The sequence below is a fragment of the Herbaspirillum seropedicae genome, assembly GCF_001040945.1.
Taxonomy (GTDB): Bacteria; Pseudomonadota; Gammaproteobacteria; order Burkholderiales; family Burkholderiaceae_D; genus Herbaspirillum; species Herbaspirillum seropedicae.
Map to the genome: position 1 here is coordinate 4,677,600 of NZ_CP011930.1, position 57,671 is coordinate 4,735,270.

Annotated in this window: 53 protein-coding genes and 1 pseudogene (2 of these 54 cut by a window edge); 42 read left to right on the plus strand and 12 right to left on the minus strand. The window is 59.3% G+C overall.

All coding sequences use genetic code 11. From position 1 onward, the window contains the following. From ACP92_RS20380 to ACP92_RS20390, 5 genes are all read left to right on the plus strand, one after another. A protein-coding gene (locus tag ACP92_RS20380) for a C40 family peptidase (protein WP_156181815.1) crosses the window boundary here: on the plus strand, window positions 1-209 show its end. 409 nt of this gene lie to the left of the window's left edge; the window shows 209 of its 618 coding nt (coding positions 410-618); its start codon lies off the left edge, out of view; its stop codon occupies window positions 207-209. 398 nt (window positions 210-607) lie between these two features. After that, on the plus strand, window positions 608-712 hold the full coding sequence (locus ACP92_RS25330; RefSeq protein ID WP_081441927.1) for a DUF4113 domain-containing protein: 105 nt from the start codon (window positions 608-610) through the stop codon (window positions 710-712). Further along, window positions 697-1,041: a hypothetical protein gene (locus tag ACP92_RS20385; protein WP_041311242.1), complete on the plus strand. Its 345-nt coding sequence runs from the start codon at window positions 697-699 to the stop codon at window positions 1,039-1,041. The genes ACP92_RS25330 and ACP92_RS20385 overlap by 16 nt, the downstream gene beginning before the upstream one ends. A 61-nt stretch (window positions 1,042-1,102) precedes the next feature. Further along, window positions 1,103-1,954, plus strand: coding sequence for a hypothetical protein (locus ACP92_RS24740; RefSeq protein WP_013236018.1), 852 nt, complete (start codon window positions 1,103-1,105; stop codon window positions 1,952-1,954). A 7-nt stretch (window positions 1,955-1,961) separates the two neighbouring features. After that, the gene (locus tag ACP92_RS20390) at window positions 1,962-2,744 is read left to right on the plus strand and encodes a DUF5677 domain-containing protein (protein ID WP_013236019.1); all 783 of its coding nucleotides are present in this window, start codon (window positions 1,962-1,964) and stop codon (window positions 2,742-2,744) included. A 181-nt stretch (window positions 2,745-2,925) separates the two neighbouring features. On the opposite strand, the gene ACP92_RS24745 is transcribed toward ACP92_RS20390, so the two are convergent. Then, entirely contained in the window at window positions 2,926-3,996 is a 1,071-nt protein-coding gene (locus ACP92_RS24745) for a M48 family metalloprotease (RefSeq protein ID WP_013236020.1), read from the minus strand. Window positions 3,997-4,181: 185 nt separating this feature from the next. On the opposite strand from ACP92_RS24745, the gene ACP92_RS20395 reads away from it, so the two are divergent. After that, window positions 4,182-4,715: a hypothetical protein gene (locus ACP92_RS20395; protein ID WP_013236021.1), complete on the plus strand. Its 534-nt coding sequence runs from the start codon at window positions 4,182-4,184 to the stop codon at window positions 4,713-4,715. A gap of 98 nt (window positions 4,716-4,813) precedes the next feature. Here ACP92_RS20395 and ACP92_RS20400 read toward each other — a convergent pair whose 3' ends face one another. Both ACP92_RS20400 and ACP92_RS20405 read right to left on the minus strand, forming a co-directional pair. After that, window positions 4,814-5,572: a hypothetical protein gene (locus ACP92_RS20400; protein ID WP_013236022.1), complete on the minus strand. Its 759-nt coding sequence runs from the start codon at window positions 5,570-5,572 to the stop codon at window positions 4,814-4,816. A gap of 334 nt (window positions 5,573-5,906) precedes the next feature. Next, on the minus strand, window positions 5,907-6,542 hold the full coding sequence (locus tag ACP92_RS20405) for a hypothetical protein (RefSeq protein ID WP_041311244.1): 636 nt from the start codon (window positions 6,540-6,542) through the stop codon (window positions 5,907-5,909). Between the two features lie 300 nt (window positions 6,543-6,842). Between ACP92_RS20405 and ACP92_RS20410 the strand changes: the two genes are divergently transcribed. Next, window positions 6,843-8,990, plus strand: coding sequence for a hypothetical protein (locus ACP92_RS20410; RefSeq protein ID WP_041311245.1), 2,148 nt, complete (start codon window positions 6,843-6,845; stop codon window positions 8,988-8,990). Between the two features lie 146 nt (window positions 8,991-9,136). On the opposite strand, the gene ACP92_RS20415 is transcribed toward ACP92_RS20410, so the two are convergent. Together ACP92_RS20415 and ACP92_RS20420 are read right to left on the minus strand one after the other, a co-directional pair. Next, entirely contained in the window at window positions 9,137-10,096 is a 960-nt protein-coding gene (locus ACP92_RS20415; RefSeq protein WP_013236025.1) for a DUF4238 domain-containing protein, read from the minus strand. 91 nt (window positions 10,097-10,187) lie between these two features. Next, a complete protein-coding gene (locus tag ACP92_RS20420; protein WP_013236026.1) occupies window positions 10,188-11,624 on the minus strand; it encodes a hypothetical protein in 1,437 nt (478 codons plus the stop codon). 491 nt (window positions 11,625-12,115) lie between these two features. Here ACP92_RS20420 and ACP92_RS20425 point away from each other — a divergent pair, with 491 nt between their 5' ends. From ACP92_RS20425 to ACP92_RS20480, 14 genes and pseudogenes are all read left to right on the plus strand, one after another. After that, window positions 12,116-13,159, plus strand: coding sequence for a Fic family protein (locus ACP92_RS20425; RefSeq protein WP_048348628.1), 1,044 nt, complete (start codon window positions 12,116-12,118; stop codon window positions 13,157-13,159). Continuing rightward, complete coding sequence (locus ACP92_RS20430) at window positions 13,156-13,470, plus strand: hypothetical protein (RefSeq protein WP_041311247.1); 315 nt, start codon at window positions 13,156-13,158, stop codon at window positions 13,468-13,470. The genes ACP92_RS20425 and ACP92_RS20430 overlap by 4 nt, the downstream gene beginning before the upstream one ends. A gap of 30 nt (window positions 13,471-13,500) precedes the next feature. Next, the gene (locus ACP92_RS20435; protein ID WP_013236028.1) at window positions 13,501-14,820 is read left to right on the plus strand and encodes a HipA domain-containing protein; all 1,320 of its coding nucleotides are present in this window, start codon (window positions 13,501-13,503) and stop codon (window positions 14,818-14,820) included. Between the two features lie 44 nt (window positions 14,821-14,864). Beyond that, window positions 14,865-15,206: an XRE family transcriptional regulator gene (locus ACP92_RS20440; protein ID WP_041311249.1), complete on the plus strand. Its 342-nt coding sequence runs from the start codon at window positions 14,865-14,867 to the stop codon at window positions 15,204-15,206. Window positions 15,207-15,532: 326 nt separating this feature from the next. Beyond that, complete coding sequence (locus ACP92_RS20445) at window positions 15,533-15,766, plus strand: hypothetical protein (protein ID WP_013236030.1); 234 nt, start codon at window positions 15,533-15,535, stop codon at window positions 15,764-15,766. Window positions 15,767-16,353: 587 nt separating this feature from the next. Further along, entirely contained in the window at window positions 16,354-16,815 is a 462-nt protein-coding gene (locus ACP92_RS20450) for a hypothetical protein (RefSeq protein ID WP_041311250.1), read from the plus strand. A gap of 4 nt (window positions 16,816-16,819) precedes the next feature. Then, entirely contained in the window at window positions 16,820-18,085 is a 1,266-nt protein-coding gene (locus tag ACP92_RS20455) for a tyrosine-type recombinase/integrase (RefSeq protein ID WP_013236031.1), read from the plus strand. Window positions 18,086-18,110: 25 nt separating this feature from the next. Then, window positions 18,111-19,802 carry a site-specific integrase gene (locus ACP92_RS20460; protein WP_232284874.1) on the plus strand — a complete coding sequence of 564 codons (1,692 nt, stop codon included), beginning with the start codon at window positions 18,111-18,113 and terminating at the stop codon, window positions 19,800-19,802. Next, entirely contained in the window at window positions 19,799-21,901 is a 2,103-nt protein-coding gene (locus ACP92_RS20465; protein ID WP_013236033.1) for a hypothetical protein, read from the plus strand. The genes ACP92_RS20460 and ACP92_RS20465 overlap by 4 nt, the downstream gene beginning before the upstream one ends. Next, window positions 21,882-22,337 carry a hypothetical protein gene (locus ACP92_RS24420; RefSeq protein ID WP_013236034.1) on the plus strand — a complete coding sequence of 152 codons (456 nt, stop codon included), beginning with the start codon at window positions 21,882-21,884 and terminating at the stop codon, window positions 22,335-22,337. The genes ACP92_RS20465 and ACP92_RS24420 overlap by 20 nt, the downstream gene beginning before the upstream one ends. A gap of 301 nt (window positions 22,338-22,638) precedes the next feature. Next, window positions 22,639-22,890 carry a type II toxin-antitoxin system RelE/ParE family toxin gene (locus tag ACP92_RS24425; RefSeq protein ID WP_013236035.1) on the plus strand — a complete coding sequence of 84 codons (252 nt, stop codon included), beginning with the start codon at window positions 22,639-22,641 and terminating at the stop codon, window positions 22,888-22,890. Window positions 22,891-23,318: 428 nt separating this feature from the next. Beyond that, window positions 23,319-24,604: pseudogene (locus ACP92_RS20470) on the plus strand (MFS transporter). Window positions 24,605-24,620: 16 nt separating this feature from the next. Beyond that, window positions 24,621-27,032, plus strand: coding sequence for a glycoside hydrolase family 31 protein (locus tag ACP92_RS20475; RefSeq protein WP_013236037.1), 2,412 nt, complete (start codon window positions 24,621-24,623; stop codon window positions 27,030-27,032). Window positions 27,033-27,086: 54 nt separating this feature from the next. Next, the gene (locus ACP92_RS20480) at window positions 27,087-28,298 is read left to right on the plus strand and encodes a porin (RefSeq protein ID WP_013236038.1); all 1,212 of its coding nucleotides are present in this window, start codon (window positions 27,087-27,089) and stop codon (window positions 28,296-28,298) included. Between the two features lie 119 nt (window positions 28,299-28,417). Here the strand turns inward: ACP92_RS20480 and ACP92_RS20485 are convergent, their stop codons facing one another. Beyond that, window positions 28,418-29,335: a LysR family transcriptional regulator gene (locus ACP92_RS20485; RefSeq protein WP_013236039.1), complete on the minus strand. Its 918-nt coding sequence runs from the start codon at window positions 29,333-29,335 to the stop codon at window positions 28,418-28,420. A gap of 129 nt (window positions 29,336-29,464) precedes the next feature. Between ACP92_RS20485 and ACP92_RS20490 the strand changes: the two genes are divergently transcribed. The 7 genes from ACP92_RS20490 (at window position 29,465) to ACP92_RS20520 (ending at window position 36,551) form a co-directional block, all read left to right on the plus strand. Further along, complete coding sequence (locus tag ACP92_RS20490) at window positions 29,465-30,223, plus strand: 5-oxoprolinase subunit PxpA (protein WP_013236040.1); 759 nt, start codon at window positions 29,465-29,467, stop codon at window positions 30,221-30,223. Window positions 30,224-30,253: 30 nt separating this feature from the next. After that, window positions 30,254-30,502 (plus strand): acetyl-CoA carboxylase, encoded by a 249-nt coding sequence (locus tag ACP92_RS20495; protein ID WP_013236041.1) that lies wholly within the window; start codon window positions 30,254-30,256, stop codon window positions 30,500-30,502. Between the two features lie 10 nt (window positions 30,503-30,512). After that, window positions 30,513-31,901, plus strand: coding sequence for an acetyl-CoA carboxylase biotin carboxylase subunit (locus ACP92_RS20500; RefSeq protein ID WP_013236042.1), 1,389 nt, complete (start codon window positions 30,513-30,515; stop codon window positions 31,899-31,901). 1 nt (window position 31,902) lies between these two features. Beyond that, on the plus strand, window positions 31,903-32,802 hold the full coding sequence (locus ACP92_RS20505; RefSeq protein ID WP_013236043.1) for a 5-oxoprolinase subunit B family protein: 900 nt from the start codon (window positions 31,903-31,905) through the stop codon (window positions 32,800-32,802). Continuing rightward, window positions 32,792-33,769 (plus strand): 5-oxoprolinase subunit C family protein, encoded by a 978-nt coding sequence (locus ACP92_RS20510; protein WP_013236044.1) that lies wholly within the window; start codon window positions 32,792-32,794, stop codon window positions 33,767-33,769. The genes ACP92_RS20505 and ACP92_RS20510 overlap by 11 nt, the downstream gene beginning before the upstream one ends. 180 nt (window positions 33,770-33,949) lie before the next feature. After that, entirely contained in the window at window positions 33,950-35,281 is a 1,332-nt protein-coding gene (locus ACP92_RS20515) for a purine-cytosine permease family protein (protein WP_041311253.1), read from the plus strand. 148 nt (window positions 35,282-35,429) lie between these two features. Next, window positions 35,430-36,551, plus strand: a complete 1,122-nt coding sequence (locus ACP92_RS20520) for a Fic family protein (RefSeq protein WP_013236046.1) — start codon at window positions 35,430-35,432, stop codon at window positions 36,549-36,551. Between the two features lies 1 nt (window position 36,552). Here ACP92_RS20520 and ACP92_RS20525 read toward each other — a convergent pair whose 3' ends face one another. The 6 genes from ACP92_RS20525 to ACP92_RS20550 form a co-directional block, all read right to left on the minus strand. Beyond that, window positions 36,553-37,362 carry an ABC transporter ATP-binding protein gene (locus tag ACP92_RS20525; RefSeq protein ID WP_013236047.1) on the minus strand — a complete coding sequence of 270 codons (810 nt, stop codon included), beginning with the start codon at window positions 37,360-37,362 and terminating at the stop codon, window positions 36,553-36,555. After that, window positions 37,359-39,149 (minus strand): branched-chain amino acid ABC transporter ATP-binding protein/permease, encoded by a 1,791-nt coding sequence (locus ACP92_RS20530; protein ID WP_013236048.1) that lies wholly within the window; start codon window positions 39,147-39,149, stop codon window positions 37,359-37,361. Before ACP92_RS20530 ends, ACP92_RS20525 begins: the two co-directional genes overlap by 4 nt. Before the next feature lie 10 nt (window positions 39,150-39,159). Next, on the minus strand, window positions 39,160-40,212 hold the full coding sequence (locus ACP92_RS20535; protein WP_013236049.1) for a branched-chain amino acid ABC transporter permease: 1,053 nt from the start codon (window positions 40,210-40,212) through the stop codon (window positions 39,160-39,162). 121 nt (window positions 40,213-40,333) lie between these two features. Next, window positions 40,334-42,394 carry a phenylacetic acid degradation bifunctional protein PaaZ gene (gene paaZ, locus ACP92_RS20540; protein ID WP_013236050.1) on the minus strand — a complete coding sequence of 687 codons (2,061 nt, stop codon included), beginning with the start codon at window positions 42,392-42,394 and terminating at the stop codon, window positions 40,334-40,336. Window positions 42,395-42,670: 276 nt separating this feature from the next. Then, complete coding sequence (locus ACP92_RS20545) at window positions 42,671-43,816, minus strand: ABC transporter substrate-binding protein (protein ID WP_013236051.1); 1,146 nt, start codon at window positions 43,814-43,816, stop codon at window positions 42,671-42,673. Window positions 43,817-43,888: 72 nt separating this feature from the next. Continuing rightward, window positions 43,889-44,509, minus strand: a complete 621-nt coding sequence (locus ACP92_RS20550) for a TetR/AcrR family transcriptional regulator (RefSeq protein WP_013236052.1) — start codon at window positions 44,507-44,509, stop codon at window positions 43,889-43,891. 305 nt (window positions 44,510-44,814) lie between these two features. Between ACP92_RS20550 and ACP92_RS20555 the strand changes: the two genes are divergently transcribed. The 14 genes from ACP92_RS20555 to ACP92_RS20620 form a co-directional block, all read left to right on the plus strand. Continuing rightward, the gene (locus ACP92_RS20555) at window positions 44,815-45,417 is read left to right on the plus strand and encodes a phenylacetic acid degradation protein PaaY (RefSeq protein WP_013236053.1); all 603 of its coding nucleotides are present in this window, start codon (window positions 44,815-44,817) and stop codon (window positions 45,415-45,417) included. A gap of 118 nt (window positions 45,418-45,535) precedes the next feature. Continuing rightward, complete coding sequence (paaA, locus tag ACP92_RS20560; protein ID WP_013236054.1) at window positions 45,536-46,522, plus strand: 1,2-phenylacetyl-CoA epoxidase subunit PaaA; 987 nt, start codon at window positions 45,536-45,538, stop codon at window positions 46,520-46,522. Window positions 46,523-46,608: 86 nt separating this feature from the next. Beyond that, window positions 46,609-46,893, plus strand: coding sequence for a 1,2-phenylacetyl-CoA epoxidase subunit PaaB (gene paaB, locus ACP92_RS20565; protein WP_006461548.1), 285 nt, complete (start codon window positions 46,609-46,611; stop codon window positions 46,891-46,893). A gap of 13 nt (window positions 46,894-46,906) precedes the next feature. Continuing rightward, on the plus strand, window positions 46,907-47,659 hold the full coding sequence (paaC, locus tag ACP92_RS20570) for a 1,2-phenylacetyl-CoA epoxidase subunit PaaC (RefSeq protein ID WP_013236055.1): 753 nt from the start codon (window positions 46,907-46,909) through the stop codon (window positions 47,657-47,659). Continuing rightward, window positions 47,656-48,201, plus strand: a complete 546-nt coding sequence (gene paaD, locus ACP92_RS20575) for a 1,2-phenylacetyl-CoA epoxidase subunit PaaD (protein WP_013236056.1) — start codon at window positions 47,656-47,658, stop codon at window positions 48,199-48,201. Before paaC ends, paaD begins: the two co-directional genes overlap by 4 nt. A 63-nt stretch (window positions 48,202-48,264) precedes the next feature. Next, entirely contained in the window at window positions 48,265-49,335 is a 1,071-nt protein-coding gene (gene paaE / locus ACP92_RS20580; protein ID WP_013236057.1) for a 1,2-phenylacetyl-CoA epoxidase subunit PaaE, read from the plus strand. A gap of 22 nt (window positions 49,336-49,357) precedes the next feature. Then, the gene (gene paaN, locus ACP92_RS20585; protein WP_013236058.1) at window positions 49,358-51,043 is read left to right on the plus strand and encodes a phenylacetic acid degradation protein PaaN; all 1,686 of its coding nucleotides are present in this window, start codon (window positions 49,358-49,360) and stop codon (window positions 51,041-51,043) included. 26 nt (window positions 51,044-51,069) lie between these two features. After that, window positions 51,070-51,861: a 2-(1,2-epoxy-1,2-dihydrophenyl)acetyl-CoA isomerase PaaG gene (paaG, locus tag ACP92_RS20590; RefSeq protein WP_013236059.1), complete on the plus strand. Its 792-nt coding sequence runs from the start codon at window positions 51,070-51,072 to the stop codon at window positions 51,859-51,861. Window position 51,862: 1 nt separating this feature from the next. Beyond that, a complete protein-coding gene (locus ACP92_RS20595) occupies window positions 51,863-53,401 on the plus strand; it encodes a 3-hydroxyacyl-CoA dehydrogenase (RefSeq protein ID WP_013236060.1) in 1,539 nt (512 codons plus the stop codon). After that, on the plus strand, window positions 53,394-53,870 hold the full coding sequence (paaI, locus tag ACP92_RS20600; protein WP_013236061.1) for a hydroxyphenylacetyl-CoA thioesterase PaaI: 477 nt from the start codon (window positions 53,394-53,396) through the stop codon (window positions 53,868-53,870). Before ACP92_RS20595 ends, paaI begins: the two co-directional genes overlap by 8 nt. 49 nt (window positions 53,871-53,919) lie before the next feature. Beyond that, a complete protein-coding gene (gene paaK, locus ACP92_RS20605) occupies window positions 53,920-55,260 on the plus strand; it encodes a phenylacetate--CoA ligase PaaK (RefSeq protein ID WP_013236062.1) in 1,341 nt (446 codons plus the stop codon). Window positions 55,261-55,293: 33 nt separating this feature from the next. After that, entirely contained in the window at window positions 55,294-56,499 is a 1,206-nt protein-coding gene (gene pcaF / locus ACP92_RS20610) for a 3-oxoadipyl-CoA thiolase (RefSeq protein ID WP_013236063.1), read from the plus strand. Continuing rightward, window positions 56,499-57,287, plus strand: a complete 789-nt coding sequence (locus ACP92_RS20615; protein ID WP_013236064.1) for an enoyl-CoA hydratase-related protein — start codon at window positions 56,499-56,501, stop codon at window positions 57,285-57,287. Before pcaF ends, ACP92_RS20615 begins: the two co-directional genes overlap by 1 nt. Window positions 57,288-57,534: 247 nt before the next feature. Continuing rightward, window positions 57,535-57,671, plus strand: partial view of a class I SAM-dependent methyltransferase gene (locus ACP92_RS20620; protein ID WP_013236065.1) — the beginning only. It continues 763 nt past the right edge of the window; 137 of the gene's 900 nt are visible here — the first part of the coding sequence; the start codon lies at window positions 57,535-57,537; its stop codon lies beyond the right edge, outside the window.

The following is a 57,671-nucleotide window of genomic DNA, read 5'->3' on the forward strand; positions in this document are numbered from 1 at the left end:
GAGGAGTTTATTTTTGCTCTGAGCTCGTCACCGCTGCATTTATTCATGTGGGGATAATTCTTCCATCAAGCGCAGTAGTATTTACACCGGAAACATTCTCGCCTAGCGACGTGGCCAAAGACAAAGCGTTTGGCTTCTTCTGCGGTTACGTAAAATCCACCCAGAGCTACGTTATTCCGGAGGGTGACTTCTTCAAGCACCACATATAGTTGATAGCTTCCTTGCCGCCCAAATTACCCAAGGTACTTCGTCGTGCGGAGGCGGCGAAAACATCGGAGGCCATGCCGGTGCGCTCCTGCCGTTACTTCGCGCCCCTAGTAGTCTGCACTTTCCACTCATCCGCTATAATCTGCTGCCGCAATTTGGCATCGAGATACTGTTGTTCGGACATCAGCTACCAGCCCGTTGGCCGGAACCAACCAACGACGCAACTTGTGTCGCGGAGCGCAATTTGAATGTGGGAGTTCTTGTGAAACGCTGATGGGGAGCAACCGGTTCACCTTGTCGGAAGGCGCCGCGCACCGCTTGATATGACACTCTGTCAAGCCTGCGTCGTCGCCGTTCGCCCATCCCAGCGGCTACATCAGCATGTTCGAAGTGGTCAGGCGTGGGCCCGCACCGCTGGGAGGCTCGTTTCGAAATGCTGGCCCCTCATTACACCACTGATTGGGACCAGCTCCCCCAAGCGAGGTGGGCATGGACTTCTTCGTAATTCAAATGCGCCAGAACGGTATCGAGGTGAAGCGCGAGCTGCTGGGCGACCAACCACGACTCATTGGAGACCTCGTCATCACCAACAGTGACGATACTCGCGGCCGGTCAACGAGAATCGCCCGCCTTCAGAAAGAAAGTGGAGAAGTGCTGCTCGAGTTGCTAGACGCCCAAGTCGATGCATTCAAGGGCAGCCGCATGGTTCTTCGGGGAATCGAAAGCAAGCAAACTGCACAAGGGCACGCGGAATTCTTACAGGCTTGGCTCTGCATCGAGCCTCTCCCCCCCTCCGACCTCTCTCGAGCGCTTTTTCAAGGAATCAGGCGGTGACCGGCATTAGAATAAAGGCCATGGCAAGGCACTGCACTCATAGGGAACTACGGACCTCGGGGTGAGTGTTTCGGATGTCTCATTTTGCGAAACAGGTGATGCAATGGGTCAATCAAAACAACGAAAAAATGCATTCAAGCAAGAGCACCCACGTTGCATCTTCTGCGGCGGAGAACGCGAAACGACAACCGAGGAACATTGCCCGCCCCGGGCGCTCTTCAATCATAAGCATTGGCCAGAAGGATTTGTATTTCCATCGTGCGAACCGTGTAACAACGGTACTTCAAACGACGATGCAATAGTCGCCCTGTTGGCGCGCATGGACCCCATGAATCCAGAAAGGGGGGCGGACGAAAGAATTCCTGGGCTAATGCTCAACGTCCACAATCAAGGAAATGGCTTTCTATTGAACATGTTCAATGTCTCCACGAGGCAGGCGCGGAATGCAATGCGACGTCTCAACATGGCTCCTGCCCCTGGCCAGCTTCGACGGCATTCTGGTGTTGTGAACGTTCCGGCCCGCGCAGACGATGCTGTAATTGTTTTGGCACGCAAGCTGACGAAGGCCCTTTTCTATAGAGCAACCGGACGGCCATTTCCAGTTGATGGAGATATTCTTTTCAATTGGTTCACCAATGCGACATTGCTTGAGCATGGTGAAATTCCCGCACTGATGTATGCAGCTCAATTCCGCTCTGAATCGATACCGACCGTGCGTAGCGGAATCAACTTAGCTAACCAGTTCGACTGCCGCATTTCACTCTCACCAGACAATAATCTACTGATTGTCCAAGCCCTATTTGGCGCAACCTTCGGCTTCGTTACAGCCGCAAGTAGCACTCCTCGGCTCCTGTCTGACATCAACGCCAGATGGATAGCGCAAGAGGAAGGCTCTCTTTTCCGCAGCATATGAGACATCAATGAACACATCGAATTCGCCCAAATTGAAAGAAGCCGAAGAAGCCTCATTCGCTCACGGCATTTCTGAACTCATCGGAATGTCTGTCATGAACCTGGTGGAAAAAATGAGACCACCGCAAGAATCGACCGAACGGGTCAAGGCGGCCCTTTTTCTCAATATCTGCGAGAGCTTCCAGGCCGCAATCATTTTAGTTCGCCGAGACCTCTCGGCGCACTCGGGCCTCCATATTCGGGCAATGCTCGAATCCTTTGTGCACCTAACCATGCTCAACCGAGATTCCGTCTACTTGGCCCAAATGACCTTCGACCAAGTGAAAGGGCAGCTAAAGGTACAGGAGGCGCTAGCAGAGGACCCATTCATCTCCGCTGGCAGCAAGCAACGAATTGCGGAATATACAAAAGAGCTGAAAGTTAGATACGACGAACTGTATAAGCAAGGCTATCGTGCCAAAAAATTAGGCGACCTCATCAAGTTACATGAGGATGCGAATCTCTCCCACTACTACGCCAGCTACCAGCAGTTGAATAGCATGGCGCATTGGGACCTGACGATGCTGACAGACAGACACATGGAAAAAGACGGCGGGATGACTATATTTTCAAAAAGCTCGGATAGAGTGACCATCGCGGTCCTATTCACGGCAATGATGGTGATGGTGAGCGCTACAGCCGCAGTTGAGAAAGTGACGTCCTTTGCCGAAGGGGTCTATGAGAAAGAATTTGACTCGATGAACCAAGCTTGGGGACGCTACTTGGAACATACCGGGCCGCGACAGGAATGATGCAGACCCAACATTAATCAGGCCAGCTGATGTCTCGAGCGCGATACCGCGAACCACCCTGCCGACCTGACGAAAACGTAGCTCTGACCCAAAAGTAGACCATCTGCCAAAAAAATCTCACGGCAAAGGGCAATTCAGAAATCGAAACGCTTTTCTGACAACGTCCGTGCGACCGGGCTGATTATCTGCTACAACTGGCGATGTGAACAATATTTGCAAGCACACCGAATTCGAGTGCTTTGGAGAGCCGAAGGCAGTCTCTTAAGACTGGACGTATCCGCGGTCGCCCTTTGATTGTCTTCACAAAATCAAAAATATTTTGAATTCGCTCTGCATGCGAAGGGTGCGTAGAACTTTCCTCAAATTGCCGGGTACCAATAAGCCGCGAAACTCTTTGACACACCTCCATTGCACTGAAAAACAAAAGTGGACCGATAAATTGGTAAGCGAATGGATTTCCCTCCTGCTTACCGAAACTTGTGCAAAGCGCTAGCCCGACTACGTCGCAATGTAATTCCACATCCTTCTCTGACCAATCAGGAGGAGTGCCATTCGTATCAGGAAAATCTTCTTGCAGCAGGAAATGGCCAATTTCGTGGCCCAAAATAAAGACCTCCATAGCAGTGACCATAAGCATTCTTGCGTCACTCAATTTATCTGGAATCGCCAGTTTCCCAATGCCCAATACGCTTCCGCGTGTTGCGTATCGCCATGCTAAAGACGTCGCACTTCCTATCACGCCCCTTCGAACAAGCTTCGGAAGAACGTATTTCGCCGTATGCTTTCTGCGGCACACTCCTGCGAGCTGCTGCAACGACAACGTATATATTTTCCCCCAGTAATTACAGAATGAGTAAGTACCCTGACCTGCAAATAGCAGATGCCTTTCGCTTGAGGGCACCGCTGCCGGCGAAGCATCTACAGCAGGAGAGGTGGAGAAATATATCGGTAGTTTTGGGGCAATCTTGTGCTCTTCGGCCAGCTTGAGAAGCTTTTCTAGCAACGGCTCGAAAATCCTCTTTCCGAACACGTCCTGGTAAGGTCCCTGAGTGGACAAGTCCTGGACAGTCCACTCCATAAACCTCATTAAGCTTGTATCGACAGAGTGATTGCCAATTTTATTCGCAAACAGAGTATGCCGATTTTCTCTGAGCCATTTCGATTGCTCTTCTAAAAAATCTTCACTTCCCTCGGTAACAAGTTGCTTCTGTAAATATTCGACGTATCGATTTTCTTCAGTATCTTCAAGCATGTTCGCTTTGGCACCAACTTAGTATGACAACGGATTAACGGGATTGAAAATGAATCGGTGGATAAGCATATCGCCATTCTCGATGCCTGAGCGGCGAGCCCACCTGAAACACAATTGACAAACAGCAATGGTTCAGCCACCTCATCGTTGATTGCCATTAAGAAACGTCACAATAAGGGGAGAAGATGTCCAAGAAGTTGTTGTCCGTACTGGCAGCTAGCGCTGTGCTGCTTACCGGCTGTTTGATTCCAGAATCCTTCAAGGTCGAGGCCGACTTCGCTGCAAATGGTGACTACAGCTTTAGCTACGATGGCACGGCCGTGCATGCAATGGCCGCAGCGGAGGAAAAGCAAAAGGGTTCTTTGCGCGAGAAAGATGAAGAGGGGCTGAAGGCTGAGGCCACGAAGATGAAGAAAGACCCGATGGTGCAGTCAGCAGAATACTTGGGCCAGGGCCGCTACCAACTGAAGCTGCTAGCGAAGAAGAAAGCCGGCGAGAACATGAAGATGATGGATATCTTCTCCGTAACCCAGGGAAAGGACGGTGTCATCACAATTGCCTCGCCGAAGCTTGCGGCCAAGGATGTTCAAGAATTGTCCAAGCTGGGAATTAAGATTGATGGGACCCTGGAGGTTGTTTTGCCGAAGAATGCAACCATCATCTCTCACAATGCGACCAGCAAGCCAAAGTTCTTTGGCTTGTTCGGCACCTATGCTTAGAAGATTGGCTCACTGGACCAGCGAGCCGAGATGAAAATCAAATTGAACTGATATCCATCTCTGTTGATGAAAGAATGCCGGCTTGTGGCCGGCATTTTTTACATCCTCACCCGGCCTTTATCGCCATATCCAAGCGGCTCGACTTCCATTGCAAGAAGCTTTTTCTCCAAAATCCTGCTGCACTTGAAAGAATCCACTGCCGATTGAATCCAAGCGCCGGTCTGCCTTTCCAACCACGTAGAACCAGCTGCATCACACTCTTTGAGGCTCGCGTAATACCCCGAGAAAACAATCTGCTTCCGGGGATTTACCACCACGTCTACAGAAATCTCATCGAAACCGATATCTTCGACGCTGGCTCGCGCAGCATCGCCCGTGGGCAGCACAAAATCAAAGTCTAGGCGGAGGGGCGCGCGCGCGCCCCTCTCGTCATGTCCTGACCATCGATTGTCACCAGGACGGAGCGAGAAAATGCGCCGCCGCAATGCTTCGTTAACAGTGGCGACCATCAAATTTCTCCACGCCTTCTGACGCTTTGTTTTGTACTCGATATCGAATGAGTGCAAACAAACCGTTTCACGCATGCCCTCAATGTCCTCGGTATCGAAGTAAAAGCCTTCCTCGATTGCATATCCCAACTCATTGAGACGCGCCGTGAGACGCTCTTCGCATACGAAAAAGAACATGGGGTCATCACCTTGGTTGGCGATTTCCTTCAGCATAGCGGCGTTGGTATTGAAGCCAAGAGAGTACGCAATTGCCTCCGACAGATGAGAGGATTTGCACTCATCGAACCATTTGGTCAGGTCGGCTTTGATGGCCTTAACGGCCTTGGTAGAGAGCGGAATGCTCGCCATAGATACACCTCAATCAGTTGTGCGGCCGGAGTTCGTCATTACGCACCGACCCATGATTGAAAGTCAGAAATTTTTTGAAGCAATTCACCCTGTTTAACTCGACGACAAGTTGGGACCAGGAAGCCTAGCCGGAAGATTAGTCAGCCACAAGCTAGGTGTCAAGCGGTCGTCAAGAACACCGATTGTAGTTATCCCTGATTTGGCTGGAAAACGCTGTGGATAACTCAGTTTGCCTCCATCAAATCCTCGACTCCAACTGGGATTTCCGGATTTGCCAAATAATTAGGCAATGTCTGAATATTTATAGAGCGACGAGCCTTCGCTCAGCGCGAAGTCATGAGCTCTTGACGTCAACAAATTCCACCTTGACGATATCCGTTGCAGGCACTTGAAGGCCTTCGCCATTGAAACAACACATGCAGCTATCCGTCGGCCCACCTTCGTGAATTGTCGTATAAACATAGCTGATAGCAGAAGCAATACACCCTTCGTCGTCATCAGAATGGCCTTTAAATTTCACGATAGCGGGCCTTAATGCTTCGGAAAAGATACTAGTAAGATTGATGCGCGTGCTGCGTTCAAAGCCAGAACAGATGTCGGCGACGATTTCAGGCAATCCAAGATAGTCGTGCTGATGTGTGTCATCAGGAGAAAACAAGGCATCTCGAACGAGCATCGCATAAGGCCCCCAATGCTCCGAATCGTTCGCCTTCAGCGAATAGAGATATTCTCCTACGCCATTGGACTCCAGCACCTTGCGTAGTTTCTGCTTAGTCTCGGTATCCGGAATCACGCTAACAAGTACCTTCTTTATCTGCGGCAGGACCACGCCTAGCGGAAGAATTCCATCGGAAAAGGTGCTGCCTGGGAGCACACGTGTTCCATGAAACCAAAAAATCTCATCTAGCAGCGCTGGTCTACCAAAGTGGTCAATTACAACCGAATACAGGTAGTCTTTCAAATCCAGCATCTCTCGCCATTTGCTATCGTAAAAGGCGCCTATCTCGGGTAGGGTGAGAAACGCGCTTATACAGTCTGGCGACGCATTGAAAATCCGACCAAGACTTGCCAACGCAGAATCGAAGCTCTCGCAATCCAAAGTCACACCTGTCGCCACTTATCCCCCGAGTTGCTGTATTGTCATATCAGTATGGCATGAAGCTCAAAGCGAATGATGGCGTAACGCACCTTGGCTTGTGCTCAGCGACGAAGAAGCGTTGAGAGCAAATAGCCGGTTTCGGCCTGTTATGGTTTTCTATATCAAATAAAAATGGACAAGACCGAAATTCAGAACCACATCAACAGGCTGATGCAGTTCAAAAAAATCGAACAGATAACTGACGCGGTGGCGACAATCCCACCGCTGAAGATTCCGGGTAGCACGATGCTTGAATTGCTGGGTGTACTGACAAAGCACATCCAGAAAAACAAACGTCACGATGCGATTGCCACCCTAATGGTGATGATGCGTGCCGATGCCAATTGGACCATTTCACAGTTGAGGCGAAACGGGCACCTCCGCTCTTCAAAGTATGGCTTTCAAACAGCCGGGCTGTCGAAAATTGCGGAGGCAGCTTTGAAGGTCGCCCCAATCTTTTCGCTCAAATCAGAGTGGCGAGAATACCTAGAATCAGTCCTAGCGCTCTACGCAATTGGCCCAGCAGTGCGACGAATGAGGGCCAGCCTACTGCAACGGATGGAAGTACGTAAGAGGGTCGTCCTCAAATCCCTTCTCTCAATTGTTAACTACCGATTCTCAAGCCAATATCCAGGCGACTTGAGCCTCGACTCAGACGACTTCCATTATTGGACGCTAGAACATCTGGCCTCCGCCTTCTCGCTGCTATTCACCCTCTACAAGGAGGAAATTGGTGACGTGGCCCCCATCGCAATGCACGTGGACGAGCAAGCATCACGGACTAACGCGAATATCTATGCGTCCTTGTTGTCTGACGCTGCCAAGCTAGATGAATTCCGCGAAGCTGAGTCGCTCCTAGATTGCCTGCCTTACAAAGCAATAGCTATCGGCACTGACGTAACAATTTCTGCCGTAGATGCGGACATGGAGAAGTGCATTAGATTGGGCTATATCCAGACTGAATTGCAGTGGCAAGTCAGGAAGATACTGGCCCGAGAGCACTTCTCTAGCGCTGAAGCACCACGCCCAACAATGAAGGAGCTAGTAGAACAAGCCTTTTCGGTCGGCATGGGAGAGCTGGTGAAACTACGCAAAGACCCAATAACTCGATTGGTCTTTGAATTACCTATGCACGAAAAATTCTTTGAGCTGTTCACAGGAAGTGGACTGCTCATGGAGGAAGTGGCGATGCTGTACGGAACGGGAATTGATGTTTTCGAACCAGATGCTGGCTCAGCGGTAGAAATCACGGAGAAACTAGCGGCAATCGAGGTTGTGCGCGCTCAGCGCCTGTTCAGGCTAGTCGATGCAGTCTTTTCCCAAAAACTAGAAACCATCGCCGATGAAAAGAATAGATTTGCACTGGCGCTGCGCTCGACCATTACGGTGTTCAATCATGAGCAACTGGTAATGGTACTGGGAAAAATCCTACCAGAGGAAAAGGTCGAACCCGTAATCGCCTTACTGACGTTGGATGCGAACGACGGCTTTGTGGATATCCAATATCGGCCATTCATCAAGATTGGCACCCACTATGTTGTTCCGCCGGCCATTGTCGCCATGTCAAATCTCATTCGGAATATCGTAGTAGCCAACCGGCTTCGGACAGCAGAACAATTTGTCGACGACCCGATGCAATTAGCAGTGGAGCAGGCTCTGGTGGACGCCGGATTCCTAGCCAAGCAGAATGTGAATTTACCGGGGAAACTGGAAACAGATATCGTGTGCTGGCGAGATGATGAACTCTTCATCTTCGAGTGCAAAAACTCCTACCATCCATGTTCGGCGCACGAGCTTCGGTCGAGTTATACGCATCTCACGAAGGCCGCCTCGCAACTCGATTTACGCCTCACGCATCTAAGCGTTGCAGCTAATCAAGCACAGTTGTTCGCTAACCTCGGATGGAAAGTCGCGCCGACAACGAAGATTCATACTGCCATTATTACGGCAAATCGTATGTTCTCTGGCTATACAATCGGCGGCCATCCCGTTCGGCAAGCACATGAATTGCAGAACGTCTTAACGCGCGGCTCGATTGACCGAGGCGCTCTCCCATCGCTGCGGTTCTGGGTCGACGAGCATTTCCAAACTATAGACCTTGTTGAATATCTTCAGGGGAGGTCCATTGTTGAAGCTCAAATGAGCTTCCTCGTTGACGTCAAAAAGACCTACAAATTCAGCGGCGCCAGCCTAACCTTCAAGACCTATGCGATGGACCTCAGTACGAAGATGCATGAGCTGGAACAACGATTTCCGGTACAGGTATCGGAAGAAGCATGAGGAAGAAAGTGAATGTCCTGCCTCGAGGCAGGCCTCAGCATCCGAGGCTTAGCTGGCGGCCAATGCCACGAGGGAGTCGCGAAAGATGCGACCTCGCTATCCAACAGACTTGATGATGCCTGCCCGGGGTCGCGGCCGAAACCGCTTCACTCTTCAGATTTCGGCTTCCATTTTGGCTTAGCCGTTCTTTCGCCAAAGACCAACTTCCCTTTTGCTCCTGACTGGCGCCAAACAGGGGACATCCCAGTGAAGCGAGAAATCAAGTCTTCTTGACCAGGCGAAGAAGCATAGACGGCTTTATAAGCGAAACGGCAAACTGTCTCATTGATTTGGCGGACCCAGCCATCCTCTCGAGTCTCTGAATATTGAAGGCCATGCTTTGAAAATATCTCTTTATAGTCCGTCGAACCCAATATGAGGAGAGATGGGCTGATAGGGAACAGAAGAAGAACTGGCCCGCCTTTCTTAATCGCATACGGCTCAATGTCATCTGGATGTATAGAGGGGTCGAGCCAGATTACGGGATTGTCGCTCGTCAGAAATGGGACATCAGTCATGTTGTGGACAACACTCAAACCAATCCGGTCGAAGACATCCCTCGCGGCATTTATGTCATCCACCATTCCATGAATCGACTTGTGAGGGTCAATGGACACCAGGACCTCATCTAAGCGGCCACGCAATGACTCCGGCGGAGCAGGGATAGAACCCTTGGCCAGCAAGTGCTTGAAAGTTGCCTTGACCTGAGCCGCCAACTTCGCTTCAGTAGCGTCCCTGCTTGCAGGCACTCTGACGCGCTGCAAGAGGATAAATTCAAAGATATCGAGCAAACTTTCATTCACATTCTCGCGACGCCCCATGCGCTCGACGACCGGCGGCCATTTCCCCTCTATGACCGAGAACATATCCTCCAATCTGTTATGGTCGATGCTGCCTTCGGGAGTAGGCTGGGAATAGTAGTAGCGCTCAAAACCAGTTCCGTCCGGGTTCACCCGCAAAATCTTGCCTGGTTCGTCTTTTCGATAGACAAGAACTTTGCCGTCGCTACTCTCAAAAGCCCTAAGATATGCTTTTGGCACGAAGTGATGCCGCTTTTTTATGTTCACTACATCTCCCCCAGTAAGTTCCAGTCCGCCATTCCAGCCATGCCCACTTTAGCTGGAGACAAATAGAACATCGAATTTCGGATACTTTCATCTACCCCGGACTACGCTGGGGTCGTGGCGGCAGCCAGCCGGCCGCTGGTCCGACATGCACGTTGATGCCTTGTGCAAAAGACCTCTGCTTATAAGGCGGACCACGATACACAATGGCATCGGCCTTTGACGCTAGCTCTTTATACAGTTCGTTATCACTGTCGCAGGAATAAAGGAAGGCCACCGTGAATGTCTCTTCACCACTTTTTGCGCGAGCGAGGGCGTACATGGCCAATTCATCTGGCTCATCCATGTCCACAGACCAGCCTGCATCTCTCAATGGTCGAACTACGTCCTTAATACAATCCTCAGTCAGAACTGCCGCGCGGAGCATGACACCATCGTCCGTTGGCAATTCTGGGACCAAGCGCCCTTGCTGATGGAATATATTAACTTCATGAAGCACCAGAATTTCCTGCAAACGAAGTCGCAGCAAAGCCTGTTGCCACAGCAGCTCTCCGTCCTTATCTGCGACTGGAAAGAACAACGACACCTGGTTTGAATTGTCATGCCACGACTCAATTACGCCGAGGGTCGAAATTGCAACGACCAATCGCATGAAGTTGGCGCTATCCTGCCACTTTGACGACATCCCGTGAGCAAAGAGATGGCGATTTAACCAAGTCAGCCCATCGTATTTCCTAGTGTCTTGAAAGAACGATGATTTCAACCATCGCCGAAAAGTCTCAAATATGAAGACTCTTTCATCTTGGCTGAAAAGATACCTGAGCTCTCTATAGTCGCTGGGCACCCATTGTTCATCAAAATGAAGCTTGGCAGCGAGGTCGATAGCTCGGTCCACGACCTTGTCGATTTCATGCAATATCTGGGCATCATTTCCGGCCCCAGCAATGCGCTTAATTGCCCCCTCGAAGATTGGAATTAACGCGGCAATGCTTGATGCCCGACTACCGCTATAAAAACCAAGGTATGCCTCTCGGATTAATGGCACGAACTCCGCCAAAATTCGGGATTTCGGTAGAAGCTGCGCGATACACACGGCCTGAAAACCTACCGTGTAGATGGTCGACATGTGATATTCGAACTGTCGAAGCGCGCTTTCGCGGTCGCAGTTCATGACATCTTTCAAAAGTGGACCAATCTTGTCTTGAGCGACCCATAGCGGAGAAAACCATTCCATCTTCTCCCACAATGCGGCCACGCGATTCATATGCCCCAGGTTTACAACCCAATCAGGGTCCTCCCCAATCTTATAAAGGGGGAAGCAGGCTGTATTCTCTTCTGTCGACAGCACAATGGCAGGTGTAAGCCAAAAACTCCCCACCTTCTGAATCTCGAGGGAATGTACAGTGAGGGACATCACTTCGGCCCGCGCTTGAACCACCGATAGGTCGATATCCTTCAAGCTCGGCTGACCTGATAGCCACTTCCATAGCGCCTCGAACTTTCCCGCAATTTCTATCTTTGGATGTGCCATTTTTCTTCGCCATAGGACAACGTCATATCTTCGCGACAATCATAGACCAATATGAAAATTAGGAAAGCGTAAGTGCAAAGTGGAAAAATTGCGACGTTAAGTGATAGCCATCAACGGCAAGAACAGTCCTCTAAACCTTCATGGCGCTCAATACGGGCATGAGGCTGCCGCTTAAGAAATGCCCCAAGATTTGTTATTTCTCCAAACCCCTTTTCCTGTGTTCTGAAAACACTCATGCTTTAGCGCATGACAGCCAACATCTCCATCGAACCACACTGGTCAACCAGTTCCATTGAGTGCTGGAACATGCCGTTTTTCCGAACAAGATGCGCTTCGATGCAATTCATCGATATCAGTTCGAGTGACCATCAGAAGGCGATACTCAGCTTCTATGAAACAGGGAATGTCCCGACTGCCGTAGCCCCCTACGAATGGTCGAATCGGCACACGGTCAAAAAATATTTCGGCATGTACTCTGAAGGGGTTGGCGTATGAGAGATTCGATAGAAATAAAATTAGACATATCGCTACTTGGACAAGCAATGGCATTGGCTCGGGGAAAGTCCAGGGATGACGTAGTGAATGATTGCCTTAAAAGAGTGATTCACGCTGAGCTTGGGTTCATAACTCTTTCGGATTTCGAGAAACTTGTCCCGGACAACGAACTTGTATGGTCACGCAAGTCTGAACGTCAAATCGCAAAAATGGATTTACAACAATATCTTCGCTCTGAGGTTTCGTACAACCCTGCATATTTGGAAGAGTACGTCCCGAATCAGACCCAACTCCTTCCCACTGCTGTGAAATTCAAACTTCGGAAGCTTGAAGCAGCGCCGGAACCCTGTAGCAAAGAAGTTATGAGAGTTCTATACAGGAACGTAAGGCTTGACATGATATGGGGTTCAGTAAGACTTGAAGGTACTTCCTACACCCGTAGAGGTGCGGAAAAACTGCTCACGGGCTGCGAACACCCCCACACCAGAGAATCCGATGCTTTAGTCGGTCTTAAGCGCGCGTTCGACATCCTCTTCTTGAGCGACCATAAGTTGAGGCTTGACGTAAGCACTGTAAGAGAAATTCAGACCGCCCTAAAGGAGCCCGTAGGCAGGTCAGGGGACAGCATGGCGGGCAACCCCGCGCCAATGTTCACACACGCTATTAGCTCTGCTGATGAAATCGAGGAGCCGAAGAAGCTACTGGACCTGGTGATTGAGAAGGCGGCTGCCATTAGAAACCCATTCGAGGCTTCATTCTTCTTGTGGCTACATCTGTCCCACTTATTATGTTTCGAAGACGGCATAGAGCGAACTGCTCGCTTCGCTATGAACATTCCCTTGCTGGCGAAGGGCTACTATCCGATAACGTTCTACGAGGTAAATCGGAACGACTACGTGATGTCTTTGGTCGCGTACTTCGAGTCAGGTGACCCGTCGATAGCTGTGGACCTGTTCTCTTGGGCGTGTAGACAGTCGGTGCAGCGATACCCCGGATTCTATTTCGTTGCTGTCAATCACGAAGCGAGGTTTCTCCGATGAGAACCACCGCGGATATCGCCAACTATCTCCTAGACGCATGCGGGACGCTGGATATATCTGAAGAGGAGCTCGTCCACCGTAGTGGGCTAGAGCCACACATCGTGGCAGGCGTATTGAACGGCGAGGCTGACTACAGCATCACTCTCTTGGTGACAATTCTCGATGCGACCGACTGCGAGATGCTTATTTGTCCCAAGGTAGCTCTCAGAGGGATTGAAAGCCCGTATGGGGAGTTCGTGCCAGCGGAGCCCAAAGTGAAGACGAAAGTGCAGATTGCCATGGACAAGCTTCGAAAGACTTATGAAACCTAAATATAAATGGCGCGCTGAGCCACAACAATAATGGACCCCATACGTCATCTCCTGGTTGCCAGCTATGCACAGGCCATTGGAAACATCCGCTGCGACATACAGAGTTCAGATTTTAATTTCTACTATTACGCCCACTGGCAGCTCTCCACAGAGACTTTCCCACTGTCGCCTCACTTTGCGTTGAGTCAGGGCAGATTCAAGTCGAGTGCAACAGCCAACTTCATGATGAACCTATTCCCAGAAGGCGACGCCCGGATGGCTATTATGAAACACAGCCGACTCAACGCCGACAACGTTTTCTCCATGGCCTACCTCTTTGGAGCTGAACCAGCCGGCGCCGCAAGCTTTCTATTTCACAGCGGCACGTCTGCGCTGCCGTCATCTCAAGCACCATATTTGCGGGAAATCGACGATGACGAGCTTTCGGAGCGTATCCATGCCCGCCACCGCGGCGTTCCCTTTGCGCAGTGGCACGGGGCTTGGCACCAGTCGTTAGCTGGCGTTCAGGACAAGCTCCAAGTCATCTTCCACGACGAGAGGCTGTTCTTGGCCGGCGGCTCGCTCACTTCAACGCATATTTTGAAGCCTGAACCTCAAGGAGAAAGGACACCGCACTTGGTCGCCAACGAGCACTTCTGCATGTCGTTGGCAGCTGCAGTGGGTCTCTCAGTGCCGCATGTAAAAATCCATAGAGCTCCGGAGGCGGTCTTACTTATCGACCGCTTCGACCGGACATACGCTCCAGGTACCGACGTCTTGCAGCCAGGGCGGGTCGAGAGGACTCACATCATCGATGGGTGTCAGGCGTTGGAACTGCCCAGTTGGTATAAGTACGAATGCCTCGGGGGACATCAAAACCGCTCTCCAGAAAGGCGCTATGGAATCGATTTTAAAAGGCTCTTTGGATTAGCACCACATTTCGAAGATGCGTCGGCCGCCAAGTTGCTCATCGTTCGGTGGGCACTATTCAATCTGCTGATTGGCAACTCGGACGCGCATGGCAAAAACATCTCTTTCCGCCAGACAGCCAACGGCATCATGCCTGCGCCGTTCTATGACCTGGTATCTGTCCAGGTTTACGGCGAGAAGGTACTCCAAGAGATGGCGATGGCCTTCGGTGACCAGTTCCTCGCTGAGAAGGTCGGAGTCGCTGACCTAGCGGCTTTTGCCCAGGTCGCAGGAATTCCAATTGAGGATGTCATGGGCGAGTTGACGGGTATCGCAGCGGCAGTAATAGAGATGGCGCCGGCGCTGGCCGCAGACGCCTGCTATCTGGACGCAGAGCGGAAGCTGGTAGCCAATATCGCTACCTACGCTACCGGTCAGGCCAATAGGCTAATACAACTGTAACGTCAGAGGCTTGTGGTATCTGTCTTGCGTCTGTGATTGCGGACATGAAGCAAAATGAAGCACCTCTACTGACGCCTGCCAGGGTGAGGGAAGCGCGCGAGCTTGGTGAAAAGCTTGCCAGGCTGCACAAGGCGCGTCGTATGCGGCAAGCCGATGCTGCCTTGCGCGCCGGTATGGCCCGCTCGACGGCCGCACTCACTGAAAAGGGTGACGTCCGCCGTACGCAGTCGAAAATCCTGCGCTTCCTAGAAGCCATCGCACCTGGCCTCACACTCTTGAGTTTGCTGCAGGAATTCGACCCATCCCTGGCTGCACTGCGGGCTCGCGAGCTCACTCAACGCATTCGGCCGCTCAGCAAAGCCGAGCTCGGCGAGCTTGATTTCTGATGGCACCCCAAAGAATCGGTGCAAGCCGTTTCTGCACGAAATTCCGGATAGCCGAGAAGGTAGAAGCCCCGACTAGCGGGGCTTCTGGTACATCGGGTCCGATTCCTCTTACCTAGCGGTTGCTAGTCCAAGAAAAACTTGGAGGGCGGCCTCACGAGTCGGCTGGAGAGGCCCTTTGGCGTAGATTACCAAGCCGGTGCTCAAAACACAAACATCTATTCAGCCAATGCCGCACTTGTAAACAGATTGGAACGCCTGCTATCGTCGTGAAAGTTCTTCGGAAGTGATTACCGAAGCGTATCCACCCACAATGGAGATGTAACTGCATGAAGAGAAACGCAAATGGTATTACCCCAGACCTGTTCTTAGATAGGCATGGGCGCCGTGTTCTAACGGACGATGGCATCCCAGGAATCAACGGCCTTGAAGGGAGCGGCTCTACCACCGAAGTTATCCAGTCGAAGTTCGCCGGCATGCTATTCAACGAGGGCGAACGGCTGGACAAAAAACAGCTCACCGACATCAAGCGATGGATTGAACTACAACTCGACACGTTCTGAGTACAACATGTTTCACCGACGAATTTGCCCGGCACGGCCGGGCATTTTTTCACCCGTATGGAGCATCTTGTTATCAAAATGAGACAGTCGCGCGATGAAATTCCGGATTATTTTTCATAAATTCTCGTAGGACCTAAGTGGCTTTGCCCCCCCTAAAAATTGCAGAATTGGCTTTTCCTGTAATAAATTTTATAAACAGAAGTTGCGGATTTCTTTTTCTGTTTTATACATCGCGAAAATTGAAAGAGCAGCGACGAAATCATGGTCTGACGGGTGGGTGAAATTCACGCCTACGACCTCTTGATGCGAAAAGATATTCTTGATATTTTGAATTAAGGGCATCACGCCTAACCTTGAAACTCAACTTTCCCCCATCGACGCAAGTCGGCGGGAGCAGCGCTATTTATGAGAGGGTACTAACGCTGAAAGGAGAGTTGAATCATGGTTCAGAAGACAGATAAGAAGTCCCGCATTCATACACCACCAGGGGCCACGTTGGTCATCCTGGCTGCCCACATCACCGCAAGCATATTCAAGGCGAGCCATAGTCTCACCTCCATCCACGGTCTCGGTTGAAAGAGGTCGCGATGGCTTGGCTAAAATCTGACTCCCCCCACAAGGATAACGGCAGGCTTCCAGAAATTATTTGGAAGAATGGCCGGTCATGGGTCGGCACTACGGAACGGGCGGAACGTTTGGCTGTGGTGGAACAACACAGAATGCTCCCCATCCACTTTCTGATGCGTGCGTTCAGAAGATACGCTGAACTCCTTGAGAACCAAGGAATTCGATGGTCTCATTTTTCGAAAGACGGAGCGAATGCTGTCCGTATTAACGAGAAGCAGCTAGTGGAGTCTTCCGAGATTCCCCGCTATACCGCAGCAATAATGTTGCACTCCGTTTTTAAGCTCTACAAGTTTGCAAAGCAGCAGGGACTGGTGAAAGCAGAGCTGAGCCGCGACATTCTGACCAAATTACGGCAACCAGTTCTCAAAAGATTTAGCAAGACTCAAACGGCGCCGAAGTACCGTATCAAAATAGGACGCTAAAGTCATGGCACGTCTGCAGGAATTCCAATACAACTTCTACGAACTGACGCTCGGGTCAGATGGGCGCCTCGTCTACGGCTCTAGCGCCAATCAACCGATTCCCAAGCTGCCGCAGATTTTTTGGAAGAACGGCAGCAGCTGGAGCGAAGCAAACTTGTACTGCCTAGAAATGGCTGCTCCGGGGAATGTGAAAATTGAAACCGTTCATCGGAAGATGAAGCATATCCAATACTTCGCAAGCTATGTCGAGAAAGAAAAAAAGGATTGGCGACATTTCCCTCGGCGGCGAGAAGACCAGATACTGAAGATATTCCGCGGACATCTCATTGACCAACGTGAGACAGGGATTCTATCGCCCGGAACAGTAACGAACTGCATGAATGTCGTCGTGGACTTCTATCGATTTGTTCAAGAGAAAGGCTTCATCAATCCGCAAAACAAGATGTGGCGTGACCGTGAAATCGCCATGCCAATCTACGACAACGCGGGATTTCTGCGTATCTTCGTGACTCGCACAACTGACCTGAGTATCCCTAACAAGCAACGCGTCGGCGGCACATTGGAAGATGGGCTGCTTCCGCTCTCGGCAGACCATATGACACGGCTGCTGCAATACACCGCAGCAAATGCCACCTCGGAGCTACACCTGCTGCTATCCACTGGCTTTTTCTCAGGCGCACGGATTGGGACGATTACCACTCTGACAGTCAATAGTCTTCTAACTGCGAGCATAGACCCGTACACAGAAGGAATTTTGCGTCTGCCTGCCGGCCCAGGGACAGGCATTGCTACAAAGTTCTCTGTATCCGGCTCTCTATGGATACCTGAGGCACTGATGAAGGAGCTCATAGACTACGCGTCATCTACCAGGCGACTTCTTCGGGAGCGCTTTGCTAAGCCAGAGCATAAGAACGTTCTATTCCTCACCCGGTCTGGTCAGCCGTATTCGGTGAAAACCGTGGTTCGCCTCATAAGTGGTTTGCGAGATGTCTGCTGTGAAGCAGGCTTGCGATTCATGCGCAAATTCACATTCCATCAAACGCGTGCGACTTTTGGCACGTGGTTGACAAGGGAACTAATGACCTCGGGGCTCGATACCGCGACAGTCCTTTCGGAGGTTAAAAGCGCCATGTTCCATAAATACGAGTCCACAACGTGGCGATATATCCGATTCTTGGAAACCACCAAGGCCAAGATTGAAGCTGCTAGCAAGTTCAACGAACTCTTCACGGGCATTCGAGGCCGAGACTGGGGGCAGACAAGTGCTTGACTCAACTGCGCTACCAGACTTGACGGTGAAGCACGTCAAATTTTCTGGCAAAGATGTCCCTTGGGACTTCAATATTTTTATGTACCGTGGCGGCGCTGCAGAACACGCGCGACGCGTTCAAGCGGCTATCAAGGATGGCAAGCTCGGGAAACCAATGATGGAGCGGTTGGAGTTAGTCACAGTGCTTCACGAACACATCTGTGAGCTGACTGCAGCAGGCAAGCCTCGAAGCGGGACTCTAAGCATAATCTCCGTCATCAGGGCCTTCTTTAAATTTGTAGACGAAGACGGTCTATTTTTGACCTTGGAGACACTAGAGAAGTGCTATTTAGAATGGGCAGCATCAATGGTTCATCGAGTTCGAACAAGTAGAACTGCAACCAAACGAAATAGAGGTGGAACTTACGGCTTTTCACATAGCTCTGGCCATACGATGGCGTCGTCCCTCGGTTCGCTTATCGACACAATATTCAATCGCGCTACCAATATCCTGCAGCATACTGGACTTCGGGCACTCAAACGCCGGAAATCAGCCGTAGGTGTTCAAGCTGAAAAACAAAGTCTTTCAGACACTTTCGAATTCGGGCATATGCTGCAAGATATTTGCGATGCCTTGACTATCGACGTCATTACAACAGCGCCTGTCCCCGTCGAAATCAAACTTCGGACAGGCAAGAGCTTTGTCCTCGGAAACCCCATACTTGACCATTCTATCGCGGCGGGGTCGACCATCTCCATCACGCGGCAAATGATGGCCAGTATTCGAATTGAGGCCGAGTTGGAGATGTTCATCGCTCAGACTGGCATAAACACCAAACAAGCAGTAGACGCAGAACTCAGGCACTTCTTCTACGTTAGCCACTTAGACGGCTACCAGGTGAAAGACCATAAAAACCGCCGCGGCGGCGCTGTACTGTTTGAAATTTTCAAAGACTACAAATCCCACTTTGAACGCTACTTAGCATGGCGTAGACGATTTTTCCCTGAGTCAAATCGACTTTTCTCATTCTTCCCAACCAGAAGCCGCGGCGATGGATTCCGATTCACCGGCTGGCGCCTCCGCAACATCTGCGCTGAACTCGACATCCCCTTTGTTGGCCCACGGATGTTGCGCAACACTCGCGTAAATTGGCTTCTTCATGAGTCCGGCTCGCCAGAAGTGACAGCTGAAATGGCCCAGCATACGAAAGAGACTCTCATTCAGGTTTATCACAAGCCAAGCTTGCAGCGAGCGATTGCCGAGAGCAACAACTTCTGGGCCGAGTACGACCCTCACGCCGATGAAGCACGCTTCGCATCGAAGAAGGATAACCAATCACCTCAACCAGCAGTCGGCCCCGGTAGCTGTGTTGGAGAACCCCAAAAGAACGACGAAGCCCCTAGTGAGGCACCAGAGCCAGATTGCATGAAGAAGGGAGGATGCCTTTGGTGTAAGTCCCATCGCGATATTGATATTTTTGCATATGTTTGGTCTCTCGCCACTTTCAGGCATCTCAAGATGATTGAAATTTCTAAGGCCACGTTGTACATCCAGAAAGCGGACAAGCCGGTTGCTGCACGTTTGACGTTGGAAAAAATTGATTCGCGTTTGAAGTGGTTTGAGGATTCCAACAAAACCAGGAAGGAATGGGTTGACGAAGCCAATGTATTGGTCGGCGCTGGCGAATATCACCCTGACTATGGAGACCTCATTGATTTTTTGGAAGGAAGACGATGAAACACGCTAAAGACATCTTTGTGATGAAGATGGAATTACCATCAGCGTCTCCAACAGCACGATGCTACAGGCTACCGTCATTCCCGCCACCACCAGACTGGCCAGTTGTGGAGGACGCTGATGGCAATGTTATTTCCCTGTGGGGTGACGCATTTTGGGATTGGACGCCCTTTCACGGTAAGAAGATGAAGATACACTTCAATCGAGATATACACGGCTCAACAGGTGGAATGCGCACCGAGCCAATCAGCGCCGAGAACGAATGGGACCTAAGGCTGATTGTGACCACAATGATTTATGGACCTCATGGGATTACCAATGCAAACGTGCTGAAACTCGACTTTCATCTGATTCGCAGAGTTGTCAGCTTCTGCGAAGACAATGGCATCCGCGTTCGCGATTTAGGCAGATTTCCAACGGTGTGGAAATCCCTTGCGAAGGTGACACGGAATGCTCGCTCAAGAGAACGGTTGATTCTAATTCTTGACCGCCTCCTCCAATCGAAAGAAGAGCTCGGATTTGCAATTTTAGAAAGCAGGGACATCGCCAAATTGGCGGAGGTCTTCGCGAATAGTACGGCAACCGGAGCACGCGAAGATACGGAACAAGTCGCCTACATTCCGCCACGCCTCTATATCTATACGCTGAATCGTCAGCGGGAATGCATTGATGATTTCCTGGCCAATCAGGAGAAGATTGCCCAATGCTTCGAATTTTGTCTTGATGCTTACGTCCACAACTTTGGCTCTTTGCAAGCAGCCATCGAAAAGACTAATGGAGCACAAATGCCGTTCACCAAACCAAGCAAAAAAAGCATCAGTAAGGCGATTAGATTGGGATTCTACCGAGGCACTTTCCACGACACCGCCAAAAGATTCAAAATTGCCGGCTTGCTCGCTAAGTGGGTAGCTGCGGACATCGATGATGATGAGACGGATGAAGGAGTTACATCGCTCAAGATGTTCTGTTCGTACCTGAATCTCATAAATTCTGTCTGTTTACCCTACATTGGAGCATTCACTTTCCAACGAAAAGAAGAATTGGGGGCGTTGAGGTCTGACTGCCTCATCTGGGAGCGAGACCCGATTGTAGGCCCGATTCCCATTATCTGTGGCGAAACAACTAAAACGGACCCGGACAACGATGCGCGTTGGCCTACCAGCCCGCATGTAGCGGTCGCCGTCGAAGCAGCTAACGCGGTGGCTCGCATGCGTATGACGGCCGTGGTCGATGCGACATCACCGTCCAACAAGGCACTGACCTCCAATCCCCTCTTGTTTAGCCCCCCGACTGAGCCATGGTCATCATCTAGGAGTAAAGGGAAAGTCCACAACTACCGGAGCAGCGTGCAGTCTTATGCGCAGATAATTGCCGCACACACCAAATTATTCGACCCTGATGTTCTCAAGATGACCGAAGAGGATTTGGTACACGCACGACGCTTCACGCCGAACCTGGATAAGAAAGGTGCATTCGCCGTTGGCAAACCGTGGCCGTTTAGCTATCACCAACTGCGTCGCACTGGCGGTATCAACATGTATGCCAGTGGTCTGCTGTCTGAAACATCTATCCAAGTCCTTTTGAAACATCTCGTCATCTATCAAACGAGATACTACCGGCAGCACTTTTCCAGTGCTCGAATTAATGAAACGCGCCAAGCAATGGTTGTTTCCTCAGCCTACCTTGTCCTTGCAAAGCAGCTGAAAGCGTCGGTTGAAGATAGGTTTGTTTCGCCGGCTGGCAATTCACTCGAGCAAGACAAAGAGATACATCTGATATCAGAAAGCGACTATAAGAAACTCATAGCGGCTGCCAATAGAGACGAAATCAGCTTCCGTGGAACCACACTAGGCGGATGCGTAACGCGCGGGGATTGTCAGTATGGCGGCATCGAATCTATTGCTCGATGCGCAGGCGGAGACGGGGGCAAGCCTTGCCAAGACGCAAAGCTCGACAAGGCAAAACGCGAATTCGTCGCGGACTTGCTCGCTAACTACGTGATACAGCAAATGCAATTCCAACCCGGCACTAGGCGCTATGAAGCGCTACAAATGGAAATTAGCGCATGCAGGAATTATCTTGAACTCACAGCAGATTGAACAACTATTCGCTCCTGGACCTGAGGATGGGCCAGCCGCCCGCAAGTACCTCGAATCCGCAAAACGGCTCGCATTCAACGAGCCAGTCATTCTGACAAAGGGCTCGCCCGTAAACCACATTAATGTTGCCAAAGAAGCAGGGAATCACCCCACAGCTCTGAAGCCAGATAGATATCCCGCCGTCATACGAAAAATCGAAGCCTATGTGGAACTCACCAAAGGTCAGGACTCCAAAAGACGAGTAATTGGGGCCAAGGTTAAAGAAGCGAAGCTAACCCTTAAAGAAGAAGTTGCAACATTGAAAACTCAATTGAGTGAATCTCAATCCAAACTGCTTAGTGCCGAACGAAAACTAATGGAATCACTTCAAGACATCGCCGACCTGCAGGCTGAACTTGACGAACTCAAGCCCCCACCATCATCATTGCGCCCTTAATAGAGAATCCCCCTGTAGACATTTCGATGTTCCGGGGGGGGTTTCGGTCTCGCACGATAGACATTAGTAGAAAGTACGTTATTCCAGTAAAATCAACGACTTATTTAGATGTCTATGCCCCTGCTATTCGCGGGTGCGTTGGTAACGTCTGACCGAAAAAACTGACGGCCGAATATCGGGCTATCCGGGTTCGTTCAAGCCACGTCTCCAAACAAACCCCCGAATAATTTCGGGGGTTTTTTATTTTCACCGCTAGTGACCCTCATTCTGCGCAGTCGCCACCTTACCAGCCGACACCATTGTGCGAGCCGAGCGAGGGCTCGTTGATGCGGACCTTGGCGGCGGCGTCATCAAGCAGCGCGTTGCACGCTCTGGACAAGGAAAGTCAGACGGCTTTCGCACCATCATCCTGTATCGCACGACGCTACGAGCGTTTTTTGTCTATGAGTTCGCAAAGAACGATCGCGGCAACATCGATGATGGCGAAGAGGCTGCGTTCAAAAAGCGGCACGACATGTGCTGCGGCTACCGGAAGAGCAGCTCGCCGCATTGATCGACAGAGGGCAATTGACCGAGGTACACCATCATGAACAAGAAATACTGTAGCCAGAAACCCGGTGGGCCAGCGTTGCGCTTGCTGACAGTGGTGGAAAAGAAAGGCATACAGGCAATTGCCTGAACCCCACAGCGTCGCGCCAAGCCTCGTCCACCAGCAAGTCCGTCAGCAAGGGGAGACGCATCTGTATAACGCTCACTGGCCGCACAGCCTTCCCCTCTTCGCTAAAGATCACCCGCCGGCATTTCTCCCGACGCACCCTTGACAAGCCGTTTTGGTACCGCTACCATCCCCATCAATTACAATTGGTAGCGCTACCAAAATCCTTGCCGTCATCCAGCCCTGTCCCACCCTGATCCCGGAACAGTACTGAAGCCGATACAAGGACAACAACAAAAAGTACCCCCCTCAACAGGAGACAAATCTTGAAAACGATCAAGGGCTTGCGCTGGTGGATCATCGTGCTCGTTTGCCTGGGCACGATCACCAACTATCTGGCGCGCAATTCACTGGGGGTGCTGGCCCCCACCCTGAAGGACGAACTGGGGATGAGCACCCAGCAATACTCCTACGTCGTGGCGGCCTTCCAGGTCGGCTATACGATCATGCAACCAGTCTGCGGCTTCATCGTGGACCTGATCGGTCTGCGCATCGGCTTTGCCCTCTTCGGCGTGCTCTGGTCGGTAGCCGGGGTGCTGCATGCGGGGGCCACGGGCTGGCTCTCGCTGGCTGGCTTCCGGGCGCTGATGGGCCTGACCGAGGCGGCGGCGATTCCCTCGGGGATGAAAGCTGTGGCCGAGTGGTTCCCCGACAAGGAAAAATCGGTCGCCGTGGGCTGGTTCAATTCGGGCACGTCGCTGGGCGCGATGCTGGCCCGCCGCTGGTGATCTTCCTGCAGATCCGCTACGGCTGGCAGTCCGCCTTCGTGGTGACCGGCATCCTCGGCTTCGTCTGGGCGGCGCTGTGGTTCGCGTTCTACCGCTCGCCGCGTGACCATGCGGCGCTCTCCGATAGCGAACGCGAGACCATCATCAGCGGCCAGCTGCGCCCTGTCAGCGCGGTCCGGGGCAAGCGTCCCGTCAAGGATGTGGTGCGCTCGCGCCGCTTCTGGGCCATCGCCCTGGCGCGCTTCTTCGCCGAGCCGGCATGGCAGACCTTCAGCTTCTGGATTCCCCTCTACTTCGTCAACGAGCGTCACCTGGACCTGAAGTCCATCGCCATGTTCGCCTGGCTGCCTTTCCTGGCGGCGGACCTGGGCGGGCTGGCCGGTGGTTACCTGTCGCCCTTCCTGATCAACCGCTTCCGCATCCCTCTGGTATGGTCGCGCGTATGCGGCGTGGTGCTGGGCGCGGTGATGATGATCGGTCCGGCCTGCGTGGGCCTGGTGGCCTCTCCCTATGTCGCCATTGCCCTGTTCTGCGTCGGCGGCTTTGCGCACCAGATGATCTCGGGCCTGGTCAATACGCTCTCGGCCGATGTGTTCGATCCTGAAGAGGTCGGCACCGCCAGCGGCTTTGCCGGCATGTCGGCGTGGATCGGCGGCCTGGGCTTCTCCCTGCTGGTGGGAGCGCTGGCCGATACCGTCGGTTATGGTCCGCTGTTCGGCATGCTGGGCGCGTTCGATCTGATCGGTGCGGTGCTGCTCATCATCCTGATCCGCGGCCAGTCCACCGAAGAGCGCGCGGCGCGCTCGCTGCAATCATCTGTCTAGAACTGAGGTTCCTATCATGTCCATGCTGCATCCCCCGCGCTTTGCGCTCCAGTCCTCCGAGGGCAACCATCTGTGCCTGAAGGCCGATACCGGCGCGGTCATCGAATTGTTCGTGCTGGAAGAAGACATCATCCGCGTGCTGGTGCTGCCCGAGGGCAAGCTGCAGGGCCCGGCCTCCTGGGCCGTAGCGCCGGGGGCCGAGGATGTCCCGCTGCAAGGACGCGACCGGCGTGACCTGAGCGGCTTTGCCCTGCCGTCCTTCGCCTTGCGGACCACGCCCGGCCAGTTGCAGATCGAGACCGCGCTGATCCGCCTCAGCATCGCCTTGGAGGGTGGTTTCTGCCAATGGGAGCTGCGCCAAGAAGGACAGTGGCAGAGCGTGCTGGCCGATCGCCCGACCCAGGCGTACAACTTCGGTTACTGGGATGAGCAGGTCTACCACTACCTGCGCCGCCAGCCTGAGGAGATGTATTTCGGCCTGGGCGAGCGCGCCGGCGACATGAATCGCGCCGGCCAATCCTACGAGATGCGCAATATCGATGCCATGGGCTATAGTGCCCGCAACACCGATCCGCTCTACAAGCACATCCCCTTCTACATCACCTGGCTGCCCAAGACGGGCGCGGGCTTTGGCCTCTTCTACGATACCCTGTCCGACTGCCGCTTCGACATGGGCCGCGAGCTGGACAACTATCACGGCCACTACCGTTACTTCACGGCCCCGCATGGCGATCTCGACTACTACTTCATCGCTTCGCCCGGCACCCCGCTGGCCGCGACCCGCCGCTTCACCTGGCTGACCGGACGTCCGGCCTGGATGCCCAAGTGGGGCCTGGGCTATTCCGGCTCGACCATGAGCTATACCGATGCGCCCGACGCCCAGGTGCAGATGGGCCAGTTCATTGCCAAATGCCGTGAACACGATATTCTCTGCGACTCTTTCCACCTCTCTTCCGGCTACACCTCGATCGGCCCGAAGCGCTATGTGTTCCACTGGAATACCGAGAAATTCCCCGACCCGCACGGCTTCGTGCGCAGCTATCTGGATGCGAGCATCCACCTGTGCGCCAACATCAAGCCCTGCCTGTTGCGCGACCATCCGCAGTTCGAACAGGCCCGCCAGGCCGGTCTGCTGATCTGCGACAGCCAGGGCGAGCCGGCGTGGGTGCAGTTCTGGGATGAGGTGGGCGCCTACCTGGACTTCACCAATCCGGCCACGCTGGACTGGTGGCGCGCCAACGTCAAGCAAGCCCTGCTGGACTACGGCGTAAGCGCCACCTGGAACGACAACAATGAATTCGAAGTCTGGACCGGCGACGCCTACGCCCACGGCTTCGGCCAGCAATATCCGGTGCGCCAGGCCAAGGTGCTACAGACCATGCTGATGATGCAGGCCTCGCGCCAGGCGCAGCTGGAAGCAGCGCCGCAACGACGTCCCTTCCTGGTGTCGCGGTCGGGCGGCGCGGGCATGCAGCGCTATGTGCAGACCTGGTCGGGCGACAACTACACCTCCTGGGAAACCCTGCGCTACAACCTGAAGATGGGACTGGGTCTGGCGCTGTCGGGCGTGTCCAACATCGGCCATGACATCGGCGGCTTCTCGGGTCCGGCGCCGGCGCCGGAACTGCTGGTGCGCTGGGTCGCCTTCGGTGTGTTCATGCCACGCTTCTCCATCCACTCGTGGAACGACGACAAGACCGTCAACGAACCCTGGATGTATCCGGAGGTGACCGCCCAGATCGCGGCGCTGATCAAGCTGCGCTACCGCTTCATCCCCTACCTCTACGAACTGCTGTGGCAATCGACCCAGGACTACCAGCCGGTGCTGCGTCCGACCTTTGCCGAGTTCCCGCATGACCGCCGTTGCCTGGACGAGTGCGACGACATGATGCTGGGCAGCGCCATGCTGGTAGCGCCCGTGGTCGAGCAGGGTCAGACCGAGCGCCGCGTCTACCTGCCCTCGGGTGCGCGCTGGGTGTCGTACTGGAGCGGCGAACGCTACGAAGGCGGTCAAGAGATCAGCCTGCCTGCCCCTTGGGACCAACCGGTGATGTTGCTGCGAGAAGGGGCTGTGATCCCGATGAACGTGGCGCAGCAACAGTTCGACGTGCGTGCCGATGAACGCGCTTTCCTGGTCGTCCCCTACAAGGAACAGGGCGAAGCCAGCGGCGCCTGTGTCGAAGACGATGGCCACAGCCAGGCCTGGCGCGATGGCGAACAAGGACGCTGGCAAGTGCGCGCGCGTTCCGATGCCGCTGCCGTGACGCTGGAAGTAGGGCGCGAAGACCGCCTGCCAGTGGCGGCCGAGACCATCGACATCTTCCTGCCCGCGAGCGAACAGCGCCCCGTGCGGGCAACGCAGGCGCGCATCGTCAGCGAACAGCGCAGCCAGGGCTGGCGACGTCTGACGCTGGCGCTGTCGACCTGATGCCTCTGCCTTGACGACGCCCTCACCCCACCCCAACAACACCAGGAGACTCACATGCACGCCAAGAACATCGCTCGTCAACCATCCGCCTTCAAGCCAGCCCGCCTCTGCGCGGCGCTGCTGGCTGCCGGCATCGCCCTGCCCGCGTGGGCGCAATCGTCCGTGACGCTCTATGGCACGGTCGATCTCGGCCTGGCCTACAGCAGCAACCAGGGCGGCGCCTCCAATACCTACATGAACTCCGGCGCGCTGGCGGCCAGCAAGCTGGGCCTGACCGGCACGGAAGACCTGGGCGGCGGCAACATGGCCCTGTTCCGGCTGGAGAATGGTTTCAATGCCGATACCGGCGCCCAATCGACTGCTGGCGTGCTGTTCAACCGCCAATCCTATGTCGGTCTGTCCAGCAAGGACTATGGCCAGGTCACCGTGGGTCGCCAGTACACGCCCTACTTCCAGTACGTCGGCGCGCTGGGCCCGACCAATGTGCTCACCGGTGCGACCGGCGCACACCCGGGCGACATCGACGCGCTCGATACCACGCTGCGCATGAACAACTCCATCACCTACACCCTGCCCACACTGGGCGGTCTGCAGGCGGGCGTGCAATACGGCATGGGCGAGCAGGCCGGCAGCGCAGCGAATGGCTCCAGCGTGAGCGCCGCCCTGCGCTATGACTACCAGGCCTTCTCGTGGAGCGCCGGCTATACGCGCCTCAAGAACCTGGCCAACGGCAATACCGCCGGCAGCTTCGGCAACGTCGGCAGCTTCGCCAACAACTCGCCGGTCAATGCCGGCTATGCGTCCGCCGACAGCACGCAACTGCTGGCCACCGCAGCGCGCTATACCCGGGGCGACCTGATGCTGGGGCTGAACTATTCCAATGTGCAGTACAAGGCCGGCGCGCTGTCGGCCTTCAGCCAGACTGCTGTCTTCAATACCATCGGCCTCATCGGCAGCTACAACGTCAGCCCGGCGCTGGTGCTGGCCGCCGGCTACAGCTACACCGCCGAAAAGGCGCGCAACGGCATCTCCTCGCCGGCCAAGTACAACCAGCTCTCGCTGGAAGAGGTCTATTCGCTCTCCAAGCGCACCGCGCTCTATGCGATCCAGGCCTACCAGCGCGCCAGCGGACAGACGCTGCGCGCTGGCGGCGTGGGCAGCAGCATCGTCAATGCGGTGGCCTCGGTGGGCGATTCGCAGAACGGCACGCCCTCCAGCGGCAGCGGCCAGTTCGTGGCCATGCTGGGTATCCGGCATTCATTCTGATCCTGCATGCAAAGGCGGGGCGTAACGGCCCCGCCTTTGCGCCGTGAGCACGCCGATGGCTGCTCACGCGCCCCAGCCGCTCTCCTCCACGCTCTTCTCTGCGCGCTCCCGTCCCTGCTTCAACGCCTGCCGCTACTCAACTGCGGCGCCAGGAACGACTGCCTGAAATACTCCCGCACCGCCTCCATGGCCGGCGTGAACTCCACTCCCTTGCGCCAGGCCAGCCCCACATTCATGGCCGGCACGTGATCCATCAGCAGCACCGTCTCGATCCGCAATCCCTCCAGCGACCAGGGCCGATACACCAGATCCGACAGAATCGCCACCCCCGAGCCATTGGCCACCATGCTGCGCACCGCCTCGATGGAACTGGTGCGCATGATGATGTTGGGCTTGCGTCCGCTTTGATTCCAGTAGCGCAGCGCCGTCTTGTCAGCCTCGTCCACCGTCAGCAGGATGAAGGGCTCATTGGCCACCTCGGCCAGGTTCACCGCCGTGCGCTCGCCCAGCGGGTGACGCGCCGGCAGCCACAGGCGGCGTACTGACCCGAACAAGGTCTCATAGGCGATCTCGCGGTGACGCAGATTGGAAGTGAGCACCACCGCCATGTCGATCTCGCCCTCCACCAGGCTCTGCTCGATCTCCGCGCGCTCCTTCTCATGCACGTGAATCTTGATGCCCGGATAGGACTGCGACAGCCGCTGCAGATGGTGCGGCAAAAAATACCCCAGCACCGTGTAACTGGCCGCTACCCGCAAACTGCCGCTGGCCGTGTTGTCGGGCAAGGGACTCTTCATCGCGTCGTCCACGCTGCGCAGGATCGAATACGCATGATTGAGAAAATGCCGCCCGCTGTCGGTGAGAATCATCCCCTGCGGAGAACGGATGAACAGCGGCGCCCCCAGCAAGGCCTCCAGTTCCTGGATGGCGCTGGTGACCGAGGATTGCGAAATGTGCAGATGGATCGCCGCCTGCGAAATCTGCCCCACTTCCGCAGTGGCCACGAAATAACGGATCTGCCGGAGGGTAATGGCCATCTCTGACGCCCTTCATAAGCTATCGGATTTTTCGATATCAAGCCCTCTGATAATACATCTGTCCAATACCGTTGACGATTTCTATACTCGATTTCACGTGCTGATTCCGACAGCACGGGAGACCAGCAGATGAAAACAGTCGACCTGAATTCGGACATGGGCGAAGGCTTCGGCCCCTGGACCATCGGCGATGGCGTCGATGCGGCCATCCTGCCCCTGATCAGTTCAGCCAACATCGCCACCGGCTTTCATGCGGGCGATCCCAACACCATGCGGCGCACGGTGGAGCTGGCCAGGCAACACGGCGTGGCCATCGGTGCGCATCCCGGCTTTCGCGATCTGGTCGGCTTCGGCCGCCGCCATCTCAACGCGCCGGCCATCGAACTGGTCAACGACATGCTCTATCAGCTCGGCGCCCTGCGCGAGTTCGCCCGCCTCAACGGCCTGCCCCTGCAGCACATCAAGCCGCACGGTGCGCTCTACATGCACCTGGCCCGTGATGAAGAGGCCGCCCGCGTCTTTGTGCAGACACTGCGCCAGCTGGACCCGAACTTGCTTCTCTTCTGCATGCATGGTTCGGCGGTCTGGCGCGTGGCGCAGGAACTGCAGCAGGCGGTGGTCTGCGAGTTCTACGCCGACCGCGACTACGACAACAGCGGCTCCATCGTCTTCACCCGCCGCGTCGGCGCGCTCGATGCGGCCCAGGTGGCAGCCAAGGTGCTGCGGGCGTGTTGCGAAGGCGTGGTGCGTACGGTCGAAGGACGCGACATCCCCATCGCCTTCGACTCCGTCTGCATCCACAGCGATACCCCCGGCGCGCTGGCGCTGGTGCAGGCCACGCGCAATAGCCTGGAAGCAGCCGACATCGCCATTGCCGCGCCGCGCTGATCCCCCCATTCATTACGAAGGAGAAAAGTCATGGCAGTCCACGAAGTGCAATCCCCCCTGCCCGGCACTTTCTATCGCCGGTCCAGTCCCGATGCCCCACCCTATGCAGAGGCAGGCGAGCTCATCGAGGCTGGCAGGGTGATCGGCCTGATCGAAGTGATGAAACAATTTACGGAATTGCAGGCTGAACACGGCGGCAAGCTGCAGGCCTTCCACGTCGGCAACGGCGACCCGGTGGAACCCGGCCAGCTGGTCGCCGTGATCGAGACCGCAGACTGAGGCCGGTATCATGACGACTTCCCTGCGCAAACTCCTCATCGCCAATCGCGGCGAGATCGCGGTGCGCATCATCCGTGCCGCGCAAGCCCTGGGCATCACCACGGTGGCCGCCTGCAGCGACGCCGACACCGATTCGCTGGCCGCGCGCATGGCCGACGAAGTCCAGCGCATCGGCCCGGCCCGCGCCGACCGCAGCTATCTCAATGTGGACGCCTTGCTCAAGGCCGCACGCGACAGCGGCGCTGATGCCCTCCATCCGGGCTATGGCTTCCTCTCCGAAAACGCCGCCTTCGCCGAGGCCGTCAACGCTGCCGGATTGATCTTCGTGGGACCGCAGGCCGATACCATCCGCCGCATGGGCGACAAGGCCGAAGCGCGCCGTACCGCGGCCGCCGCCGGGGTGCCGGTGGTGCCGGGCTCGGCGGGCGAACTGGAGGATCTCGCCACCGCACTGGCCTGTGCCGACGAAATCGGCTATCCGCTGCTGATCAAGGCCTCGGCAGGCGGCGGCGGGCGCGGCATTCGCATGGCGCGCGATGCTACCGAACTGGCGCGGGAATTTCCGCTGGCGCAGGCCGAAGCCCAGGCCGCCTTCGGATCCGCAGCGGTGTACCTGGAGCGCTTCATCCGCCGCGCGCGCCACATCGAAGTGCAGATCCTGGGAGACGGCGAGCGTGCCGTTCATCTGTTCGAACGTGAATGCTCGCTGCAACGCCGTCGCCAAAAGGTCCTCGAAGAAGCGCCCTCGCCCGCCCTCACGCCCGCACAGCGGCAGGCCCTGTGCGACAGCGCCGTACGCCTGGCCGAACGGCTGCACTATCGCGGCGCCGGCACGCTGGAATATCTGTTCGATGACGAAAGCGGCGAGTTCTTCTTCATCGAAATGAATACCCGCATCCAGGTCGAGCATCCCGTCACCGAGATGATCACCGGCATCGACCTGGTGCAGGCCATGCTGCGCATCGCCGGCGGCGAACCGCTGGGCCTGCAGCAATCCGACATCCGCATGCAGGGTGCTGCGCTGGAGATGCGCATCAATGCCGAAGATCCCGAGCGCAATTTCTTCCCCTGCCCCGGCACCGTAGCGGAGTTGCAGTGGCCGCAGGGTGAGGGCATCCGCGTGGAGAGCCATCTCTATGCGGGCTATCGCATCCCGCCCTATTACGACTCGCTGCTGGCCAAGCTGGTAGTCCATGGCAAGGACCGCGCACAGGCCATCGCGCGCGCCCAGGCGGCAGTTCTCGCCACGCGCATCACGGGCATGGCGACCACATTGTCACTGCATCAGTGGCTGCTGGCCGATGCCCGCGTGCAGTCCGCCCGCTTCGATACCGGAGCGTTGGAGACCTGGCTGGCCGAACGTACAGACACCCGCGCCAAGCAACTTGAGGAGGCCTGAGATGAATCGCCTGCAGACCACGCCTGTCACGCCCATCCGCTACAGCATTGCGGGCGACGAACACCTCTTTGCGGAGGTCTCCGAATCGATGTCACTGGAAGCATTCTTCCGCGCCATGGCCATCACCCGCGCCGTGGAGAAACTAGCCTTGCCCGGCGTGCTGGATGTATGCCTGGCCAATGCCTCCTTCCAGATCCGTTTCAATCCCGACCTGATCCATCCGCTCGCCCTGCTGGAACAACTCGAGGCGCTGGAGAGCAGCACCACCGCCGAGCGCCGCATCGACACGCGCATCATCGAAGTGCCTGTGCTGTATGACGATCCCTGGACCAATGAAACACAATCGCGCTTCCGCGACCGTCACCAGGATCCTTCCTCCACCGACCTGCAGTACGCGGCGCGCATCAATGGCTACGACGAGACTCAAGCCTTCATCGCGGCGCACAGCGGCACACCGTGGTTCGTCTCCATGGTCGGCTTCGTGGCGGGCTTGCCCTTCATGTACCAGATGGTGGAACAGGACCGGCAACTGCAAGTCCCCAAATACCTGCGCCCGCGCACCGACACCCCGAAGCTGACACTGGGACACGGCGGTTGCTTCGGTTGCATCTACTCGGTACGCGGCGCCGGGGGTTACCAGATGTTCGGTGTCACGCCCGCCCCCATCTACGATCCGCAACAGGGACTGCCTTATCTGCGGGAATCGATGGTGTTCTTCCGCGCCGGCGACATCGTGCAATTCAAGCCCATCGATCGCACGGCGTATGACGCCGCCATTGTCGAGGTCGAGGCCGGTCGCTTCGATCTGCGCATCCGCGCAGTCCGCTTCGATCTCGATGCCTTCCAGGCCGATCCCCAGGCCTGCATCCACGCTCTCAAGGAGGCCCTCCATGACGATTAAGGTGAAACAGCCCGGCCTGGCGACCTCGGTGCAGGATGGTGGCCGGGAAGGCTACTACCATCTGGGCATCCCGCCCTCGGGGGCCCTGGACCAGTACGCCCTGCGCAGCGCCAACCTGCTGGTTGGCAATCACGCCAGCACCTCCGCGCTGGAATGCAGCCTGCTGGGGCCGCAACTGGAATTCCGGTCTGACGCTCTGGTCGCCGTGACCGGAGCGCGCATGCAGCCGCGTGTGGATGGCAGTGAACGCCCGCTCGATACCGCGTTCATGGTGCGCAGCGGCCAGGTCCTGAGCTTCGATTATCCGAAAGCGGGCGCACGCAGCTATCTCGCCATCGCCGGTGGCATCGATGTGCCGGTGGTGCTGGAAAGCCGTTCCACCTATGCGCTGGGTGCGCTGGGCGGGTGGCAGGGACGCAAGCTGGCCAAGGACGACGAACTGCCGCTGGGACGCGCATCGCCGAAGGCCATCGAAGGCCGCACCCTGCCGCTGTCGCTGGTGCCGGTGTACGACCGCGAAGCCACGCTGCGCGTGGTGCCGGGGCTGTATATACACCGTCTCACCGATGAGGCGGTGGAGCGCTTCTTTGACGACACCTGGACCGTCGGGTCGGAAGCGGACCGCATCGGCTACCGCTTCAAGGGTGGCCAGGCGATGCAATTCAGGCCGCGCGAACAGCCCTTCGGCGCGGGCTCGGATCCCTCCAACATCGTCGACGCCTGCTATCCCATCGGCTCGATCCAGATCCCCGGCGGCCTGGAGCCCATCGTGCTGTTGCGCGATGCTGTCTCCGGCGGCGGTTACGCCACCATCGGCACCGTCATCAGCGCCGACCTCGATCTGATCGGCCAGCTGCAACCCAACCACAAGGCGCAGTTCGTCCGCGTGACGCTGGAGCAGGCGCTGGAGGCCAGACGCCAGTACCAGCAGCGCATCCAGCGTCTGGCCAGCTTCCTGGACAACTGAGCCCGTCACCCGCCGCATCAAACCGTTTGATGCCCAGTTCCCGGCCGGGCGCCTGCCAGCACTCGTCGGGGCAGGACGCGCCTGTCGCTGCCGCCGTTCGTCTTGGCAGTTGCGCCTCATCCGCCTCATCGACTCATCCGCCTCATCGACTCACCGCTTCACGTCTCTGGAGAAACTGACATGGCCGGTCTATCACAAACACAGAACAAGGAAATCGATCTCTCCACCCACAGCCTGCCCGCCAGCGCGCGCATGGGCAAGCTGTCGCTGACGATGGCCTGGTGGGCCGTCTGCAGCGCGATCTTCTACATCGTCGTGGGTGCATCGCTGGCGCTGACCTATGGCGCAGGCAACGCCTTGATCGGGATGGTCCTCTCGGTCATCAGCTATGGTCTCATCAATGCCTGCATCAGCCGTTACGCCATGCGCACCGGGCTCTCGGTGGCCTTGTTCTCGCGCATCCTGTTCGGACGGCTGGGCGCCTCGCTGGCCACGCTGATCTTCTTTTCCACGGCGATCTATTACGCCGTCTTCGAGGGGTCGGTCATCGCGGTGGCGCTGCATCACCTCTATCCCACGCTGCTCTATCCGGTGGCCGCGCTCATCGTGGTGCTCTACAGCGTGCCGCTGGTCTTCGGCAGCGTGCAGCACTGGCTGGACAAGTTCAATGGGGTGCTGCTGCCGTTCTACCTGCTGGGCCTCCTGATGGCGCTGGTGCTGGCGGTGAGCCAGTATGGCTACCAGCCGCAGTGGCTGGACTTCGGCCCGGCCATGCCGCCGGCCGATGGCTGGTGGAGTTGCTTCACGTATTACATGGGCGTATGGGTGCTGATGATGTTCACCTTCGACTATGCCCGTTTCGGCAAGCCTGAAGATGCGACCTATCATGGCCGCTTCAATTTCGGCATGCCCTTCTACCTGGTCACCATCCTGCTCAATGGCGCAGCCGGCATCTACCTGGCCAGCAGCATTCCGCAGGATGGCCCCCTGTCCGAGGTCTCGGTGGTGATGGCCATTCTCAAGCTGATGGGCTTCTGGGGCCTGCTCTTCGTCTGGGTCACGCAGACCCGCATCAATACCGCCAACTACTACCTGGCCACGGTCAACATGCAGGCCTTCTTCGGCAACCTGCTGGGCCTGCATGCATCGCGCCTGGTGTGGGCGATTGTCGTCGGTGCAGTGGTCTATGCGCTGATGTTGGCGGACGTGTTCTCCTACCTGCTCAAGGCCCTGGCCTACCAGGGCGTGTTCGTGGTGGCCTGGGTCGGCGTGGCGCTGGCGCATATCCTCACCGTGGGCGATCATGGCGCCGCCGCAGACGGTGCGCCTGGCATCAACCGCTGCGGTCTGGGCGCCTGGTTCTGCGGCGTGCTGCTGGGCTTTGTGCTGATGGAGATGGCGGGCTTCTGGCAGTCGCTGTCGGCGCCGCTGACCTTTGTGGTGTCGATGGGGGTGTATGCCTTGTGGCAGCAGCGCGGACGGGCGGGGAAGACCCTGCAGACCGCAGATTGATTCCGTTCCATCAAAACACAGGGCGCTCCCGGAGCGTCCTTTTTTCACGAAGGTGTTCCCGTTTGGGGAGCGCATCAAGAAGTTCCTGTCCACCAGGTCCGCTGTGCAGCCCCTTGTCTGTGCGGCGAATCCCCCGCATAATCACCGCATGAATAGCGGCGATTATACCTACCTCTGGCAGGCTCCCGATTGGCCCCATTGGCGCTACGACCTGAACATCCTGGCCGAGCCACTGGCCCAGGTGAGCCATGCCCAGGGTGTCCTACTGGGCCGGCTGGCCGATGTAGGACTCGGGTTGCGCGACGAAGCCAACCTGCTGGCCCTGACCGATGACGTCCTGAAAACCAGCGCCATCGAGGGCGAGCAGTTGAATCTGGCCTCGGTGCGCTCTTCCGTGGCGCGCCGCCTGGGCGTCGATATCGGCGCGCTGGCGCCAGTGGACCGGCACGTGGAAGGGGTGGTGGACATGATCTTCGACGCCACCACCCATCATCACAAGCCACTGACTGCCAAACGTCTCTTCGCTTGGCACGCGGCCTTGTTCCCGACCGGCTATTCGGGGTTGAGCGAAATCATCGTCGGCGACTGGCGCGATGACGCCCAGGGACCGATGCAGGTGGTCTCCGGACCACTGCACCGTCAGAAAGTCCATTATGAAGCGCCCCCTGCCCGACGGCTGGCGCGCGAAGTGACGCGCCTGCTCAACTGGATCAATACCGCCAAGCCCGCCGAGCCTGCCCTGCTGCGCGCCGGCCTGGGGCATCTATGGTTCGTCACCCTGCATCCTTTTGATGATGGGAACGGGCGCATCGCGCGCGCCGTCGGCGACTTGCTGCTCGCCCGCGCCGATGGCAGCCCCCAGCGCTTCTATAGCCTGTCGGCGCAGATCCAGCGCGAACGCAAGGCCTATTACGACATCCTGGAACGCACCCAAAAGGGCGACATGGATGTCACCCCCTGGCTGTTGTGGTTCCTGCAGATGCTGCTGGCAGCGGTGAACCAGGCCCATCGCACGCTGGATGCCGTGCTGGTGAAAGCGCGCTTCTGGCAAAGAATCGCCGGTACGCCACTCAATGTCCGTCAGGTCAAAGTGCTCAATCGTCTGCTGGATGGTTTCGAGGGCAAACTCACCAGCAGCAAATGGGCGGCTCTGGCGAAATGCTCTTCCGACACTGCCCTGCGCGATCTCAACGAACTGGTTGCGCTGGATCTGCTGCAACGCTCTGCCGCAGGCGGTCGCAGCACAAGCTACGAGCTCACGCTGCGCTGAATCAACTCCGTCGGTTCCCGCCCACCCCCAGGTAACTTTCCACGATCCGGCTATCCTCTGCCAGCACCCCCGCCGGGCCCGCGCAGACGATCTCCCCCATCTCCAGCACATAGCCGTAGTCGGCCACCTGCAGGGCCGCCCGTGCATTCTGTTCCACCAGCAAGGTCGCCACGCCCGTACTGCGCAGCTGGCTGATGATGGAAAGAATCTCCCGGGTGATCAACGGCGCCAATCCCAGGCTAGGCTCATCGAGCATCAGCACCTGCGGCTTGGCCATCAGCGCGCGGCCCACCGCCAGCATCTGGCGCTCGCCGCCGGAGAGCGTGCCGGCAGCCTGCTTGCGCCGCTCCTTCAAGCGCGGGAACAGCGTGTACACGAAATCCTGCTGGTCCAGATAGCCCGACTCGCCATTGCGATGCCGCTTGTAGGCTCCCAACAGCAGATTGTCCTCCACCGTCATGGTGGTAAATAATTCACGCTTTTCCGGCACCAGCGAGAGCCCGCGCGCGACCCGCTCTTCCACCTCCATCTGGCTCACGTCCTCGCCCTGGAAGGCGATCCTGCCGCTGGCCGCTGCGCCGCTGGGCAGCGCGCCCATCATGGCGTTGAGCAGGGTCGACTTGCCCGCGCCATTGGGGCCGATGACCGTCACGATCTGGCCGGCGCGCAACGATAGCGCGGTATCGGTCAAGGCGGCGACCTTGCCATAGCGCGCCGACAGGCCGCTGACTTCCAGCAGCACCGGCGCAGTGGTAGCGCGCACCTCGGGCTCGGCGCTGGCATGGGGCATCACGGTGGCGGCGGTCATCATTGGGCTCCTCCCAGATAGGCTTCCAGCACGGCCGGGTGGACCTGGATCTGGGCCGGCGTGCCCTCGGCAATCTTGGCGCCGAATTCCATGACCACGATGTGGTCGGTCAATTGCATCACGAAGTCCATGTCGTGCTCGACCAGCAGCACCGCCATCCCTTCACCGCGCAGCTTGTCCAGCAAGGCGGCCAGCGCCTCCTTCTCTTTCAGGCGCAGGCCCGCGGCAGGTTCATCGAGCAGCAGCAGGGCCGGATCGCAACAGAGCGCGCGGGCGATTTCCAGAATGCGTTGCTGCCCCAGCGCCAGGCTGCCGGCAGGCCGGTCGACCAGATCACCGAGGCCGACGCGTTCCAGCTGCCGCCGCGCTTCGCTGAGGATGCGCGCTTCCTCGCTGCGGTTGGCGCGCAACAGGCTCGCCAGGATGCCACGCTGCGGCGCGAACTGGCCGCGCCGGAATGCGCCCATGGCGGCGTTCTCCAGCACGCTCATGCCCGGCACCAGCCGCACGTGCTGGAATGTGCGGGCGATACCGCGGCTGGAGATGTCGCGGGACGACAATCCCGCCAGCGACTGGCCGCGATAAAGGAGCTTGCCGCTGGACACGGAGAGCACGCCCGTGACGAGGTTGAAGGTGGTGGACTTGCCCGCTCCGTTTGGCCCGATCAGGCCGACGATCTCTCCGGCCTTGACTGAGAAGCTCACATTATTGACCGCAACCAGTCCGCCGAACTGCTTGCGCGCCGCCTCGACGTCGAGGATCACTTCGCCCCGCGCGGGCTTGGCCATCTGCGCTAGAGGCGCGGCGTCAGCGGGCAGCGGGCGCGGCCGGCGACGGCCAAAGCGCGCCTGCAGGCGCGGCCACAGTCCTTCGTTGGCGAACTGCAGGAAGATCACCAGGGCGATGCCAAAGACAATGGCCTCGAAGTTGCCGCCCGTGCCGAGCACGCCCGGCAGCCACTCCTGCAGGAAGTTGCTCAGCACCGCCAGCAGGCCCGCGCCCAGGATCGCCCCCGCGACATGGCCAGCGCCGCCGACCACCACCATGAGCAGGTAGTCGATGCCGTACTTCAGGCCGAATGGCGTGGGATTGACGGCCTGCTGCAGGTGGGCGTAGAGCCAGCCGGAGATGCCGGCCAGCACGGCGGCATAGACGAAGATGACGATCTTCAGGCGGGCCGTGTCCACGCCCATGGCTTCGGGCATCACGGTGCCGAAGCGCAGGGCGCGCACGGCGCGACCCGCGCGCGAATCGAGGAAATTGACCACCGAGACCAGCGCCAGGATCAGCACCACCCAGATCAACAGGTACATCGATGCGCCATTGCCGAATTCAACGCTGCCGATGGTGATGACGGGAATGCCGTTGATGCCGTCATGCTTGCCCAGCATCTCCAGGTTGCCGAACAGGTAGTACAAGGACAGGCCCCAGGCGATCGTGGACAGCGGCAGGTAGTGGCCAGAGATGCGCATGGTGAGCGAGCCGATCAGGAAGGCCGAGCATGCGGTCAACGCAATGCCGGCCAGCAGGCCGATCCAGGGCGAGAGTCCGAATTGCGTCGTGAGATAGGCGGTGGTGTAGGCGCCCATGCCGACGAAGGCGGCCTGGCCGAACGAGATCAGCCCGGCGACGCCGGTCAGCAGCACCAGGCCGAGCGCGACGATGGCATACAGGCCGACGTAGGACAGCAGCGTCACCCAGAACGGCGGCAGGCCCAGTTGCGGCAGGGCCAGCACGATGGCGAAAAACAAGGCCGGCAGCGCGGCGCGATGCGATATGAATGCAGTCATGACGGCGTCCTCAGGCTTCTTCGTCGATATGGTGGCTGGTCAGCGAGCGCCACAGCAGGATGGGGATGATGACGGTGAAGACGATCAATTCCTTGTAGGCGCTGGCCCAGAAGGACGAGAAGCTTTCGATCAGGCCGACCGATACCGACCCCAGCGCCGCAATCGGATAGCTGGCCAAGCCGCCGAAGATCGCACCGACAAAGCCCTTGAGCGCGATGATGAAACCGGACTCGTAGTTGACGATGGTAAAAGGCGCAATCAGGATGCCGCACAGCGCCCCGATCCCGGCGGCCATCCCGAAGGAGAGCTTGCCGGCCTGGTTGATGCCCACCCCGACCAGGCGCGCGCCGAGCCGATTGACGGCGGTGGCGCGCAAGGCCTTGCCGGTCAGCGTGCGTTCGAAGAAGACATAGATCACGGCAATGAGCGCGGCCACCGTGATCAGCACGATCACGCTCTGGCCCGAGACCGGACTCTCGCCGAGATTGAATTGCATCTCGGTGAATGGCCTGGTGTTGGTTCCCTCGGGACCGAACATCAGCAGGCCCAGGCCAACCATGGCCAGATGCACGCCCAGCGAGACGATCAGCAGCACCAGCACGCTGGAGTGCGCCAGCGGCTGATAGGCCACGCGGTAGATCATCGGCCCCATCGGCACCACGATCAACAGCGCCAGCAGGATCTGCCATGGCATGGCCAGCGCCTGCAGGTCGAGGCAGCGCGTCAAGGCAAGGATCGCCAAGGGCAAGCCGAGGTGCGTGGCCAGCAGCAGCGGCAGGCGGCGCAGCAGGCGCGCACGCGTCTGCGCCAAGCGCAGCGCGCTGCCGGTCTCGACGGCCAGGGTCACGGCGCCCAGGGCCAGCAGCAACAGCGCCGTAGCGGGCGCCTGTCCATTCTGGATGGCCGCCAGCGTCAATGCGCCGAAGGCGACGAATTCGCCCTGCGGCAGGAAAATCACCCGCGTCACTGAAAACACCAGTACCAGCGCCAGCGACAGCAACGCATAGATCGCGCCGGTCGTGATGCCGTCCTGGATCAGCACGGTCAAAATGCTTGTATCCATGTCTCCTCCTGTTCGTTCCGGCTGCCGCAGTCTGTGCTGCGGCTGGCCGTGGATGTCGTTGGTCCTTGCTGAACCTTTTATATTTTTTAGATCATTTGGCGCATGATCTGGCCCACAGCATTCATTCCAGGGGCTTCTTGGCCACCAGCGTGAGGATGTCGTAGGAGGCCACCAGCTCGCCCTCCTGGTTGCTCACTTCCACATCCCAGGCCACCACGCCCTGGCCCTGGCCATTGGCATCCTTCTTGTTGCGGTCGATCTTGCGCTTGCAGGTCAGGCGCGCCGAGATGGTATCGCCAATGCCCACCGGCTTGACGAAGCGCAGCGTATCCAGCCCGTAGTTGGCCAGCACCGGGCCGGGCGCGGGCGAGACGAACAGGCCGGCGGCCGCCGAGAGCACGAAGTAGCCATGCGCGATGCGCTTGCCGAAGGGCGACTGGCGGGCGGCGATCTCGTCGAAGTGCATGTAGAAATGGTCGCCGGAGAGGCAGCCGAAATTGACGATGTCGGCTTCGGTGACGGTGCGGCGATGGGTGGTCAGCGAATCACCGATCTGCAGGTCTTCGAAGTAATGACGGAAGGGATGGATACCTGACTCGCGCACCCGGGCGCCGCGCACGTGCTCGCCCACGACGGCGGCCAGCATGGTCGGCGAACCCTGCACAGCTGTGCGTTGCAGGTAGTGCTTCACCGCACGCGAGCCGCCCAGTTCCTCGCCGCCGCCGGCGCGACCGGGGCCGCCGTGCTTGAGTTGCGGCAGGGGCGAACCGTGGCCGGTGGATTCCGCTGCGGCTTCGCGGTCCAGCACCAGCAGGCGGCCGTGCCAGGCAGCGGCCACCGGAATGGCGCGCGCGGCCACCGCTGGCGTGCGCGTGACCAGGCTGGCCACCAGGCTGCCGCGCCCGCGTGCGGCCAGGGCCAGGGCTTCGTCGAGATCGTCATAGGGCATGAGCGTGCTGACCGGACCGAAGGCTTCCACTTCATGCACCGGGCTGCCCGCGGCGGTATCACGGGCCAGCAGCAGCGTGGGCGCGAAGAAAGCGCCCTCGCCCACGCCCTGGCCTTGCGGTGCGAAGGCGCTGCCGGCGCCGAGGATGAGGTCGGCGCTGTGCCTGAGCAAGGCCACGCGTTCTTCCACATCGCGCTGTTGCGCACGCGAGGCCAGCGGCCCCATGCGCACCGTTTCCAGTGCAGGATCGCCGACCACGATCTTCGACAGCCTAGCGGCCAGTCTTTCCGCGACTGCATCGACGTGCCGACGCGGCACGATGGCGCGGCGGATGGCCGTACACTTCTGGCCGGCCTTGGTAGTCATCTCGCGCGCCACTTCCTTGACGAAGAGATCGAACTCCTCATCGTCGGCGGTGATATCGGGGCCGAGGATGGCGCAGTTCAGCGAATCGGCTTCGGCATTGAAGGGGATGGAGTTGGCGATCAGATTGGGGTGTGCGCGCAGCTTGGCGGCGGTATCGGCCGAGCCGGTAAAGGTCACTACGTCCTGCGCCTGCAGGCGCTCCAGCAGATCGCCGGTGCTGCCGATGACCAGTTGCAGGCTGCCTTCGGGCAGCAGGCCCGATTGCTGGATCAGCCGCACCGCTGCCTCGGCCAGGTAGCTGGTGGCGGTGGCGGGCTTGACGATGCAAGGCATGCCGGCCAGGAAGGTGGGGGCGAATTTTTCCAGCATGCCCCAGACCGGGAAGTTGAAGGCGTTGATGTGGACCGCCACGCCGCCGCGCGGCACCAGGATGTGGGTGCCGGCAAAGCGGCCCTGCTTGCCCAGCCGCATGGCCGGGCCTTCGTGGACCAGGTTGGATGAGGGAAATTCATTGGCGCCGATGCTGGCATAGGTGAACAGCGTACCGCTGCCGCCTTCGATGTCGATCCAGCTGTCGGCACGGGTCGCTCCGGTATGGGCGGAGACCGCGTACAGGACTTCCTTGTGCTCCATCAGGTACTTGGCCAGGGCCTTGAGGATCGCGGCGCGTTGCTGGAAGTCCAGCGCCATCAGCGCAGGCAGGCCGGTCTTGCGGGCGTGTTCCAGCGCTTCGCCGAAATCGATGGACTCTTCATGGGTGCTGGCCACGGCGCTGCCGTTGACCGCGCTGTGCAGCGCTTGGGATGGGCGTTGGCCAAGCCAGCGGCCGGCAATGAAACTCTGTAGCAGGGGTGGATGGGCGGTCATCGGGGACTCCTGATAGGGGTAAGGGATGAGCAGTTGCAAGTTGAGGCAGCGGCTGGTGGAGAGCCGCTTGCGGATGGTTCAATGCCGCTTGGCTGAGATTCGACATGCACCACCGGCTGTTCGACCTGAGTAGCGGCGCAGCCGCGTATCGAAGCCTGTCCTGAGCCCGTCGAAGGGGCGCTCCGGCGTGCGACCTCCGCAGCGCCTTCGATACGGCCCCTAGGGCCTACTCAGGTCGAACGGTCTGCGGCGCGCGAGCGGATTCGTCTTTGGTGGTCAGGGCTGGTATTGCCAAGCCCCATCAACGATCTTGACCATCACCGCAGCGCGCTGGTCCAGCCCCAGGTGATCGGTAGAGGACATGGTGTAGACGCCATGCACGCCCGTGACTTCCTTGGTCGCTTCCAGCACATCGCGCAGGGCGGCGCGGAATTCCGGCGTGCCCGGCTTGGCGCCCTTCAGGGCCACGGGGATGGCCCATCGCAGCAGCACGCCGGCGTCCCAGGCGTAGCCGCCGAAGAGCGAGACGCTGTCCTTGCCATGTACCGCTTCATACTTGGTGGTGTAGTCCAGCGCCACCTTGCGGATAGGATTGGAGGCCGGCAGTTGCGCAGCGACCAGCACGGGGCCGGCCGGCAGCAGCGTGCCATCCAGCATCTTGCCGCCCACGCGCAGGAAGTCGGCATTGGCCACGCCGTGGGTCTGGTAGATCTGGCCCTTGAAGCCGCGCTCCTTCAGGGCGCGCTGCGGCACCACCGCGGGCGTGCCGGAGGCGGCGATGAGGATGGCGTCGGGCTTGGCCGCCACCAGCTTGAGCGCCTGGGCCGTGGTCGAACTGTCGGTGGGGGCGAAGCGCTCATTGGCCACCAGTTCCAGCTTCTTCAGGCCGGCGGCCTTCTTGAATTCCTCATACCAGCCCTCGCCATAGGCATTGGAATAGCCGATGAAGGCGATGCGCTGATAGCCGCGCGCCACCATGTCGCGGGCGATGGCCAGCGACATCATGATGTCGTTCTGCGGCGTCTTGAAGACCCATTTCTTTTTCGCATCCATGGGCTCGACGATGCGCGCGGCAGCGGCCAGCGAGATCATCGGGGTCTGCGCGTCAGCGGCCACTTCGATCATGGAGATCGAGTTGGGGCTCACCGAAGAACCGACAATGACGTCCACATTGTTTTCGGACACGAAGCGGCGCGCATTCTTGACCGCCTGCGTGGTGTCGGAGGCGTCGTCGAGAATGATGTAGTTGACCTTATGCCCGGCGATGGTCGTGGGCAGCAGTGCGATGGTGTTCTTCTCGGGGATGCCCAGCGAAGCCGCCGGACCGGTGGTGGAAACGGTGACGCCGACATTGATGTCGGCGCGTGCGACGAGCGCGCAGCCGGCTAGTGCCAGCGCGAGCAAGGGGCGAGCAAACTGCATGAAGGTCTCCTTGATGATGTTGTCATTGTGGTGCTGCATGCCTGCAATGACGCTACCGATCAAGGGCTCACGTCATCGTTTCTTCTTTCCCGCGCCGTCCAGGCCCACGGCGCCGATACCACCGAACAACAGATCGGACACGACCACCGCCATGCGTTCATGGGTGAGCTCGCCATCGGGCTTCAACCACATGAACATCCAGTTGATCATGCCGAACAGCAGCATCGCCAAGGGCTTGGCCATGCGGCTGCGATCCAGCTCGGGCCGCACCGCGCTCATGGCGTCGGCCACGGCCTTGACCACCTTGCGCTCGCCGTTGAGGATGCGCTTCTGGTCTCCCGGTTCCAGGAAGCGCACGTCCTCGGTGAGCACCCGATGCTCGTTCTGCGCGTCGCGGTACTCCTCCACGAAACGCTGCACCAAGAGCCGCAAGCGCGGCTCCGGCGCCAGATCCTGCTGCGCCACCTCATCGACCAGCGCACAGAGACGGTCGATGTGGTCTTCGCAGATATGCATCAGCAACTGATGCTTGTCGGCAAAATAGTGATACAGCGAGGCCTTGGACAGGCCGCAGGCCAGGGCCACCTCGTTCATCGAGGTGCCCACGAAACCATTGCGCGCAAACAAGGCCGCGGCCTGTTCGACGATGGTCTCGCGCTGGTTGTCGTATCCCGCCGCACGCTTCCTGGGCATATGCACGTCCTCTTCGATATTTCTGCAAAGTCATGATTGTGCCGTAAATCAAAACTCTTAAGAAACATCGGCCATCTCTGCACGTTACAGCCGCCCTGCCCAGCTCCGTTGCGATGCATCTTTGACACGGTCAGAAAAAACTTCGAAAACATTATTGACCAACCGGTCGGTCGAAATTATTATTCCCTAAAAAACAGCGACAGGCAAATGCTTTTTTCCGGCCATCCCCGACCAAAAGCAGCCCCTGCAACGTTGCCAACGACAAGGCAGGCCGTCCAAGGGGCGGACCTGCAAAAGGAGACGCGGTGCCTTGTTACTCGATAGAAGGCGTGATCCCGGTGGTGGACCCGAGCGCCTACGTTCATCCCACGGCGGTGCTGATCGGCGACGTCATCGTCGGTCCGGACTGCTATGTCGGTCCGACGGCCTGCCTGCGCGGCGACTTTGGCCGCATCGTGCTGCAACGTGGCGCCAATGTGCAGGACACCTGCGTGATCCACGGTTTCCCCGGCCATGACACCGTGGTGGAAGAGAACGGCCACATCGGCCACGGTGCCGTGCTCCACAGCTGCACCGTGCGGCGCGATGCGCTGGTGGGCATGAACGCGGTGGTCATGGATGAAGCCGTGGTGGGCGAACAGGCCATCGTGGCGGCCTGCGCCTTCGTGCGCGCTGGCATGCAGATACCGCCGCGCACGCTGGCCGCGGGCCTGCCGGCCAAGGTAGTGCGCGAGCTGACGGCCGATGAGATGGCATGGAAGCAGGCCGGCACCCGCACCTACCAGGACCTGACCGTGCGTTGCCTGGCGAGCCTGCGCGAAGTCAGCCCTTTGTCCCAGATCGAAGAGAACCGGCCAGCGCTGGCCGCCCCCTTCGTCGAACCGCTGATTGCGGCGCGGCGGGCCTAGCAGGGCCAGCCGCCGAGACGTCTTTTAGTTTTTGGATACACCCACCTGAAGCGGGCCAATGCGGCCAGGACCTCGTTCGCCCGTCGCTCAGCGTGCAACCTTTTGATGGAGAAGCAGCATGTACGCACAAATGGTAGAAACCGGCCTGTCCAAGGTGCGCGGCCTGGACGACATGTCGCCCGAAGAACGCGCCTTCCAGGCCCGCATCGAGGCGGGCGTGAAGATCGAACCCAAGGACTGGATGCCGGAGGCGTATCGCAAGACGCTGGTGCGCCAGATCTCGCAGCACGCCCACTCGGAAATCGTCGGCCAGCTGCCCGAGGGCAACTGGGTCACGCGCGCGCCGACACTGCAGCGCAAGGCCATCCTGATGGCCAAGATCCAGGACGAGGCCGGCCATGGCCTGTATCTCTACAGCGCCGCCGAGACCCTGGGCGTGTCGCGCGACGACCTGCTGGACGAACTGCACGCCGGCCGCGCCAAGTATTCCAGCATCTTCAACTATCCCGCCCTGAGCTGGGCCGACATGGGCGCCATCGGCTGGCTGGTGGATGGCTCGGCCATCATCAACCAGATCCCGCTATGCCGCTGCTCCTATGGTCCCTATTCGCGCGCCATGGTGCGGGTCTGCAAGGAGGAATCCTTCCACGCCCGCCAGGGCTACGACATCATGCTGGCGCTGTGTCGCGGCACGCCCGAGCAGAAGCAGATGGCGCAGGATGCGCTGAACCGCTGGTGGTGGCCGGCGCTGATGATGTTCGGTCCCTCCGATGCCGAATCGGTCAACAGCGCGCAATCGATGCAGTGGCGCATCAAGCTGTTTTCCAATGATGAACTGCGCCAGCGCATGGTGGACCAGACCATCCCGCAGATCGAATACCTGGGCCTGACGGTGCCGGACCCCGATCTCAAGTGGAACGAGGAACGTGGCCGCTATGACTTCGGCGCAATCAACTGGGACGAATTCCACAATGTCCTGCGCGGCAATGGCCCTTGCAACCGCGAGCGCCTGGCCACGCGCAAGAAGGCCTACGACGACGGCGCCTGGTTCCGCGATGCGCTGGTGGCGCATGCCGACAAGCGCGCCACGCGCAAGGCGGCCTGAAGGCCAGACCGCAATTTCCGAACCGCTTCATCTCACAACAATGCCAGTGGCCGCAGCATGGCGGCCCGCCAACAAGGAACACCATCATGAGCAAGGAATGGCCTCTCTGGGAAGTCTTCATCCGCAGCCAGCACGGTCTGGCCCACAAACACGTCGGCAGCCTGCACGCCCCCGATGGCGAGATGGCCATCAACAACGCCCGCGACGTCTATACCCGCCGCAATGAAGGCGTGGGCATCTGGGTGGTGCGCGCCGCCGACATCGTCTCTTCCAGCCCGGGCGACAAGGCCCCGCTGTTCGAGCCGTCCAACAGCAAGGTGTATCGCCACCCGACCTTCTTCCCCATGCCGGCCGAGCTGAAGAACCTGTAAGGGGAAGATCGTCATGACACAGAAAACCGATTACGTGCGACGCCTGGGCGACAACGTCCTGGTGCTCTCGCAACGCCTCACCGAATGGTGCGGCAAGGGCCCTGCGCTGGAAGAAGACATGGCCCTGATCAATGTCTCGCTGGACCTGATCGGCCAGGCGCGCCTGTGGCTCTCCTACGCCGCCGAGCTGGAAGGACAGGGCCGCAACGAAGACCAGCTGGCCTTCCTGCGCGACGCCCACCAGTTCCACAACCTGCTGCTGGTGGAGCTGCCCAATGGCAGCTACGCCGACACGCTGGCGCGCCAGTTCCTCTTCGACGTCTGGCACTACTTCCTGCTCGAAGGCCTGTGCCAGAGCAGCGACGCGCGCATTGCCGAGATCGCGCAGAAATGCTTCAAGGAAGTGACCTATCACGTGCGCCGCAGCACCGACCTGATGATCCGCCTGGGCGATGGCACCGAGGACAGCCATCGCCGCATGCAGGCCGCCATCGACGCGCTGTGGATGTACACCGGCGAGCTCTTCGTCGCCGATGCTCTGGACCAGGCCATGCAAGAGCAGGGTGTGGCGACTGCGCTGGGCGAGGTGCAGCAGAAGTGGACCCAGCATGTCACCGACGTGCTGCTGGAAGCGACCTTGAAGGTGCCGCCTGCGGGACTGTGGATGCAGAGCGGCGGCAAGGCCGGCCGGCATACCGAACACCTGGGCTATCTGCTGGCGGAGATGCAATTCCTGCAGCGCGCCTATCCGGGAGCGCAGTGGTGAGCGAGGCGCAACTGGCCCTGCAGGCCGGACCGGATGCGCTCAAGGCGCGCATCTGGGACTGGCTGGAGGCCGTGCCCGATCCCGAGATCCCGGTGCTCTCGGTGGTGGACCTGGGCATCGTGCGCGAGGTCGAGATCGAGGCTGCCGGTGCTGTGGATGCCCGCTGCACCGTGGTGATCACCCCGACCTATTCAGGCTGCCCCGCCATGGGCGTGATCGCCGAGGACATCACCACCGTGCTGCAGGAAAAAGGCCTGGCGCAGGTGGCCATCCGCATCCAGCTCGCGCCGGCGTGGAGCACCGACTGGATGAGCGAAAAGGGCCGCCACAACCTGCGCCAGTACGGCATTGCACCGCCGGCCCAGCAGGTCATCGACATTCGCGGCATCCAGCTCAAGCACCATGCCGCGGCCCAGGTGGACTGCCCGCACTGCGGTTCCTCCCGCACGGTCTGCGTGAGCCAGTTCGGCTCCACCTCCTGCAAGGCGCTGTACCAGTGCAAGGACTGCCGCGAACCCTTCGACTATTTCAAGGCGCATTGACATTGCACATTGGACATTGGCCATTGAGCCCGGCTCGATGACCCCGAAAAAAGGCACAACATCATGAGCAAATTCTATCCACTGACCATCTCGGACGTGAAGCAGGAAACGCGCGACACCATCGTGGTCTCCTTTGCCGTACCGGCCGAACTGCAAGACACCTTTTCCTATCAGCAGGGACAGCACCTGACGCTGCGTTCCGAGATCAATGGCGAAGACCTGCGCCGTTCCTATTCGATCTGTTCGGCCGTGCAGGAGCGACAGTTGCGCGTGGCCATCAAGCGCGCCCCCGGCGGGCTGTTTTCGAACTGGGCCAATGAGTCCTTTGTCCCAGGACAACGTATCGACGTGATGCCGCCCATGGGCCATTTCAACGTGCCGCTGGAGGCCGGCAACCGCAAGCACTACCTGGCCTTTGCCGCCGGCAGCGGCATCACGCCGATGATGTCGATCATCAAGACCACGCTCTTGAGCGAGCCGCACAGCCATTTCACGCTGGTCTACGCCAATCGCGCCTCGTCCTCGGTGATCTTCAAGGAAGAGCTGACCGACCTCAAGGATGCCTACCTGGAACGCTTCAATGTGGTCTACGTGATGAGCCGCGAGCAGCAGGATGTGGAGCTGTTCAATGGCCGCATCGACCGCGCCAAGTGCGACGCCTTCTTCGCCTCCTGGATCGATCTGAAGGATGTCGACGCCGCCTTCCTCTGCGGGCCGGAAGAAATGGTGCAGGCCGTAGCCGCATCCTTGCAGGCGCATGGTTTGCCCAAGACACAGATCAAGACCGAACTGTTCGCCGCCAGCACACCGCCGCGCGCGCACGCCGCGCGTACGGTGGTGGGCAAGCAGGAATGCGAAGTCACCGTCATCGTCGATGGCTATCACAACGTCTTCACCATGGACAAGGAAAAGGAATCGGTGCTCGAAGCCGGCCTGAAGCATGGCATCGACCTGCGTTACTCCTGCAAGGGCGGCGTCTGCGCCACCTGCCGCTGCAAGGTAGTGGAAGGCAAGGTGGACATGGATGCCAACTACGCGCTGGAAGACTACGAGATCGCACGCGGTTTCGTGCTGAGCTGCCAGTCCTTCCCGGTCAGCGACAAGCTGCTGCTGGACTTTGACCAGGACAACTGAGCCGCCGCACCAGGGAGAACATATGCCAACCGATTTCTTCAACCGCCATCGCGCCACGCTGGAGCAGGCCGTCAGCGCCCTGCAGCAACGCGGCTACTGGAGTCCCTACAACGAATCACCGAGCCCGCGCTTCTATGGCGAAGGTGCGGCCGAGGCTGGGCGGGCCGCCTATGAAGCCAGGCTGGAGCGCCCCTTCCTCTTCACCCCAGAGCAGGCCGGCGGCGACCGCTGGGTCGGCGCAGAAGTGTCTCCCTACGGTCCCCCGCTGGGCATTCGCTACCCCGCCCCGGACCTGGACCGCCTGTTGCCATCGATGCAGCGGGCCGCCGCCAGCTGGCGCGAGGCTGGCCCCCAGGTGTGGGCAGGCGTGGCGCTGGAGATCGTGCAGCGGCTCAATGCGCGCAGCTTCGAGATCGCGCATGCCGTCCAGCACACCACCGGCCAAGCCTTCACGATGGCCTTCCAGGCCGGCGGCCCGCATGCGCAGGACCGTGCGCTGGAAGCCATCGCCTGCGCCTGGCAACAGCTGCAACTGATTCCGGCCGAAGCGCGATGGGAAAAGCCGCAGGGCAAGCATGCTCCCCTGGTGATGCGCAAGACCTGGCGCATCGTGCCGCGTGGCATCGGCCTGGTGATCGGTTGTTGCACCTTCCCGACCTGGAACAGCTATCCCGGCCTGTTCGCCAATCTGGCCACGGGCAACGCAGTCATCGTCAAGCCGCATCCGGGCGCGATCCTGCCGCTGGCCATCACGGTGCAGGTGGCGCGTGAAGTGCTGGCCGAGGCCGGCTTTGCGCCCGACGTGGTCACGCTGGCCGCGCACGACGCGAGCGATACCGGCCTGGCGCGCACGCTGGCCTTGCGCCACGAGATCGGGCTGATCGATTTCACCGGCAGCAGCGCCAATGGCGACTGGCTGGAAGAACGGGCGCGCCAGGCCCGGGTGTTGACGGAGAAGTCCGGCATCAACCAGATCATCATCGACAGTACCGACAACCTGGCCGGCATGGTGCAGAACATCGCGCTGTCGCTGGCGCTGTATTCGGGGCAGATGTGCACCACGCCGCAGAACATCTACATCCCCAGGGATGGCGTGCGCACGCCGCAAGGCCAGCTCAGCTTCGTGGAAGTGAGCCAGGCCATCGTGCAGGCCGTGGCGCACCTGACCACCGACAGCGCCAAGGCGGTGGAATTGCTGGGCGCGATCCAGAACGAGGCCGTGCTGCAGCGCATCGAGCTGGCCCGCGGCAAAGGACAGGTACTGCTGGAGAGCACGGCGCTGGTCCATCCGCAGTTCCCCGGTGCGCGCGTGCGCACGCCGCTGGTGATGCTGGCGCGCCGCAATGAAGCCATCACCGAGGAATACTTCGGCCCCATCAGCTTCATCGTGCCGGTCGATGACACCGCCACCGCCATCGCACTGGCCCAGCGCATCGCCACCGACCAGGGTGCGCTGACCCTGTCGGCCTACACCACCGACGCCACCCTCCGGCAAGGGCTGCAACACGCTGCCGCCGATGCCGGCGTGGCGCTGTCGCTGAACCTGACCGGCGGCGTGCTGGTGAACCAATCGGCCGCCTTCAGCGATTACCACGGCACCGGCGCCAATCCCGCAGCCAACTGCACGCTGACCGATGCCGACTTCGTCGCCGCACGCTACCGCGTCGTGCAGACCCGCGAACCGGTCGCCTCCACCACTACTGCCTGATCCCCTGACTCCCGAGATCTCCTGCCATGAGTTCCCCATCCATCCTCCTAGAGAACCGTGACGGCATCGCCGTCATCACCCTGAACCGTCCCGACAAGCTCAACAGCTTCACGGTGGCCATGCACCTGGAACTGCGCGACGCCATCGCCACGCTGCAAGCCGATCCCAGCGTGCGGGTGCTGTTGCTCACCGGCGCCGGGCGCGGCTTTTGCGCCGGCCAGGACCTGGGCGACCGGGCCGTCAAACCCGGCGACGATGGCGTCGACCTGGGCGAGTCCATCGACAAATACTATGGCCCGCTGGTGAAGTCGCTGCGCGCGCTGCCCTTCCCGGTGATCTGTGCGGTCAATGGCGTGGCGGCCGGGGCCGGGGCCAATCTGCCGCTGGCCTGCGACATCGTGCTGGCGGCGCGCTCGGCCAGCTTCGTGGAAGTGTTCTGCAAGCTGGGGCTGATCCCTGACACCGGCGGCACCTACTTCCTGCCGCGCCTGGTGGGCACGGCGCGCGCCATGGGCATGGCGCTGCTGGGCGAGAAGATCAGCGCCGAACAGGCCGAGCGCTGGGGCCTGATCTGGAAGTGCGTCGACGACGACCAGCTCATGGAAGAAGCCCACGCGATGGCCGCCCATTTCGCCCGTGCTCCCACCAAGGGACTGGCCGCCACCAAGGCCACGCTGTACGCCAGCCCGGCGCACACCCTGCCCGAACAGCTGGACCTCGAACGCGACACCATGCGCGCCCTGGGCCGCAGCCGCGATTACCGCGAGGGCGTGACGGCCTTCCTGGAAAAGCGCGCGCCACAGTTCACAGGACAATGACATGAACAACCGCAAGTATCCACACGCCCTGTCCCGCAGCGCCCTCGTGGCCGTCATCGGCAGCGGCACCATGGGCGCAGGCATTGCCCAGGTGGCGGCCGTGGCCGGTCATCCTGTGCTGCTCTACGACAGCCGCGAAGGCGCGGCGGGCAAGGCCATCGGCGCCATCTGTACCAATCTCGACAAGCTGGTCAGCAAGGACAAGCTCACGCCGGCACTGGCGCAGGCGGCCAGCCAGCGCATCTCGGTGGCGCAGTCGCTGGAGGAATTGCACCAAGCGGACCTGGTGATCGAAGCCATCGTCGAGCAGTTGGCGGCCAAGCATGAATTGTTCGGCAAGCTGGAAGCCATCGTCAGTACGCGCTGCATCCTGGCCACTAATACCTCCTCGCTTTCCATCACCCAGATCGCGGCCGGGTTGCAGCATCCCGAGCGCGTGGTGGGCATGCATTTCTTCAACCCGGTGCCGATGATGGCGCTGGTGGAAATCATCAGCGGCCTGGCCAGCGATGCCGCGCTGGCGCAGTGCCTGCATGACACCGCGCTGGCCTGGGGCAAGACGCCGGTGATGGCGCGCTCCACGCCGGGCTTCATCGTCAACCGGCTGGCCCGCCCCTACTACGCCGAGGGCTTGCGCATGCTCCACGAGGGCGGCGCGCAGCCAGCCACGATCGATGCGGTCATGCGCGAGGCCGGCGGCTTCCGCATGGGACCGTTCGAGCTGATGGACCTGATCGGGCATGACGTCAACTTTGCCGTCACCCAGTCGGTGTTCCACGCCTACTTCAATGATCCGCGCTTCACACCCTCGCTGATCCAGCAGGAACTGGTGCATGCTGGCTATCTGGGTCGCAAGAGCGGGCGCGGTTTCTATCGCTACGGCGAGGCCGCCGGGGCGCCGCGGCCCGAGACCGAACGGGACTACCCAAAGCCGACGGCCACGCCGCAACTGTACGGTGACCATCCGCTGGTGGAGATGATCCATACGCGCTATCCAGGCCAGGTGCAACGTCATCCGGCGCGCCCCGACCAATTGCTGATGAAGGTGAACGCAGCATGCCTGTGCATCACCGATGGCCGCAGCGCCACCCTGCGCGCCTGGGAGCACCAGGAGCCCGACCTGGTGCTGGTCGACCTGGCGCTGGATTACGCCGATGCGACCCGCCTGGCCCTGGCCAAGGCCGACCAGTGCCGCCCCCAGCGCTATGCAGAAGTGGCGGGCGTGCTGCAGGCCTGCGGCCTCGATCTCTCACCCATGCAGGACGTGCCGGGCATGATGGTCATGCGCACCGTCTGCATGCTGGTCAACGAGGCCGCCGATGCGGTCAATCAGGGGGTATGCAACGCCGCCGACGCCGACATGGCCATGCGCAAGGGCGTCAATTATCCGCGCGGCCCGCTGGCCTGGGCCAATGAGATCGGCATCGACACGGTCAACCAGGTGCTGCATCACCTCTGCGCCACCTATGGCGAAGACCGTTATCGCATCTCGCCCCTGCTCCAACGTTTGTACGCTTCCGGGAGGAAATTCCATGAGTGAGACCGCATTGCCATTCCCATCGACCGAGATGGACCCGCAGGCCCTGGCCGAAGCCACGGTGCAGGCGATGTACCCGCGCGACAACGCTTCCCAGGCGCTGGGGATGAAGATCCTGGAGATTGCCCCGGGCCGCGCGCGCATGAGCATGCTGGTGCGCAGCGACATGCTCAATGGCCACGCCACCTGCCATGGCGGATTCATCTTCGCCTTGGCCGACAGTACATTTGCATTTGCCTGCAACAGCCGTAATCTCAACACTGTGGCGTCGGGTTGCAGCATCGAGTACGTCGCCCCCGCCCTGCGCAATGACATGCTCATCGCCGAGGCGCAGGAGCGCTCGCTGGCCGGGCGCACCGGAGTGTACGACATCACCGTGAGCAATCAGGATGGCAAGACCATCGCGCTGTTCCGGGGCAAGTCCTATCGCATCAGGGGCGAAGTGATCAGCGGCCTGCAGGCTGCGCAGTAAGCCGCTGGCAAGAACAACAACACCAACATCAACAGAGACTGGAGACACCATGACCATCCGCATTCCCCAACCCGGCGAGCTGGAACCCATCGAGACCGCCAGCCGCGATGAACTGCAAGCCCTGCAACTGCAACGCCTGAAATGGTCGCTCAGGCACGCCTATGACAATGTGCCGCACTACCGCAATGCCTTCGACCAGGCCGGCGTGCATCCCGATGACCTCAAGAGCCTGTCGGACCTGTCCCGCTTCCCCTTCACCACCAAGAAGGACCTGCGCGATCATTATCCCTTCGGCATGTTTGCCGTGCCGCGCGAACAGGTGGTGCGGGTGCATGCGTCCAGCGGCACTACTGGCAAGCCGACCGTGGTGGGCTATACGCAGAACGATATCGATACCTGGGCGACCGTGGTGGCGCGCTCCATTCGCGCAGCAGGCGGACGGCGTGGTGACATCGTGCAGATTTCCTATGGCTATGGGCTCTTCACGGGCGGCCTGGGCGCGCACTATGGCGCCGAAAAGCTGGGCTGCACCGTCATCCCCATGTCGGGTGGGCAGACCGAGAAGCAGGTGCAGCTCATTCGGGATTTCAAGCCCAGCATCATCATGGTCACGCCCTCCTACATGCTCAATGTGATCGAGGAATTCCAGCGCCAGGGCATGGACCCGGCTTCCAGTTCGCTGAAGGTCGGCATCTTCGGCGCGGAACCGTGGACCGATGCGATGCGTCGCGAAATCCAGCAACGCGCCGGCCTCGATGCGGTGGACATCTATGGCCTGTCCGAAGTGATGGGGCCGGGCGTGGCCAGCGAATGCATCGAGAGCAAGGATGGTCCGGTGATCTGGGAAGACCATTTCTATCCCGAGATCATCGATCCCGATACCGGCGAAGTGCTGCCCGATGGCGTGGAAGGCGAACTGGTCTTTACCTCGCTGTCCAAGGAAGCGCTGCCGATGATCCGCTACCGCACCCGCGATCTCACCCGCCTGTTGCCGCCGACCTCGCGCTCCATGCGCCGCATCGGCAAGATCACCGGGCGCTCGGATGACATGCTCATCATCCGCGGCGTGAATGTGTTCCCGACCCAGATCGAGGAACTGATCCTGAAGCTGCCGCAACTGGCGCCGCAATACCAGTTGCAGATCGAACGCCATGGCCACATGGACAGCATGAGCGTCTTCGCCGAGCTGCGCGAGGATGTCTCCAATGAACACGTGGAGGCGCTGGAGAAGGAACTGCAACACAGCATCAAGACCTATGTGGGCATTTCGACCAAGGTCACGGTGGTGCCGGCGGGCATGATCGAGCGCACCTCGGTGGGCAAGGCCAAGCGCGTGATCGACAACCGCAAGAAGGCCGAGGCCGGCAGCACCGCCGCCCTTCCCGCCTGAGCCCACTCCTCCACCAAGACAGAAAGACAGCACATGGAAGCATTGATCTGTGACGCCATCCGCACCCCCTTTGGCCGCTATGGCGGCGCACTGGGCGCGGTGCGCGCCGACGACCTGGCCGCCGCGCCCATCCGCAGCCTGATGGAGCGCAATCCCGGCGTGGACTGGAGCCGCGTGGAGGACATCCTCTATGGCTGCGCCAACCAGGCCGGCGAGGACAACCGCAACGTGGCGCGCATGGCCGGCCTGCTGGCGGGCCTGCCCATCGCCGTGCCGGGCAGCACCGTGAACCGCCTGTGCGGCTCCAGCCTGGATGCGGTGGGCATGGCCGCACGCGCCATCAAGTCCGGCGAAGTGCAGTTGATGATTGCCGGCGGCGTGGAGAGCATGACGCGCGCGCCCTTCGTGATGGGCAAGGCTGAATCGGCCTTTGCGCGCAGCGCCGCCATCTTCGACACCACCATCGGCTGGCGCTTCGTCAATCCGCTGATGAAGGCGCAGTACGGCATCGACTCCATGCCGGAGACGGCCGAGAACGTGGCCACCGATTTCCAGATCAACCGCGCCGACCAGGACGCCTTCGCCCTGCGCAGCCAGCAGCGCTGGGCGGCGGCACAGGCAGCGGGCTTCTTTGCTGGCGAGATCGCGCCATTGACGATCCCGCAGAAAAAGGGCGATCCGCTCGTGGTTACTACGGACGAACATCCGCGCCCTGATACCACCCTGGCGACACTGGCCAAGCTCAAGGGCGTGGTGCGCCCCGATGGCACGGTGACCGCTGGCAACGCTTCCGGCGTCAATGACGGCGCCTGCGCATTGCTGCTGGCCTCGCCCAAGGCGGCCGACCTGTATCGCCTGAAACCGCGTGCGCGCGTGCTGGGCATGGCCACGGCCGGCGTGGCGCCGCGCATCATGGGCTTCGGCCCCGCACCGGCGGTGCGCAAGGTGCTGGCCCAGGTCGGCCTGACGCTGGCGCAGATGGATGTGATCGAATTGAACGAAGCCTTTGCCGCGCAAGGCCTGGCAGTCATGCGCGATCTCGGCTTGCCCGACGATGCGGCGCACGTCAATCCGAATGGCGGTGCGATTGCCATCGGTCATCCCCTGGGCGCTTCCGGTGCGCGGCTGGTGACCACGGCCATCAACCAGCTCGAGCGCAGCGGTGGGCGCTATGCGCTGTGCACCATGTGCATCGGCGTGGGCCAGGGTATCGCGCTGGTGATCGAGCGGGTGGCGTGATGCAGGACACCGTGGCTTACGAAGACCTGCTGGCGGCGCGGCATGGCGAGCATGTGCTGCATCTGACCCTGAACCGTCCAGCGCTGCGCAATGCCTTGCGCAACCAGAGCCTGCGCGAGATCGTCGCCGCGCTAGCGCGCGCAGAGGAAGATGACAGCGTGCGCGTGGTCGTCATCAGCGGCAACGAGAAAGCCTTTGCCGCCGGGGCCGATCTCAACGAGATGATCCACAAGGACGCCATCGCCACCCAGCTCGATGTGCGTGCGCAGTACTGGCGCGCCATTGCCCGCTTCCCCAAACCCATCCTGGCGGCGGTGAATGGCTATGCGCTGGGCGCGGGCTGCGAGTTGCTCATGCATGCCGACATCGCCATTGCCGCTCGCGGGGCCAAGATCGGCCAGCCGGAAATCAATGTGGGCACCCTCCCCGGCGCCGGTGGCACCCAGCGCCTCATCCGCACGGTGGGCAAGCCGCTGGCGATGAAGATGGTGCTCTCCGGCGAATTCATCAGTGCCGACCAGGCCCTGCAGGCCGGCCTGGTGGCCGAGGTGGTGGACGATGACGCTACCCTGGAACGCACACTGGCGCTGGCCCACAGCATCGCTCAGAAATCACCGCTGGCGGTGCGTCTGGCCAAGGAAGCCATGCTGCAATCCTTCGAGCTGGGGCTGGAAGCGGGCCTGCTGTTCGAACGCAAATCCTTTTCCCTGATGGCGGCAAGCGCCGATCGCCAGGAGGGCATCGCGGCCTTCCAGGAAAAACGCGCCGCGGTCTTCAGCGGCCGCTGAACCACGCCTGCCATCGGCCTGCCATCGGGGCCTCCCGCCCGGGCATTGGCAGGCTGGCAACACGCCCCGCGCGACGGCGGCACTTCACGAGATTGACATCGGGATCGGGTAAAATGCCCGGCCACGGCACGCTCCGCTTTCCATCGTTCATTTCCGCATCAACAGACTCTTCGGACCGATGGATGCCGATCTTGCCCCGATACCAACCCGCCGGCCTTTAGCGCCGGCCCTTCGCCAGTGCAGCACCATGAGCAAGCAAGCCCCCAGCGCCCCCGGCCGTCAGCCGAACCGGGGCAAACCCGCCGCAGAGAGCGCCCCGCAGGCGCATGAGATCCGTCCGGGCCAGTCCATCGAATTGTTGAAGGAACTGCACATCCTCACCCG

Excerpts from the sequence above, each read along its gene's own strand:
- ACP92_RS20395 (WP_013236021.1), top strand. The coding sequence starts at position 4,182 with ATGTCCAAGAAGTTGTTGTCCGTACTGGCAGCTAGCGCTGTGCTGCTT.
- paaE (WP_013236057.1), top strand. The coding sequence starts at position 48,265 with ATGAGCAAATTCTATCCACTGACCATCTCGGACGTGAAGCAGGAAACG.
- paaG (WP_013236059.1), top strand. The coding sequence starts at position 51,070 with ATGAGTTCCCCATCCATCCTCCTAGAGAACCGTGACGGCATCGCCGTC.
- ACP92_RS20440 (WP_041311249.1), top strand. The coding sequence starts at position 14,865 with ATGAAGCAAAATGAAGCACCTCTACTGACGCCTGCCAGGGTGAGGGAA.
- ACP92_RS20545 (WP_013236051.1), bottom strand. The coding sequence starts at position 43,816 with ATGCAGTTTGCTCGCCCCTTGCTCGCGCTGGCACTAGCCGGCTGCGCG.
- ACP92_RS20525 (WP_013236047.1), bottom strand. The coding sequence starts at position 37,362 with ATGATGACCGCCGCCACCGTGATGCCCCATGCCAGCGCCGAGCCCGAG.
- ACP92_RS20535 (WP_013236049.1), bottom strand. The coding sequence starts at position 40,212 with ATGGATACAAGCATTTTGACCGTGCTGATCCAGGACGGCATCACGACC.
- ACP92_RS20550 (WP_013236052.1), bottom strand. The coding sequence starts at position 44,509 with ATGCCCAGGAAGCGTGCGGCGGGATACGACAACCAGCGCGAGACCATC.
- ACP92_RS20385 (WP_041311242.1), top strand. The coding sequence starts at position 697 with ATGGACTTCTTCGTAATTCAAATGCGCCAGAACGGTATCGAGGTGAAG.
- ACP92_RS20420 (WP_013236026.1), bottom strand. The coding sequence starts at position 11,624 with ATGGCACATCCAAAGATAGAAATTGCGGGAAAGTTCGAGGCGCTATGG.
- ACP92_RS20465 (WP_013236033.1), top strand. The coding sequence starts at position 19,799 with ATGAAACACGCTAAAGACATCTTTGTGATGAAGATGGAATTACCATCA.
- ACP92_RS20435 (WP_013236028.1), top strand. The coding sequence starts at position 13,501 with ATGGACCCCATACGTCATCTCCTGGTTGCCAGCTATGCACAGGCCATT.
- ACP92_RS24745 (WP_013236020.1), bottom strand. The coding sequence starts at position 3,996 with ATGCTTGAAGATACTGAAGAAAATCGATACGTCGAATATTTACAGAAG.
- ACP92_RS20495 (WP_013236041.1), top strand. The coding sequence starts at position 30,254 with ATGGCAGTCCACGAAGTGCAATCCCCCCTGCCCGGCACTTTCTATCGC.
- ACP92_RS20430 (WP_041311247.1), top strand. The coding sequence starts at position 13,156 with ATGAGAACCACCGCGGATATCGCCAACTATCTCCTAGACGCATGCGGG.
- ACP92_RS20500 (WP_013236042.1), top strand. The coding sequence starts at position 30,513 with ATGACGACTTCCCTGCGCAAACTCCTCATCGCCAATCGCGGCGAGATC.
- paaZ (WP_013236050.1), bottom strand. The coding sequence starts at position 42,394 with ATGACCGCCCATCCACCCCTGCTACAGAGTTTCATTGCCGGCCGCTGG.
- ACP92_RS20480 (WP_013236038.1), top strand. The coding sequence starts at position 27,087 with ATGCACGCCAAGAACATCGCTCGTCAACCATCCGCCTTCAAGCCAGCC.
- ACP92_RS20450 (WP_041311250.1), top strand. The coding sequence starts at position 16,354 with ATGGCTTGGCTAAAATCTGACTCCCCCCACAAGGATAACGGCAGGCTT.
- ACP92_RS20425 (WP_048348628.1), top strand. The coding sequence starts at position 12,116 with ATGAGAGATTCGATAGAAATAAAATTAGACATATCGCTACTTGGACAA.
- paaC (WP_013236055.1), top strand. The coding sequence starts at position 46,907 with ATGACACAGAAAACCGATTACGTGCGACGCCTGGGCGACAACGTCCTG.
- ACP92_RS20530 (WP_013236048.1), bottom strand. The coding sequence starts at position 39,149 with ATGACTGCATTCATATCGCATCGCGCCGCGCTGCCGGCCTTGTTTTTC.
- ACP92_RS20400 (WP_013236022.1), bottom strand. The coding sequence starts at position 5,572 with ATGGCGAGCATTCCGCTCTCTACCAAGGCCGTTAAGGCCATCAAAGCC.
- paaI (WP_013236061.1), top strand. The coding sequence starts at position 53,394 with ATGAGTGAGACCGCATTGCCATTCCCATCGACCGAGATGGACCCGCAG.
- ACP92_RS20405 (WP_041311244.1), bottom strand. The coding sequence starts at position 6,542 with ATGCTGGATTTGAAAGACTACCTGTATTCGGTTGTAATTGACCACTTT.
- ACP92_RS20455 (WP_013236031.1), top strand. The coding sequence starts at position 16,820 with ATGGCACGTCTGCAGGAATTCCAATACAACTTCTACGAACTGACGCTC.
- ACP92_RS20615 (WP_013236064.1), top strand. The coding sequence starts at position 56,499 with ATGCAGGACACCGTGGCTTACGAAGACCTGCTGGCGGCGCGGCATGGC.
- ACP92_RS20485 (WP_013236039.1), bottom strand. The coding sequence starts at position 29,335 with ATGGCCATTACCCTCCGGCAGATCCGTTATTTCGTGGCCACTGCGGAA.
- pcaF (WP_013236063.1), top strand. The coding sequence starts at position 55,294 with ATGGAAGCATTGATCTGTGACGCCATCCGCACCCCCTTTGGCCGCTAT.
- paaK (WP_013236062.1), top strand. The coding sequence starts at position 53,920 with ATGACCATCCGCATTCCCCAACCCGGCGAGCTGGAACCCATCGAGACC.
- ACP92_RS20475 (WP_013236037.1), top strand. The coding sequence starts at position 24,621 with ATGTCCATGCTGCATCCCCCGCGCTTTGCGCTCCAGTCCTCCGAGGGC.
- ACP92_RS20390 (WP_013236019.1), top strand. The coding sequence starts at position 1,962 with ATGAACACATCGAATTCGCCCAAATTGAAAGAAGCCGAAGAAGCCTCA.
- paaB (WP_006461548.1), top strand. The coding sequence starts at position 46,609 with ATGAGCAAGGAATGGCCTCTCTGGGAAGTCTTCATCCGCAGCCAGCAC.
- ACP92_RS20510 (WP_013236044.1), top strand. The coding sequence starts at position 32,792 with ATGACGATTAAGGTGAAACAGCCCGGCCTGGCGACCTCGGTGCAGGAT.
- ACP92_RS20520 (WP_013236046.1), top strand. The coding sequence starts at position 35,430 with ATGAATAGCGGCGATTATACCTACCTCTGGCAGGCTCCCGATTGGCCC.
- ACP92_RS20595 (WP_013236060.1), top strand. The coding sequence starts at position 51,863 with ATGAACAACCGCAAGTATCCACACGCCCTGTCCCGCAGCGCCCTCGTG.
- ACP92_RS20505 (WP_013236043.1), top strand. The coding sequence starts at position 31,903 with ATGAATCGCCTGCAGACCACGCCTGTCACGCCCATCCGCTACAGCATT.
- paaN (WP_013236058.1), top strand. The coding sequence starts at position 49,358 with ATGCCAACCGATTTCTTCAACCGCCATCGCGCCACGCTGGAGCAGGCC.
- ACP92_RS20445 (WP_013236030.1), top strand. The coding sequence starts at position 15,533 with ATGAAGAGAAACGCAAATGGTATTACCCCAGACCTGTTCTTAGATAGG.
- ACP92_RS20410 (WP_041311245.1), top strand. The coding sequence starts at position 6,843 with ATGGACAAGACCGAAATTCAGAACCACATCAACAGGCTGATGCAGTTC.
- ACP92_RS20515 (WP_041311253.1), top strand. The coding sequence starts at position 33,950 with ATGGCCGGTCTATCACAAACACAGAACAAGGAAATCGATCTCTCCACC.
- paaA (WP_013236054.1), top strand. The coding sequence starts at position 45,536 with ATGTACGCACAAATGGTAGAAACCGGCCTGTCCAAGGTGCGCGGCCTG.
- ACP92_RS20490 (WP_013236040.1), top strand. The coding sequence starts at position 29,465 with ATGAAAACAGTCGACCTGAATTCGGACATGGGCGAAGGCTTCGGCCCC.